55 protein-coding genes (2 of these 55 only partly in view) are annotated in these 57,671 nt (G+C 47.3%); 36 read left to right on the top strand and 19 right to left on the bottom strand.

Going from position 1 to position 57,671, the window contains the following annotated elements:
• The 3 genes from Q337_RS0106910 to Q337_RS0106900 all read right to left on the bottom strand — a co-directional run.
• Window positions 1-266: the 5' portion of an efflux transporter outer membrane subunit gene (locus tag Q337_RS0106910; RefSeq protein ID WP_051526634.1), read on the bottom strand. Its footprint begins 1,174 nt before the window's first position; the window shows 266 of its 1,440 coding nt (coding positions 1-266); it begins with the start codon at window positions 264-266; the stop codon falls past the left edge of the window.
• A 73-nt stretch (window positions 267-339) separates the two neighbouring features.
• Complete coding sequence (locus tag Q337_RS0106905; RefSeq protein WP_051526633.1) at window positions 340-2,370, bottom strand: MacB family efflux pump subunit; 2,031 nt, start codon at window positions 2,368-2,370, stop codon at window positions 340-342.
• A gap of 3 nt (window positions 2,371-2,373) precedes the next feature.
• Window positions 2,374-3,705, bottom strand: coding sequence for a MacA family efflux pump subunit (locus Q337_RS0106900; RefSeq protein ID WP_026470980.1), 1,332 nt, complete (start codon window positions 3,703-3,705; stop codon window positions 2,374-2,376).
• 546 nt (window positions 3,706-4,251) lie between these two features.
• Here Q337_RS0106900 and Q337_RS0106895 point away from each other — a divergent pair.
• From Q337_RS0106895 to Q337_RS0106825, 15 genes are all read left to right on the top strand, one after another.
• On the top strand, window positions 4,252-4,809 hold the full coding sequence (locus tag Q337_RS0106895) for an NADH-quinone oxidoreductase subunit A (protein ID WP_026470979.1): 558 nt from the start codon (window positions 4,252-4,254) through the stop codon (window positions 4,807-4,809).
• A gap of 6 nt (window positions 4,810-4,815) precedes the next feature.
• Window positions 4,816-5,493 (top strand): NADH-quinone oxidoreductase subunit B, encoded by a 678-nt coding sequence (locus Q337_RS0106890; protein WP_026470978.1) that lies wholly within the window; start codon window positions 4,816-4,818, stop codon window positions 5,491-5,493.
• Window positions 5,494-5,598: 105 nt separating this feature from the next.
• Window positions 5,599-7,398, top strand: coding sequence for an NADH-quinone oxidoreductase subunit C/D (gene nuoC, locus Q337_RS0106885; protein ID WP_026470977.1), 1,800 nt, complete (start codon window positions 5,599-5,601; stop codon window positions 7,396-7,398).
• Between the two features lie 15 nt (window positions 7,399-7,413).
• On the top strand, window positions 7,414-7,923 hold the full coding sequence (nuoE, locus tag Q337_RS0106880) for an NADH-quinone oxidoreductase subunit NuoE (RefSeq protein WP_026470976.1): 510 nt from the start codon (window positions 7,414-7,416) through the stop codon (window positions 7,921-7,923).
• Window positions 7,920-9,269 carry an NADH-quinone oxidoreductase subunit NuoF gene (nuoF, locus tag Q337_RS0106875; RefSeq protein ID WP_034279246.1) on the top strand — a complete coding sequence of 450 codons (1,350 nt, stop codon included), beginning with the start codon at window positions 7,920-7,922 and terminating at the stop codon, window positions 9,267-9,269. The genes nuoE and nuoF overlap by 4 nt, the downstream gene beginning before the upstream one ends.
• Before the next feature lie 11 nt (window positions 9,270-9,280).
• Window positions 9,281-11,998 carry an NADH-quinone oxidoreductase subunit NuoG gene (gene nuoG / locus Q337_RS0106870; protein WP_026470974.1) on the top strand — a complete coding sequence of 906 codons (2,718 nt, stop codon included), beginning with the start codon at window positions 9,281-9,283 and terminating at the stop codon, window positions 11,996-11,998.
• A gap of 43 nt (window positions 11,999-12,041) precedes the next feature.
• Window positions 12,042-13,031, top strand: a complete 990-nt coding sequence (gene nuoH, locus Q337_RS0106865) for an NADH-quinone oxidoreductase subunit NuoH (protein ID WP_026470973.1) — start codon at window positions 12,042-12,044, stop codon at window positions 13,029-13,031.
• A gap of 19 nt (window positions 13,032-13,050) precedes the next feature.
• The gene (nuoI, locus tag Q337_RS0106860; protein ID WP_034279245.1) at window positions 13,051-13,614 is read left to right on the top strand and encodes an NADH-quinone oxidoreductase subunit NuoI; all 564 of its coding nucleotides are present in this window, start codon (window positions 13,051-13,053) and stop codon (window positions 13,612-13,614) included.
• A 13-nt stretch (window positions 13,615-13,627) separates the two neighbouring features.
• Window positions 13,628-14,188, top strand: a complete 561-nt coding sequence (gene nuoJ / locus Q337_RS0106855) for an NADH-quinone oxidoreductase subunit J (protein WP_026470971.1) — start codon at window positions 13,628-13,630, stop codon at window positions 14,186-14,188.
• On the top strand, window positions 14,188-14,496 hold the full coding sequence (nuoK, locus tag Q337_RS0106850; RefSeq protein ID WP_026470970.1) for an NADH-quinone oxidoreductase subunit NuoK: 309 nt from the start codon (window positions 14,188-14,190) through the stop codon (window positions 14,494-14,496). The genes nuoJ and nuoK overlap by 1 nt, the downstream gene beginning before the upstream one ends.
• Window positions 14,493-16,370 carry an NADH-quinone oxidoreductase subunit L gene (gene nuoL / locus Q337_RS0106845; RefSeq protein WP_026470969.1) on the top strand — a complete coding sequence of 626 codons (1,878 nt, stop codon included), beginning with the start codon at window positions 14,493-14,495 and terminating at the stop codon, window positions 16,368-16,370. Before nuoK ends, nuoL begins: the two co-directional genes overlap by 4 nt.
• Window position 16,371: 1 nt before the next feature.
• On the top strand, window positions 16,372-17,979 hold the full coding sequence (gene nuoM, locus Q337_RS0106840) for an NADH-quinone oxidoreductase subunit M (protein ID WP_026470968.1): 1,608 nt from the start codon (window positions 16,372-16,374) through the stop codon (window positions 17,977-17,979).
• Window positions 17,980-17,982: 3 nt separating this feature from the next.
• The gene (gene nuoN, locus Q337_RS0106835; RefSeq protein ID WP_026470967.1) at window positions 17,983-19,452 is read left to right on the top strand and encodes an NADH-quinone oxidoreductase subunit NuoN; all 1,470 of its coding nucleotides are present in this window, start codon (window positions 17,983-17,985) and stop codon (window positions 19,450-19,452) included.
• Between the two features lie 158 nt (window positions 19,453-19,610).
• On the top strand, window positions 19,611-20,264 hold the full coding sequence (upp, locus tag Q337_RS0106830) for a uracil phosphoribosyltransferase (protein ID WP_026470966.1): 654 nt from the start codon (window positions 19,611-19,613) through the stop codon (window positions 20,262-20,264).
• Between the two features lie 11 nt (window positions 20,265-20,275).
• Window positions 20,276-20,782 (top strand): GNAT family N-acetyltransferase, encoded by a 507-nt coding sequence (locus Q337_RS0106825; protein WP_084494741.1) that lies wholly within the window; start codon window positions 20,276-20,278, stop codon window positions 20,780-20,782.
• A 25-nt stretch (window positions 20,783-20,807) separates the two neighbouring features.
• Here Q337_RS0106825 and gigC read toward each other — a convergent pair whose 3' ends face one another.
• Window positions 20,808-21,695, bottom strand: coding sequence for a LysR family transcriptional regulator GigC (gene gigC, locus Q337_RS0106820; RefSeq protein ID WP_026470964.1), 888 nt, complete (start codon window positions 21,693-21,695; stop codon window positions 20,808-20,810).
• 97 nt (window positions 21,696-21,792) lie between these two features.
• Here gigC and Q337_RS0106815 point away from each other — a divergent pair, with 97 nt between their 5' ends.
• A complete protein-coding gene (locus Q337_RS0106815; protein WP_026470963.1) occupies window positions 21,793-22,596 on the top strand; it encodes a ferredoxin--NADP reductase in 804 nt (267 codons plus the stop codon).
• 24 nt (window positions 22,597-22,620) lie between these two features.
• Here the strand turns inward: Q337_RS0106815 and Q337_RS0106810 are convergent, their stop codons facing one another.
• Entirely contained in the window at window positions 22,621-23,043 is a 423-nt protein-coding gene (locus Q337_RS0106810) for a hypothetical protein (RefSeq protein WP_026470962.1), read from the bottom strand.
• A gap of 161 nt (window positions 23,044-23,204) precedes the next feature.
• Here Q337_RS0106810 and Q337_RS17025 point away from each other — a divergent pair, with 161 nt between their 5' ends.
• Window positions 23,205-23,753 carry a DUF805 domain-containing protein gene (locus Q337_RS17025; RefSeq protein WP_051526632.1) on the top strand — a complete coding sequence of 183 codons (549 nt, stop codon included), beginning with the start codon at window positions 23,205-23,207 and terminating at the stop codon, window positions 23,751-23,753.
• Between the two features lie 457 nt (window positions 23,754-24,210).
• Window positions 24,211-25,863 carry a mechanosensitive ion channel gene (locus tag Q337_RS17020; protein ID WP_051526631.1) on the top strand — a complete coding sequence of 551 codons (1,653 nt, stop codon included), beginning with the start codon at window positions 24,211-24,213 and terminating at the stop codon, window positions 25,861-25,863.
• A gap of 62 nt (window positions 25,864-25,925) precedes the next feature.
• On the opposite strand, the gene Q337_RS0106795 is transcribed toward Q337_RS17020, so the two are convergent.
• Window positions 25,926-26,549 carry a DUF2306 domain-containing protein gene (locus tag Q337_RS0106795; protein ID WP_407636765.1) on the bottom strand — a complete coding sequence of 208 codons (624 nt, stop codon included), beginning with the start codon at window positions 26,547-26,549 and terminating at the stop codon, window positions 25,926-25,928.
• A gap of 123 nt (window positions 26,550-26,672) precedes the next feature.
• On the opposite strand from Q337_RS0106795, the gene Q337_RS0106790 reads away from it, so the two are divergent.
• Window positions 26,673-27,452: a YARHG domain-containing protein gene (locus Q337_RS0106790; RefSeq protein ID WP_084494740.1), complete on the top strand. Its 780-nt coding sequence runs from the start codon at window positions 26,673-26,675 to the stop codon at window positions 27,450-27,452.
• Between the two features lie 85 nt (window positions 27,453-27,537).
• The gene (locus Q337_RS0106785) at window positions 27,538-27,858 is read left to right on the top strand and encodes a DUF4870 family protein (RefSeq protein ID WP_026470959.1); all 321 of its coding nucleotides are present in this window, start codon (window positions 27,538-27,540) and stop codon (window positions 27,856-27,858) included.
• Between the two features lie 26 nt (window positions 27,859-27,884).
• Here the strand turns inward: Q337_RS0106785 and Q337_RS17015 are convergent, their stop codons facing one another.
• Together Q337_RS17015 and Q337_RS0106775 are read right to left on the bottom strand one after the other, a co-directional pair.
• The gene (locus tag Q337_RS17015) at window positions 27,885-28,406 is read right to left on the bottom strand and encodes a DUF421 domain-containing protein (protein ID WP_034279244.1); all 522 of its coding nucleotides are present in this window, start codon (window positions 28,404-28,406) and stop codon (window positions 27,885-27,887) included.
• 245 nt (window positions 28,407-28,651) lie between these two features.
• On the bottom strand, window positions 28,652-29,839 hold the full coding sequence (locus Q337_RS0106775; RefSeq protein WP_026470958.1) for an ammonium transporter: 1,188 nt from the start codon (window positions 29,837-29,839) through the stop codon (window positions 28,652-28,654).
• A 576-nt stretch (window positions 29,840-30,415) separates the two neighbouring features.
• Here Q337_RS0106775 and Q337_RS17010 point away from each other — a divergent pair.
• Entirely contained in the window at window positions 30,416-30,979 is a 564-nt protein-coding gene (locus tag Q337_RS17010) for a DUF421 domain-containing protein (protein ID WP_211253593.1), read from the top strand.
• Window positions 30,980-31,075: 96 nt separating this feature from the next.
• Here Q337_RS17010 and Q337_RS0106760 read toward each other — a convergent pair whose 3' ends face one another.
• The gene (locus tag Q337_RS0106760; protein WP_051526735.1) at window positions 31,076-32,221 is read right to left on the bottom strand and encodes a BaiN/RdsA family NAD(P)/FAD-dependent oxidoreductase; all 1,146 of its coding nucleotides are present in this window, start codon (window positions 32,219-32,221) and stop codon (window positions 31,076-31,078) included.
• Between the two features lie 154 nt (window positions 32,222-32,375).
• Window positions 32,376-33,269, bottom strand: a complete 894-nt coding sequence (locus Q337_RS0106755) for a 1-aminocyclopropane-1-carboxylate deaminase/D-cysteine desulfhydrase (RefSeq protein WP_026470956.1) — start codon at window positions 33,267-33,269, stop codon at window positions 32,376-32,378.
• Between the two features lie 115 nt (window positions 33,270-33,384).
• Here Q337_RS0106755 and Q337_RS0106750 point away from each other — a divergent pair, with 115 nt between their 5' ends.
• Window positions 33,385-33,882 (top strand): hypothetical protein, encoded by a 498-nt coding sequence (locus tag Q337_RS0106750; RefSeq protein WP_026470955.1) that lies wholly within the window; start codon window positions 33,385-33,387, stop codon window positions 33,880-33,882.
• A 178-nt stretch (window positions 33,883-34,060) separates the two neighbouring features.
• Window positions 34,061-34,774, top strand: a complete 714-nt coding sequence (locus tag Q337_RS0106745; RefSeq protein WP_051526627.1) for a TIGR04219 family outer membrane beta-barrel protein — start codon at window positions 34,061-34,063, stop codon at window positions 34,772-34,774.
• Between the two features lie 61 nt (window positions 34,775-34,835).
• Here Q337_RS0106745 and Q337_RS0106740 read toward each other — a convergent pair whose 3' ends face one another.
• From Q337_RS0106740 to Q337_RS0106730, 3 genes are read right to left on the bottom strand one after another with little or no spacing between them, the layout of a single operon-like run.
• Window positions 34,836-35,258 carry a type II toxin-antitoxin system VapC family toxin gene (locus tag Q337_RS0106740; RefSeq protein ID WP_026470953.1) on the bottom strand — a complete coding sequence of 141 codons (423 nt, stop codon included), beginning with the start codon at window positions 35,256-35,258 and terminating at the stop codon, window positions 34,836-34,838.
• Window positions 35,252-35,524: a type II toxin-antitoxin system Phd/YefM family antitoxin gene (locus Q337_RS0106735; RefSeq protein ID WP_026470952.1), complete on the bottom strand. Its 273-nt coding sequence runs from the start codon at window positions 35,522-35,524 to the stop codon at window positions 35,252-35,254. The genes Q337_RS0106740 and Q337_RS0106735 overlap by 7 nt, the downstream gene beginning before the upstream one ends.
• A gap of 39 nt (window positions 35,525-35,563) precedes the next feature.
• Window positions 35,564-35,803, bottom strand: a complete 240-nt coding sequence (locus Q337_RS0106730) for a helix-turn-helix domain-containing protein (protein WP_026470951.1) — start codon at window positions 35,801-35,803, stop codon at window positions 35,564-35,566.
• A 121-nt stretch (window positions 35,804-35,924) separates the two neighbouring features.
• Here Q337_RS0106730 and Q337_RS18785 point away from each other — a divergent pair, with 121 nt between their 5' ends.
• Both Q337_RS18785 and Q337_RS0106720 read left to right on the top strand, forming a co-directional pair.
• The gene (locus Q337_RS18785; protein ID WP_156935718.1) at window positions 35,925-36,083 is read left to right on the top strand and encodes a hypothetical protein; all 159 of its coding nucleotides are present in this window, start codon (window positions 35,925-35,927) and stop codon (window positions 36,081-36,083) included.
• A gap of 9 nt (window positions 36,084-36,092) precedes the next feature.
• The gene (locus tag Q337_RS0106720) at window positions 36,093-36,605 is read left to right on the top strand and encodes a hypothetical protein (protein WP_026470950.1); all 513 of its coding nucleotides are present in this window, start codon (window positions 36,093-36,095) and stop codon (window positions 36,603-36,605) included.
• A gap of 68 nt (window positions 36,606-36,673) precedes the next feature.
• On the opposite strand, the gene Q337_RS0106715 is transcribed toward Q337_RS0106720, so the two are convergent.
• Entirely contained in the window at window positions 36,674-39,628 is a 2,955-nt protein-coding gene (locus Q337_RS0106715) for a valine--tRNA ligase (protein WP_051526626.1), read from the bottom strand.
• Window positions 39,629-39,792: 164 nt separating this feature from the next.
• Here Q337_RS0106715 and Q337_RS0106710 point away from each other — a divergent pair, with 164 nt between their 5' ends.
• Both Q337_RS0106710 and Q337_RS0106705 read left to right on the top strand, forming a co-directional pair.
• Complete coding sequence (locus Q337_RS0106710) at window positions 39,793-40,596, top strand: SDR family oxidoreductase (protein WP_026470948.1); 804 nt, start codon at window positions 39,793-39,795, stop codon at window positions 40,594-40,596.
• A 69-nt stretch (window positions 40,597-40,665) separates the two neighbouring features.
• Window positions 40,666-41,421, top strand: coding sequence for a hypothetical protein (locus tag Q337_RS0106705; protein WP_026470947.1), 756 nt, complete (start codon window positions 40,666-40,668; stop codon window positions 41,419-41,421).
• Here the strand turns inward: Q337_RS0106705 and Q337_RS0106700 are convergent.
• Window positions 41,366-42,373 (bottom strand): AraC family transcriptional regulator, encoded by a 1,008-nt coding sequence (locus Q337_RS0106700; protein WP_026470946.1) that lies wholly within the window; start codon window positions 42,371-42,373, stop codon window positions 41,366-41,368. The genes Q337_RS0106705 and Q337_RS0106700 overlap by 56 nt on opposite strands.
• Before the next feature lie 288 nt (window positions 42,374-42,661).
• On the opposite strand from Q337_RS0106700, the gene Q337_RS0106695 reads away from it, so the two are divergent.
• The 5 genes from Q337_RS0106695 to Q337_RS0106670 all read left to right on the top strand — a co-directional run bounded on the left by Q337_RS0106695 (window position 42,662) and on the right by Q337_RS0106670 (window position 48,645).
• Window positions 42,662-43,855 carry a CaiB/BaiF CoA transferase family protein gene (locus tag Q337_RS0106695; RefSeq protein WP_084494739.1) on the top strand — a complete coding sequence of 398 codons (1,194 nt, stop codon included), beginning with the start codon at window positions 42,662-42,664 and terminating at the stop codon, window positions 43,853-43,855.
• Between the two features lie 743 nt (window positions 43,856-44,598).
• On the top strand, window positions 44,599-46,242 hold the full coding sequence (locus tag Q337_RS0106685; protein WP_026470944.1) for a nitrite/sulfite reductase: 1,644 nt from the start codon (window positions 44,599-44,601) through the stop codon (window positions 46,240-46,242).
• Window positions 46,235-46,711, top strand: a complete 477-nt coding sequence (locus tag Q337_RS0106680; protein ID WP_026470943.1) for a DUF934 domain-containing protein — start codon at window positions 46,235-46,237, stop codon at window positions 46,709-46,711. The genes Q337_RS0106685 and Q337_RS0106680 overlap by 8 nt, the downstream gene beginning before the upstream one ends.
• 159 nt (window positions 46,712-46,870) lie before the next feature.
• A complete protein-coding gene (yaaA, locus tag Q337_RS0106675) occupies window positions 46,871-47,662 on the top strand; it encodes a peroxide stress protein YaaA (RefSeq protein WP_026470942.1) in 792 nt (263 codons plus the stop codon).
• 266 nt (window positions 47,663-47,928) lie between these two features.
• Entirely contained in the window at window positions 47,929-48,645 is a 717-nt protein-coding gene (locus Q337_RS0106670) for an outer membrane protein OmpK (RefSeq protein ID WP_051526625.1), read from the top strand.
• A gap of 80 nt (window positions 48,646-48,725) precedes the next feature.
• Here Q337_RS0106670 and rsmD read toward each other — a convergent pair whose 3' ends face one another.
• Both rsmD and mrdA read right to left on the bottom strand, forming a co-directional pair.
• Window positions 48,726-49,292 (bottom strand): 16S rRNA (guanine(966)-N(2))-methyltransferase RsmD, encoded by a 567-nt coding sequence (gene rsmD, locus Q337_RS0106665; protein WP_026470940.1) that lies wholly within the window; start codon window positions 49,290-49,292, stop codon window positions 48,726-48,728.
• Between the two features lie 17 nt (window positions 49,293-49,309).
• On the bottom strand, window positions 49,310-51,289 hold the full coding sequence (gene mrdA, locus Q337_RS0106660) for a penicillin-binding protein 2 (RefSeq protein ID WP_026470939.1): 1,980 nt from the start codon (window positions 51,287-51,289) through the stop codon (window positions 49,310-49,312).
• 290 nt (window positions 51,290-51,579) lie between these two features.
• Between mrdA and Q337_RS17005 the strand changes: the two genes are divergently transcribed.
• The 4 genes from Q337_RS17005 (at window position 51,580) to adk (ending at window position 56,101) form a co-directional block, all read left to right on the top strand.
• Window positions 51,580-53,112 (top strand): sodium:solute symporter family protein, encoded by a 1,533-nt coding sequence (locus Q337_RS17005; RefSeq protein WP_228133090.1) that lies wholly within the window; start codon window positions 51,580-51,582, stop codon window positions 53,110-53,112.
• Between the two features lie 125 nt (window positions 53,113-53,237).
• Window positions 53,238-53,765, top strand: coding sequence for a hypothetical protein (locus Q337_RS0106650; RefSeq protein ID WP_026470938.1), 528 nt, complete (start codon window positions 53,238-53,240; stop codon window positions 53,763-53,765).
• Window positions 53,766-53,847: 82 nt separating this feature from the next.
• Window positions 53,848-55,164 (top strand): membrane protein, encoded by a 1,317-nt coding sequence (locus Q337_RS0106645; protein WP_026470937.1) that lies wholly within the window; start codon window positions 53,848-53,850, stop codon window positions 55,162-55,164.
• 286 nt (window positions 55,165-55,450) lie between these two features.
• Window positions 55,451-56,101 carry an adenylate kinase gene (gene adk / locus Q337_RS0106640; protein WP_026470936.1) on the top strand — a complete coding sequence of 217 codons (651 nt, stop codon included), beginning with the start codon at window positions 55,451-55,453 and terminating at the stop codon, window positions 56,099-56,101.
• A 120-nt stretch (window positions 56,102-56,221) separates the two neighbouring features.
• Here adk and nth read toward each other — a convergent pair whose 3' ends face one another.
• Both nth and Q337_RS0106630 read right to left on the bottom strand, forming a co-directional pair.
• Window positions 56,222-56,905, bottom strand: a complete 684-nt coding sequence (gene nth / locus Q337_RS0106635) for an endonuclease III (RefSeq protein WP_026470935.1) — start codon at window positions 56,903-56,905, stop codon at window positions 56,222-56,224.
• A 2-nt stretch (window positions 56,906-56,907) separates the two neighbouring features.
• Window positions 56,908-57,671, bottom strand: the 3' portion of a protein-coding gene (locus Q337_RS0106630) for an RnfABCDGE type electron transport complex subunit B (RefSeq protein WP_026470934.1). The gene runs 28 nt beyond the window's last position; only the last 764 of its 792 coding nucleotides appear in the window; its start codon lies beyond the right edge, outside the window; the stop codon is at window positions 56,908-56,910.

Below are 57,671 nucleotides of genomic sequence, written 5' to 3'. Positions count from 1 at the left end.
TTGGCTGCCAGTGCCCGCTCTACAAGTGTGTTTAGCTCAGCATCATTAAAAACAGTCCACCAGTGATCCTGTAACTGAGCCAGATTCAGGGCATTTGTTGCCTGACTCTGCTGCGAGTACTGAGCTGGAACTTGCATGGCGGGTTGCTGGTATGGCGTGCGTACTACAGCCGAACAGCCACCCAGCACTGAGAGCGCCACAACCGACAGCACAAGATGCTGTGAACTTCTGGCAAATTTTTGGCATAACTTCTGGCTTAATATCATTATTACATTCTCATCATCTTTGCTCTGGCGCTTTAACCTGAAGCTGTTGAATTTACAAGATGCGACAGTCGCATTACTCACGAGCAAGCGCAGCCACCGGATCAAGCTGGGCCGCATTACGCGCAGGTAAAAACCCAAACAGCACGCCAATCAGGGACGAACAGATAAACGCAGCAACCATGGACGTGGTGGAGTAGACCATCTGGAACGTATCACCGGCAAAGTGACTAAAAATCTGGCCAATCCCCAGTGCCAGCAATACACCCAGTACACCGCCCAGGATGCACACCAGTACCGCTTCAATCAGGAACTGCTGCAAAATATCGCTCTGCCGTGCACCAACAGCCATGCGTACCCCAATTTCCTGCGTCCGTTCGGTAACGGATACCAGCATGATGTTCATCACGCCAATGCCGCCTACAATCAGGGAAATCACGGCAATGGCAGAAATCAGCAGGGTCATGGTAGCGGTAGTTTGCTGAATGGTTTCACGGATACTGTCACTATTCTGGGTAAATACATCCTGTGCGCCGTGCCGTTGTTCCAGCAGGCTTAAAATGGCATTTTCAGCAGCGCTGGTTGGCGCATTGTCATTAATACGCACAATGATGCTCCGCAAATTGGGCTGACCCAGAATACGGCTCATGACAGTGGTGTAGGGCATCCACACATTAAGTGAATCGGAATTGCCAAACATACTTTTTTCAGCAGCCGTTACCCCAATAATGCGTGAAGGCACATTGCCCAGCAAAATCACCTGTCCTACCGGATTTTCCCCATTGGGAAACAAGGTGTTTTGAGTGTTGGCATCGATGACAACATCCTGACTCAGTTCCTTGACGTTTTGTCGGTCAAAGCCTTGGCCACTATTAAACGTCATGCCTTTTACATTAAAGAAATCTTCACCCACACCATTAATAGTGGCACTGGCTTCAATATCGCGATAACGAATGGTTTGTGAGCTGTTCACACTAGGGCTGACACTATCGACATAAGGCTGTTCGGCAATGGCATCGGCGTCATCAGGAATCAGGGTTCTGGCCTGACTGGTGCGGGAATTGTCCCCAAAGCCCCGGCCCTGATACACGGTAATGGTATTGGTGCCAAGACTACTAATATTCTGCAAGATTTGCTGCTGTGAACCATTTCCCAGCGCCACCACAGAAACGACTGAGGCAATACCAATAATAATGCCCAGCATGGTGAGGAAAGTTCGCAGGCGATGGGCATTCATTGCCAGCAAAGCCATACGGAAAGCTTCACCGAGCCGATCAAATGACGAGCGCCATGCTGATACGCGTTTGACAGATTTACTGCTTTCAGCCTGTTCTACAATTACTGGCTCAGTTTGAATGTCTTCTGTGGCATGCACCGGAGTATTTTGTCGGTCTGCGATAATTTCGCCATCACTGATTTCAATAATCCGGCTGGCATTTTGTGCAACTTGCGGATCATGTGTGACCAGAATAATGGTGTGGCCCTGCTGGTGCAGTTCACGCAAGATACGCATGACTTCAATGCCGCTATTTTTATCCAGTGCGCCAGTGGGTTCGTCGGCCAGAATCACATCGCCGCCATTGACCAGTGCACGCGCAATACTCACACGCTGCTGCTGGCCGCCAGATAATTGGCTAGGGCGGTGATTCAGGCGTTCGCCCAGACCAAGCTGGGTTAGCAGTTGTGCCGCCCGTTGCTGACGTGCTGATGGCTCAATCCCGGCATAAATGGAAGGCACTTCCACGTTGCCCACAGCAGACAAATCACCCAGCAAGTGATAGCGCTGGAAAATAAAGCCAAAATACTCACGACGCAGGCGAGCCAACTCATCGGGCTGTAACTTGCCAGTTTCCTGCCCATTCACGCGGTAACTGCCACGGGTAGGACGGTCAAGGCAGCCCAGAATGTTCATCAGGGTGGATTTACCAGAACCGGATTGCCCAATAATGGCAACCAGTTCACCAGCATGAATTTGCAGGTTAATATTTTTCAGTACCGCGACCGTGCCTTCACCAGCAGGAAACTCACGGGTGAGATTTTCTACCTCCAGTAAAGGAATGCTGTCTGAATATGAAGCTTGCGCGCTATGGGTTTTTACAGTACTCACTGTTTATAACCTCATCGGGCTACGGTTACTGGAGCGCTTGGCACTATTGTTGGAAGAGTCGCTGCTATCAGCAATCACTACTTCTTCGCCTTCTTTCAAACCTGACTTGATTTCAGCAGTAATCCGGTTGTTCAGACCTACTTGTACCCGGCGAGGTACGGCATTGCCTTCCTGATCAAGCACGCGTACCGTAGCACGGCGGTTGGCAATCTTGCTGCTGGCGCTGGCTTTGCTGCCTGAGGCACTATCAGTATTGGCACCAGCATTATTACTGTCATTGCCGGAGCGGGCACTAACCTGATTGTTACTGGCATCGCCCTGACCTGATTTTTTACCGCGTCCCTGTCCAGTGCTCAGGGCAGCGGCAGGAACAGTGAGCACATTTTTGGCTTCATTGAGCACAATATAGACCTGTGCGGTCATATCAATGCGAAGCTGGCCATCCGGGTTGGGTACATCAAACAAGGCATTGTAATAAACTGCACTGCTGCTGGTGCTACTGCTAGAGCTACTACTGCTTTCGGTGGCAATTGAATCCGGTGCTGGTTCAATCGCGCGCAGGCTGGCATAAATTTTCTTGTCGGGTTCACCCAGCGTGGTGAAATATACTGGCTGGCCCTGATTAATGCGCATCACATCAGCTTCACTGACTTGAGCCTTGATGGTCATGGTTTGCAATTTGGCCAACTTCACAATCGTTGGGGCAGACTGGTTGGCGTTTACGGTCTGGCCTTCTTCCGTGACAATCGCAACCACTGTGCCATCAATTGGTGCGGTAATGCGGGTATAGCCCACGTTTTCACGGGCAGTTGAAATGGTGAGGCGACTTTGTTCAATCTGTGCATCAATGGCTTTAACATTGGCCTGTGCTGTTTCAAAGGTAGCTTGTGCGCTTTCATACTCGGCGCGGGAAGTGGCATCCTGTGCCAGCATCTGCTTTTGGCGATTAAAGGCCAGTTGTGCTTCTTTTAGACTGGCCAGACGGGTCGCCTTTTGTGCCAGCAGGTTATCCAGTGCAGCTTCCTCATTTCGTAAATCATTTTCCTGCCGTACCGAATCAATCTGGGCAATCAGTTGTCCCTGTTTGACCTGATCGCCCAGCTTGACATACATTTTTTTAACCTGGCCTGACACCTGAGCACCCACACTCACCAGTTGCTCGGCCTGTAATGTACCTGTGGCCAGGACTGTTTCTTCAATATCGCCACGGCTGACTTTGGCAGTAATGTATTGCGGCTTTTCTTCTTTGGGTTTAAAGAATTTCCAGGCCAACACGGCCACCAGCGCAGTAATTAAAACAATTACCAAGATTTTCAGGGGTCTGGACTTCGGCAACATAAGATATCAGTTTGATTTTAAATGAAAACGACTATAAAGACTGATTGCATGATTTAGATTGGCTGAATTGTTTTTTTATATATCAAAATGTTAATGAATTGTAATTATATTGAATTCTATTCTGCATTTTTCTTCATGATTTATAAAATGCAGGAGTTTTTTATGAAAGAGCACTTAACTTGCAGGTAGCAATCTTGGTAATTTTTAATCAATAGAGAAATAACGAGATTTTTTCTATTCTTATCTCTAGTCAATAAATAGGAAAAATAAGGGTTATAAAGATTAAATGAAACTTAAGACTAAAGTCTGATTTTTAAAAAATGCACTACGATAATACAAAAAGTAAATGAATTAATGCCTTAATGAATGAATAAAAAATAAACAAATATTATGGTTTTAGCGGAACTCAATGCGGATACATGGCTAGAAACAATTAGGCAAAATCAGGTACAATCCCATGCAATCTTCAAGGATTTGGTTTTTTCCTAACCAAATGTATTTTACCTACCAAAATTATTTTGGCCTGCCAGGAGTTGTCCCCGCATGAGTGCCATTACTCCATATGACTGGGCCGTTGTGGCTTTCGTTATCGGCGTCACATTTTTGTGCGTCTTCATGCTGACCGTTCCCTTGCTGCTGGGTGGCAAAGCATGGGGCCGTGCCAAAAATGAACCCTTTGAATCGGGGGTCGTCGGCGCTGGCGGTGCGCGTCTGCGCCTGTCTGCCAAGTTTTATCTTGTTGCTATCTTTTTCGTGGTGTTCGATCTTGAGGCACTCTACCTATACGCCTGGTCTGTTTCGGTGCGCGAAGTCGGCTGGACGGGTTTCTGGACTGCCGCGATTTTTGTACTGGTATTGCTGATTGGTCTGGTTTATGAACTCAGCACTGGCTCCCTGAACTGGTCTCCAGCCGACCGCCGCAAGCAGGCTGGTATTCAGCCGCATGTTGGCAAGCCGAACATGGATTTATCAGAAATCACCCGTTTCAACAACATTGAAGAGCTGGAAACTGACCCTACCGGAAAAGTCCCAGCGCAGCTATCGGGCAAGATGGCGTCACGTACTGATCGCGTGTCTTCTCCAACTGCTGTTAAGGAGTAATGCGATATGAAATATACCCTGACCCGCGCCAATCCCAATGCAGAGCAATATCCATTGCAGGATCGCAGGGAAGTCAATGATCCGGTTGCTGATGATGTCAACAAGAATGTCTTCATGACCAAGCTTGAAGACTTGTTGCATTCTTCCGTCAATTGGGGACGCAAAAACTCACTGTGGCCTTATAACTTTGGAACGTCCTGCTGTTACGTGGAATATGCCACCACTTTAACAGCCGTTCATGATATGTCGCGCTTCGGTGCCGAGGTTATCCGCGCTTCACCACGTCAGGCCGACCTGATGATCGTTGCCGGTACCGTGTTTATTAAAATGGCGCCAGTAATCCAGCGCCTGTATGAGCAAATGCTGGAACCCAAGTGGGTCATTTCCATGGGGGCCTGTGCCAACTCGGGTGGTATGTACGATATATACTCCGTGGTGCAGGGCGTGGATAAAATCATTCCTGTTGACGTGTACGTACCGGGTTGCCCACCACGTCCTGAAGCACTGATTCAGGGTCTGATGCTATTGCAGGATCAGATTCAAAAAGAACGTCGTCCATTATCAGCGGTAATCGGTGATGACCTGAAACCGGTATATCGTCCAAAAATGCAACCTGAGCGTGACCGCAAAAAAGCGGAACGGATTGCAGTGACGAATTTGCGTTCACCAGACGAAATTCGGTAATTGTTGTACCCCTAACGCTGCCTTTGCAGCGTTTTGCCAGCTTATGCAAGTGATTAATGCTGATCCTTGTGCGCCAGAATTTGTAGTAAATAGGAAGCCTAACCAATGGCTGAAGAATCAATTGTTTTGCCAGATGCTGCATCACAGTCACCTGCGGTTGATAAACGACCTGCCTTTGCTGTTGTAGAAGAGCTACGCGGCAAGTTTGGTGACTCTTTCCGCATACAAACCACGTTTGAAGACTTTCCAACGATCTGGGTTGAGCGTTCGCAGCTTCTGGATGTGCTGATGTTCCTGCGGACTTTACCGCGTCCCTATGTGATGCTGTTCGACCTTTCTGCCATGGATGAGCGTCTACGCAACCATCGTGAAGGGTTGCCGCCATCCGACTTTACCGTGTTTTATCACCTGTTGTCGCTGGAGCGCAACACTGATATTCGCGTTAAGGTGGCGCTGTCGATGAGTGACCTGAATATCCCAACGGCAACGCGAATCTGGCCAAATGCCAACTGGTATGAACGCGAAGTCTATGACATGTTCGGCATCAACTTTAGCGGTCATCCAATGTTGCGCCGCATCTTGCTGCCAACTTACTGGGAAGGCCATCCGCTGCGCAAAGACTATTCTGCGCGTGCCACGGAATACACGCCATATTATCTGGACAAGGCCAAGCAGGACTTTGAACAGGAGCAGCTGCGTTTTGTACCGGAAGACTGGGGCATGAAACGGGGCAACAAGGATGAGGACTTCATGTTCCTGAACCTTGGTCCAAACCATCCCTCTGCGCACGGTGCGTTCCGCGTGGTTCTTCAGCTTGACGGTGAAGAAATTGTCGATAGCGTACCCGATATTGGCTATCACCATCGTGGTGCTGAAAAAATGGGTGAGCGTCAAACCTGGCACTCCTACATTCCCTATACGGATCGCGTGGATTATCTAGGCGGCGTATCACAAAATATGCCTTACCTGATGTCCATTGAGCGTCTGGCAGGTATTACTGTTCCTGACCGCGCGCAAGTGATCCGCGTGATGCTGTCGGAATTTTTCCGCATCAATAACCACTTGCTGTTTATTGGTACTGCCATTCAGGATGCTGGGGGTATGACACCGGTATTCTATATGTTTACCGACCGCCAGAAAATTTATGATGTGATTGAGGCCATTACCGGTTTCCGTATGCATCCGGCATGGTTCCGTATTGGTGGTACAGCGGCAGACTTGCCAAACGGCTGGCAAAAGCTGGTGCGCGAATTCCTTGACTGGATGCCAAGCCGCCTGAAGGAGTACAAAAAGGCTGCGCTGGAAAACAGTGTGATGAAGGGACGTACCCGCAATGTGGCTCAGTATGATGCCAAGCAGGCATTGGCCTGGGGTGTAACTGGTACAGGCTTGCGTGCAACCGGTATTGACTTTGATGTGCGTAAAGCACGTCCATACAGTGGCTACGATAACTTTGATTTTGAAGTACCCGTGTTTTATCACGGTGATGCCTATGACCGCATCCTGGTGCATTACGAAGAAATCTGGCAGTCCATGCGTATTATTGAACAGTGTTTAAATAATATGCCGTCCGGTGCTCATAAAGCTGACCATCCGCTGGCCGTGCCACCACCAAAAGACAAAACCCTGCATGACATTGAAACCCTGATTACGCACTTCCTGAGCGTGTCATGGGGTCCGGTGATGCCAGCAGGCGAGTCCACGGTAATGGCAGAAGCAGTGAAGGGTGCAAGTACCTATTATCTGACGTCCGATAAATCAACCATGAGCTATCGTACCCGGATTCGTACACCGACGTTCCCGCACTTGCAACAAATTCCTTCTGTAATTAATGGCAGTTTGGTGTCCGACTTGATTATTTATCTGGCGACCATCGATATTGTAATGGCCGATGTGGATCGTTAAGGGGATAACGCCATCATGATGATTTTGACTGATAAAAAACCGCGCGTGAATGTTGAAGCCATTTTAAGTGCGCAAGAAATTCACGATATTGAACACCAGATTGCTCATTATCCTGATCCACGTGCGGCCTCTTTAGATGCCCTGAAAATTGTGCAAAAGCGCAATGGCTGGGTGGATGATGCACAGGTAGCTGCCATTGGCCAGATGCTGGGTATTCCAGCAGCTGATGTGGAAGGAGTAGCCACGTTCTATAACCGGATTTACCGTCGTCCGGTAGGCCGTAATGTTATTTTGCTGTGTGATTCCATTGCCTGCTTCTTGATGGGCGCTGAAACACTGGCTGAAGCATTTCAAAAGCACCTTGGAATCCAATACGGCCAAACCACGGCAGATGGCCGTTTTACCTTGTTACCCATTTGCTGTCTGGGCAATTGTGACAAGGGGCCAACCCTGATGATCAATGAAGACACGCATGGTCTGGTAGGTGTCAATGACATCGCTGCGTTACTGGAGCAATATGTATGACAACCCATGTAAATACAGAACCAAGACCCATTCACGGTAACGGTACCGCAGAAACCCACCCGTTGACCTGGCGGTTAAAGCATCATGAATTCTTGCACGATGTAGATACCTACGAGTCACTGGAAGGTTATGCAGGCATGAAAAAAGCCTTAAGCATGACGCCGGCTGAAGTACAGGAAGTGGTAAAGGCCGCAACGGTTAAAGGCCGTGGTGGTGCAGGCTTTCCGGCAGGCATCAAGTGGTCGCTGATGGCGCCCAATGATGGCGGCCCGCGTTACCTGATCTGTAATGCTGATGAAATGGAGCCAGGCACATTTAAAGATCGCCTGCTCATGGAAAAGCTGCCACACCAGCTGATTGAAGGCATGATCATTGCGGGCTATACGCTGGAAGCCACGCAAGGTTATATCTTTATTCGTGGTGAATACATTGAAGCGGCCCGCTATCTGAATGAAGCACTGGAACAGGTGCGTGCCAAGGGTTATCTGGGCAAAAACATTCTGGATACCGGCTGGAACTTTGAAATCCACGTGCATACTGGCGCTGGTCGTTATATTTGTGGTGAAGAAACCGCACTGATTAACTCGCTGGAAGGCCGTCGTGCCAATCCACGTACCAAGCCGCCATTTCCACAGGTGGCTGGTGCATGGGGCCGCCCAACGATTGTGAATAACGTCGAAACCTTTAATAACCTGCCAGCGATCCTGCTGCGTGGCCCAGAGTGGTACATCAATCTGTCTGCCCACAAGAGCAAAGACCCCGGCACCAAGATTTACGGGGTTTCCGGCAAGGTGCGTTTTCCGGGCTTGTGGGAGCTGCCATTTGGTACCACTGCTCGCGAAGTGATTGAAGAATATGCCGGGGGCATGCGTGAAGGCCTAAAACTTAAGGCATGGCTGCCCGGTGGTGCATCTACTGACTTTTTAACCACTGAGCATCTGGATCTGCCGATGGATGCCGACAGCATTATGAAAGCAGGTTCGCGTCTGGGTACTTGCCTGATCATGGTGGTGGATGAGACCCAGTGCATGGTATCACTCACCCGCAATCTGGAAGAATTCTTTGCGCGTGAATCCTGTGGCTGGTGTACGCCATGCCGTGATGGCTTGCCATGGAGTGTAAAAGCACTGTCTGCCATTGAACATGGTCGTGGCAAGATGGAAGACATTACTCATCTGGAACAGCTCACCAAGAATCTGTGGATTGGCAAGACCTTCTGCGCACATGCGCCCGGTGCCATGGAACCATTACAAAGCGCCCTAAAATATTTTCGCAGCGAGTTTGAAGCACTGATTCCCAAAGAAGCGGAATCTGTGGTTCAAATCAGCAACGCTCAGCAAGCTTAAGGAACCAGGCGATGGCTACAATACATGTCGATGGTAAAGATTATGAGGTTGATGGATCAGAAAACCTGTTGCAGGCTTGTCTGTCCCTTGGCCTTGATATTCCCTATTTTTGTTGGCATCCATCACTGGGTTCTGTAGGCTCATGCCGTCAGTGTGCAGTGAAACAATATGCCAATGCGGATGACAAGCGCGGACGTCTGGTGATGTCCTGCATGACACCTGCTGTCAATGATACCTATATTTCCATTGAAGATGATGAAGCACGGGCATTTCGCGAAACTATCGTGGAATATCTGATGACCAACCACCCGCATGACTGTCCGGTGTGTGAAGAAGGTGGGCACTGTCATTTGCAGGATATGACCGTAATGACTGGCCATGACCGCCGTCGTTATCGCTTTACCAAACGCACGCATCAGAATCAGGATCTGGGGCCATTTATTGCCCATGAAATGAACCGCTGTATTGCGTGTTATCGCTGTGTGCGCTATTACAAGGATTATGCAGGCGGTACAGATCTTGGCGTTTATGGCAACGCAGCACGGGTTTATTTTGGCCGTGAAAAAGATGGGGTACTGGAAAGCGAGTTCTCGGGCAATTTGGTAGAAGTTTGTCCAACCGGCGTATTCACCGATAAAACCCATTCTGAGCGTTACAACCGCAAATGGGATATGCAGTATGCACCCAGCATTTGTCAGGGCTGTTCATCAGGTTGCAATATTTCTCCGGGAGAGCGTTATGGCGAACTGCGCCGGATTGAAAACCGCTTTAATGGCTCGGTCAACCAGTATTTCCTGTGTGACAAGGGCCGCTTTGGTGCAGGCTATGTTAACCGCAAGGATCGTCCACGTCAGCCCCAGTTGCACATTGAAAACCGCACCTTAACGGTCAGTGTGGATGAAGCACTGGATCAGGCGATTGCCAGCTTAAAAGGCCAGAACGTGCTGGGTATTGGCTCACCACGTGCTAGTCTGGAAAGCAATTTCGCCTTGCGTGAGCTGGTGGGCAATGACAATTTCTCTACCGGTATGACCCAGCAGGAGCAGCAGCTGGTTGAGCTAGCGGCTAGCCTGATGCAAACCGAAGGGATTTATAATCCGAACCTGCGTGAAGTGGAAGATTACGATGCCGTTCTGATTCTGGGTGAAGACCTGACGCAGACCGCGCCACGCATGGCACTATCAGTACGCCAGTCTGCCAAGAATAAAGGACTGGAAATGGCTGCCGAGCGTAAAACGCAAGGCTGGCTGGCGGAGCCGGTTGCCCGTATTGCACAGGATGCAAAGAGCCCGGTTTATATTTTAACGCCAGTTGCTACCCGCTTAAGCGATATTGCTGAAGGTGAAGTGGTTGCCTCACCAAACGATATTGCCCGCTTGGGTTTTGCCATTGCTGCAGCGATTAAAGCTGAAGCCATGAATGGTGATATTTCCGATGATGCCAAGGTATTTGCACTGGAAGTAGCACGTCAGCTCAAGCATGCTAAAAAACCATTGATCATTTCCGGCACCAGTTTGCTGGAACCTGCATTGATGGAAGCCGCTGCACAAATTGCCCTGAATCTGGGCAGTGTCGATGGAAAAAGCAAAGCAGGGTTAAGTCTGGTTGTTCCGGAAGTAAATTCCATGGGGCTGGCGCTGATGGGCGGTATGCCATTAGAAAAGGCTTTTGCGCAGAGCTATGATGCTGTGGTTGTGGTTGAAAATGATCTGTATCGTCGCCTGCCAGCGCAACAGATCAAGACTGCACTGGCAAAAACCCAGCAGATTATTGTGCTGGATCATCAGGAAACGCCAACCGTTAAGAAAGCCTCAATTGTATTGTCTGCCGCAAGCTTTGCTGAAGGTGATGGCACAGTGGTGAGTCAGGAAGGCCGTGCGCAACGTTACTTCCAGGTGTTTGATCCAGCTTATTACAACCCGGAAATCAGCATCAAGGAAAGCTGGCGCTGGCTACATGCTATCCATACAGGCATTCAGGGTAAACCTGTAAACTGGACAGTGCTGGATGATGTGATTGAAGCCGTTGCCAGTAAAGTGCCAGCACTTGAGGGCATTCTGGATGTTGCGCCAGATGCAGGCTATCGTGTGCATGGCTTAAAAATTGCCCGTGAACCACGCCGCTATTCTGGACGGACTGCCATGCGTGCGCCAATTTCTGTGCATGAGCCCAAGCAGCCAGTCGATGTGGATTCTGCACTGGCTTTCTCCATGGAAGGTTATGTTGGCCCGCAGGAATCATCTTCGCTGATTCCATTTGCCTGGGCGCCGGGCTGGAACTCACCTCAATCGTGGAACAAGTTTCAGGATGAAGTCGGTGGGCATCTAAAAGCCGGTGATCCGGGCGTGCGCCTGTTTGACCGTCTGCCAAAACGTCCGGCACGCAGTTTTGTGGCTCCAGCACCTTTACTGGACAATGACAGCACCTACCGTCTGGTTCCGGTTCATCATATTTTTGCCAGTGGCGAAATGACAGTGCGTACCCCGGTTATGCAGTCACGCATTCCAGAAGCCGCATTTAGTGTTAGCCGTGACGATGCTGCCCGCCTGAATGTTCAGCAGGGCCAGCGTGTTACTGTAAAAGCAGGTGACACCAGCATTAACCTGCCAGTCAACGTGGTGGACTATTTGCCATACGGCTATGTAGGTTATCCGGTTGGACTTGCGCCAGTAGTCAGCTTGACCGATTCAATAGCCATCAGCGTTGATGCTGCTGCGGTAGGAGTCTAACATGCGGATTGATCCTTCAATTCCATCATTTTTAAATGATTATATGACCACCAGTCAGTGGCAAACGACCTTTATGGTGGTGCAGGCCATTGTAATTTTACTGGTAGTCGTACTGTTTGCAGCGCTCATGAGTTTTATTGAGCGCCGTTTGCTGGCCTTATGGCAGGATCGTTATGGCCCTAACCGGGTTGGCCCCGGCGGGATATTCCAGATCGTTGCTGACATGCTGAAAATCATGTTCAAGGAAGACTGGACGCCCAAGTTTGCCGACAAGCTGACTTTCCGTCTGGCACCTGCAGTGGCAATGGGTACTGCCGTCCTGTCCTTTATGGTGATTCCAGTTAGCCCAACCCTAGGGGTGGCTGATCTGGACATTGGTCTACTGTTCTTCATGGCCATGGCTGGTATCGCGGTATATGCCGTTCTATTTGGCGGCTGGTCTTCCAACAACAAATACTCCTTGCTGGGTGGTCTGCGCTCCGCAGCCCAGACCATTTCGTATGAAGTGTTTTTGGGATTGTCGCTGATGGGTGTGGTGGCCATTGCTGGTTCATTCAACCTGCGTGACATCGTGGAATCGCAGCGTGATCTGTGGAACATTGTGCCGCAGTTTCTAGGGTTTTGTATTTTTGCGATTGCCGGTGTTGCGGTGACTCACCGTCATCCATTTGACCAGCCGGAAGCCGAGCAGGAACTGGCCGAGGGTTACCATATTGAATATGGTGGCATGAAGTGGGGCATGTTCTTCGTTGCCGAGTATGTCAACGTGGTGGTGATTTCCTCATTGATTGTTGTGCTGTTTTTTGGCGGCTGGCTGGCGCCTTTCAATATTGAAATTCCATTTGTTCCGCCGGTTTTCTGGTTTATTGTGAAAACCCTGTTCTTTGTCATGATGTTTGTATTGGCTCGTGGTTCCTTAATGCGTCCACGTTATGATCAGGTCATGAATTTTGGCTGGAAAGTTTGTCTGCCATTAACCCTGATTAATCTTTTGGTTACTGCTGCAGTCATTCTGCACAATTATTCCGCCTAAGGGAGCAAGGAGAGCAGTTATGACAAGTATTCTGGCTTCCTTTGGGAAGGTTGTTATTGGGGCAGGGACGATTGTCCGTAGCCTGTTTATGGTATTTACTCATGCTTTTCGCAAGCGTGATACCATTTTGTATCCGGAAGTACCGGCAGAACAGATCGTACCACCGCGTTACCGTGGCCGGATTATTCTGACCCGTGACCCGGATGGGGAAGAGCGCTGCGTGGCCTGTAACCTGTGTGCTGTTGCGTGTCCGGTAGGCTGTATTTCGCTGCAAAAAGCAGAAAAAGAAGATGGGCGCTGGTATCCTGAGTTTTTCCGCATTAATTTTTCACGCTGCATTTTTTGTGGTATGTGTGAAGAAGCTTGTCCGACCACAGCGATTCAGTTAACGCCGGATTTTGAAATGGGCGAATATGTGCGTCAGGATCTGGTGTATGAAAAAGAGCATTTGCTGATTTCAGGCCCTGGCAAATATCCTGATTATAACTTTTACCGGGTTGCCGGTATGGCAATTGACGGCAAACCCAAAGGGGCAGCAGAGCGCGAATCTGCACCTGTTGATACTCGGAGCCTACTGCCATGATGGAGTATTTAGCATGATCTGGCCATTTTACCTTATGGCCATTGTGGCCCTGTTGTCTACGATCCGGGTGGTAACCAATACCAATCCGGTTCATGCCTTGCTCAACCTGATTGTGTCATTGCTGGCAGTGGCGGGCATTTTCTTTATCGTGGGTGCGCCATTTGCAGGTGCGCTGGAAGTAATCGTGTATGCCGGCGCCATTATGGTGCTGTTCGTATTCGTGGTGATGATGCTTAATTTGGGCGCACAAACTACCCAGCAGGAAAAACTGTGGCTGAACTCATCGGCCTGGACTGTACCGGCCTTGCTGAGCTTTTTGCTGGGTCTGGCACTGGTATGGATGCTGTCTTCTGGCAATACTGCTGCGCACCCGGCAATTGGCACACATGGCGTTGGTCCAAAGCAGGTGGGTATTGCCCTGTTTGGCCCTTATCTGTTGTTGGTTGAAATTGCAGCCATGTTGCTTTTAGGGGCTTTAGTCGCCGCATTCCATTTGGGTAAGCGTGAACCTATAGTTGCAGAAGAAGATTCGATTAAAGAAGATTTCGTAAGAGATAGTGAGGTGCAACCATGATGGGAGCAATTCCACTGGAACATGGCCTGATTCTGGCAACACTGCTATTTGCGCTGGGATTATATGGCGTTATGGTGCGCCGTAACCTGATGTTTATGCTCATGAGTCTTGAAATCATGATGAATGCTGCGGCACTGGCTTTTGTGCTGGCAGGCAGTGTTTGGGGTCAGCCGGATGGGCAGGTGATGTTTATCCTGATCCTGACGTTGGCTGCAGCCGAGGCCTGTATTGGTCTGGCAATCGTGCTTCAATTTTATCATCGCTTCCAGCATCTGGATGTTGATGCAGCTAGTGAGATGCGCGGATGAACCTACTGTTTTTAACTTTCGTTTTTCCGCTACTGGGCTTTATTTTACTGGCCGGTCTGCGTGACCAGATTTCTGAAAAACTGGCAGCAATCATTGGTGTTGGTTCAATGGCGCTGTCTGCGCTAACTGCATTGTATGTGGCAGCCGATTACTTAGGCCAGGACACACAGGGTGCCTATTATCACCAGATTCTCTGGACATGGATGCACATTGGGAACTTTGCGCCCAGCTTTGGTTTGCAACTTGATGGCCTATCGCTGGTAATGCTAGGCATGATCACAGGCGTTGGTTTTTTCATCCACCTGTTTGCCTCATGGTACATGCGTGGGGAAGAAGGCTTTGCCCGCTTTTTCTCGTATTTCAACCTGTTTGTGGCCAGCATGCTGCTTCTGGTACTGGGTGATAACCTGCTGGTGATGTTCCTGGGCTGGGAAGGCGTGGGCTTGTGTTCCTATCTGTTGATTGGCTTTTACTTTAAAAATCCGGACAACGGCTTTGCAGCTATTAAGGCATTTACCGTAACCCGCGTGGGTGATGTTCTGCTGCTCATTGGCTTATTTATCCTATTTCAGCAATTTGGCACTTTAGACATTTATGAAATTGTTGTTCGTGCACCAGAAGTGCTGACCAGCGGTAGCCCAGCAGTGACTTGGGCTGCCCTGATGCTACTGGGTGGTGCCGTGGGTAAATCCGCACAGTTGCCACTACAAACCTGGCTGGCCGATGCAATGGCAGGTCCAACACCAGTATCTGCACTGATTCACGCGGCAACCATGGTTACCGCAGGTGTTTACCTGATTGCCCGGATGCATCCGGTATTCCAGCTTGCGCCAGATGTGCTGTATTTTGTTGGTGTCATTGGTGCTATTACCTTGCTGATGGCTGGTTTTGCAGCACTGGTACAAACAGACATTAAACGTGTTCTGGCATATTCAACCATGAGTCAGCTGGGCTATATGTTTTTGGCACTAGGGGCCGAAGCCTATCAGGCTGCTGTTTTCCATATGCTAACTCATGCGTTTTTCAAGGCTTTGCTGTTCCTGTCTTCAGGTGCGGTGATTATTGCCTGTCACCATGAACAAAATATTTTCAAAATGGGTGGCTTACGTAAAACTATTCCATTCGTGTATGTCTGCTTTCTGGTGGGTGGTGGTGCACTAGCGGCTTTACCATTTATCACTGTGGGCTTTTATTCCAAAGATGAAATCCTGTGGCAAGCCTGGGCAGCTGGTCATCCAGAATTATTCTGGGCTGGCGTTGTGGGTGCATTCCTGACGTCAATCTATACTTTCCGCCTGATCTGGCTGGTATTTCATGGTGAAGAAAAAACCCATGCGCACAAAATTGAAGGGGTTACCTACTGGTTACCACTGGGTGTGCTACTAGTATTGTCGACCTGCATTGGCGCACTACTACAGCATCCGGTAGGTCATGTACTCAATAATGTATTGCCAGAATTTGTGGTGAATGCAGCGGTGGCTCACGATAAGCATTTTGTTGAATATACCGCCATTGGGGTAGCTTTGCTGGGTCTGATCGTGGGTGCTGTGCTGTTTGCCTTTAACTATGCTTCGGTACAAAAAATGGCCAACACATCAGTGGGTGCCGGTATTGCGCATATCTGGCGTAATGCATGGGGCTTTGATGCGCTTTATCATTTAATATTTGTTAAACCGTACCTGATGATTGCGCGTTTGCTGGGGCGTGATCCAGTAGACCGCATTTGGGGCGTATTTCCAGTACTGGTGAGGGCAGGTAACAGTGTTACTACCAATCGCCAAACAGGATCATTGCGTGGTTATGCAGCAGCTATTGTGATCGGCGCGGTGATATTACTCATGATACTTATTGTGATTCAGGTACTGGGGAAATAAGATGCAGGAACTTTCAACTCCAAATAACTGGGTTCTCCCTGCACTAATCCTGATTCCCTTTATTGCAGGTTTTTTATGCTGGGTGTTTGAAAAGGTTAGTATTCGGGCACCACGCTGGATTGCCCTGATTGGCATGCTGGTAACACTGGGTCTGGCCATTCAATTATGGATGGCAGGGCATTATGCTGAAACCACTTCCATTGTAGTACAACCGGGCATTGCGCCCGTATGGCAGGCAGAATTTAACTTGGCATGGATTCCCATGCTGGGCATTAGCTTCCATCTGGCACTGGATGGGTTGTCACTGATGATGGTGGCCTTGACTGCCTTGCTGGGTGTTCTGGCTGTAGGCTGTTCTTGGGATGAAATTCAGAAAAATGTGGGCTTCTTCCATTTGAATCTGTTATGGAGTCTTGGCGGCGTTATTGGTGTGTTTCTGGCAATTGATATGTTCCTGTTCTTCTTCTTCTGGGAGATGATGCTGGTGCCGATCTATTTCCTGATTGCACTATGGGGACATTCTGGTTCAACTGGCCGTTCACGTGTTTATGCTGCAACCAAGTTCTTTATTTACACGCAAGCCTCTGGTCTGATCATGCTGGTGGGTATTTTAACTCTGGTGCTGATCCGCTTTACCCAGACCAATACCTTGTCATTTGACTATATGCACCTGCTAGGTACAACACTGCCGTATGGCTTTGAATTTGGCCTGATGTTGTGCTTCTTTATTGCGTTTGCAGTCAAGCTGCCAGTAGTGCCATTCCATGGCTGGTTACCGGATGCCCACGCTCAGGCACCCACGGCTGGTTCGGTAGACCTTGCTGGTATCCTGATTAAAACAGCAGCTTATGGCTTGCTGCGTTTTGTGCTACCCCTGTTTCCGCATGCGTCGGCTGATTTCGCCAACGTTGCGATTATTCTGGGTCTGATTGGCGTGTTCTATGGCGCATGGCTGGCCTTCCAGCAAACAGACATGAAACGTCTGCTGGCTTATACCAGCGTGTCGCACATGGGTTTTATACTGCTTGCCATTTATGCAGGCAACCTGATGACCCTGCAAGGTGTCATGATCATGATGCTGGCACACGGCCTGTCTTCTGCTGCGCTGTTTATTATGGCGGGTCAGATTTACGAGCGTCTGCATACCCGTGACTTGCGCCTGATGGGTGGCATGTGGGGACAGTTCCGTTACTTGCCATTTTTCCTGATGTTCTTTAGTGCTGCATTGATGGGCATTCCGGGTACAGGTAATTTTGTTGCAGAGTTCCTGATTCTGCTGGGTTCTTATGCGCGTTATCCAGCATTTACCATTCTGGCCACAGTGAGTCTGGTTTTTGCAGGACTGTATACCCTGATCATGATTCACAAAGCCATGTTTGGTCAGCCGCATGAGTCGCAGCAAAAACTGGCTCAACCATTTAAAGACTTGAATGCGCGTGAAATGACCATGCTACTGGTGATGGGCGTTGGCCTGTTATGGCTGGGGCTATTCCCGCAGGATGTACTCAATACGTCTCATTTAAGCATGCAATGGTTAAGTAACTCATATCATTACCCATTGTTTAATACGCCAAACATTAGTCCAATGAATAGCGTGGAGATGCAATAAGCCATGGATATGATTTCTACGCTAAAACCGCTGGCGCCACTTGCACCGGTTATTATTGTCAGCCTAACAGCCGTTTTGGTGATGCTACTGGTTGCCATCAAGCGCCAGCATGACCTTATTGCAACGGCAACCGTGATTGGCCTTAATGCGGCAGTAGCCTGTATTGTCTGGCAGGTATTTTTCCAGAATTCTGGCCCGCAAGCTGTAATGGGTTTATTCGTGGTTGATGGTTTTGCGCTATTTAATATGGCGCTAATCCTGATTGCTTCACTGGCGTGCTGTACGCTGGCGCATGCCTACATTGACAGCTATCAGCATAACCGTGAAGAGCTGTACCTGTTGCTGCTGATTGCTGTAGCAGGCGGCATGTTGATGACAGCCAGCAGCCACATGACCTCATTTTTTATGAGTCTTGAGCTACTGTCTATTCCAACTTATGGCTTATTGGCTTATACCCATGAACGCAGCAAGTCACTGGAATCCGGGATCAAGTATCTAGTGCTGTCAGCAACCGCTTCTGCGGCGTTACTAATGGGTATGGCTTTCCTGTATAGCTATACCGGCACCATGGATTTCCGTAATCTGGGTCAGATTCTGGGACAGGTGCTACATGAGCCAATCGTGGTGATGGGCTTTGGCCTGATCGTGATTGCCATTGCATTCAAGTTATCACTGGCACCATTTCATGGCTGGACACCTGATGTGTATCAGGGTGCGCCTGCACCAGCAGCAACTTTTCTGGCAACAGTCAGCAAAGTTGCCATGTTGGCCGTTGCAGTTCGCTTCTTACTGGTATCCAGTTCATTGGCAATGGAAGGGCTGCACACTGTTCTGGCTACAATTGCGGTGTTGTCGATTCTGGTGGGCAACCTGCTGGCAGTACGTCAGGTTAACTTAAAACGCCTGCTGGGTTATTCATCCATCGCGCATTTTGGCTATGTGCTGATTGCCATTATCTGTCTGGGTGTGTCATCCATTGCAACGGTCAGCATTTATCTGGTGACCTACGTACTTACCACCATTGGTGCGTTTGGTGCAGTTGCACTGATGTCCAGCCCTTATAGTGCAACTGAAGCAGAATCCATTGCTGATTATCGCGGCCTGTTCTGGCGTCGTCCGGTGCTCACGGCAGTGCTGACTGTCATGATGCTGTCATTGGCGGGTATTCCACTCACCGCAGGCTTTATTGGCAAGTTCTTTGTGGTAATGGCTGCGGTACAGAACATGAGCTGGTTCCTGGCTGCCATGATTATTCTGGGTAGTGCGATTGGTTTGTATTATTACCTGCGTGTGATGGTAGTGCTTTACATGACCCCACCAGATACACCACGCATTGATGCCCAGACCAATTGGGGTGTGAAAGCAGGCGGTATTATGGTACTGCTGACTTCACTGCTGGTGCTGGTGCTGGGTGTTTATCCGCAGCCACTGATCAAACTGGCGGCACTGGCTCAAATCGTGGTGATGCGCTAAGGCCAGCTGATTTACTGTCGGTTGATTTGTTGCCTAAAAATGCCTCAACGCTGTTGGGGCATTTTTCTTTTCGATGCTGGTTTTTTAATGCTGCTTTTTTATATTAAATCGCTTTTTGTATTATCATGCTGTTGTTTACCGCAGCCGTTCAGATTGATATGCCTATCCTAGAAATCCGTCATCCCCTGATTCGCCATAAAATTGGTTTAATGCGCCGTGCCGATATTAGCACCAAGAATTTCAGGGAGCTATCACAGGAAATAGCCTCTTTATTGACTTATGAAGCCACCAAAGACCTGATTCTGGAAAATGAGGTGATTGAAGGATGGGCAGGGCCAGTGAGCGTGGAACGTATTGCTGGCAAAAAAATTACTATTGTGCCGATTTTGCGGGCGGGTATTGGCATGCTGGAAGGCGTACTTAACCTGATTCCCAGTGCGAAGGTGAGCGTGCTTGGCCTTGAGCGTAATGAAGAAACACTGGAAGCCCGTAGCTATCTGGAAAAACTGGCGCCGGACATTCATGCACGTTTGGCGTTAATTATTGATCCCATGCTGGCTACTGGAAATTCACTGGTGGCAGCCATAGATTTATTGAAGCAGGCAGGGTGCAAAGAAATTCGCGTGATGGTTTTGGTTGCTGCACCAGAAGGAATTGCTAACCTGCAAGCGCATCATCCTGATGTGATGATTTATACGGCTTCTATTGATGAGTGTCTCAATGAAAAAGGCTATATCATTCCAGGTTTGGGTGATGCTGGCGACAAGATTTTTGGCACCATTCAAAAGAAAATTATTTTCAATAAACCTTAGCAATTCATTCTATGGCAAATTCATTCAACATGACTGACATTAGCATCATTAGGGCTGATTACAGCAACCCGACCCATGCCAGAGACTTGGTGCTATTAATGAATGAATATGCGCAAGACCCCATGGGTGGCAGTGAAGCGTTAAGTGAATTTTGCCAAGATAATCTGGTAGAAAAGCTGCAAAATTTTCCAACTGCTTATTCATGGCTAGCCTATTATCAGCATAAACCCGTTGGTCTGCTAAATGCATTTCTAGGTTTTTCTACCTTTAAATGCCAGCCCTTAATGAATATCCATGATGTGATTGTGCAACAACAGGCGCGCGGTTTGGGTATTTCGCGCCAGTTGTTTGAGGCAGCCGAAGCCCATGCTAGAACTTTGGATTGTTGCAAGATGACACTGGAAGTACTGAGCGGTAATGAACCCGCCAAGCAGGCTTACCGTGCATTTGGCTATAACAATTATCAATTGGATGAAAACACGGGTATTGCCGAGTTCTGGCAAAAATATCTGGACTGATTGCCCGATAATATTGAGTAATCAACTATTGGTTGTTTGCCCGGCAAAACTCCATAAATGCTTTTAGGCCGGGGCCTTTATATTTCTGGCGATGTACCAGCATAAATAACGGGCGTTTAAGTGTCCAGAATGGCGTATGTAGAATGACCAGTTGGCCTTCATTGGCTAAGGGTTCAATAGCCAGCCGTGACACACAAGCCACCCCAAGTCCGCCCGCCACTACTTTTAAAATGGCTTCATTATGACCGAGCGTCAGTCGCAGCTTGGCATTGGGCAGGTCTTTGAGCATCACATTGTCAAAAACTTCACGCGTGCCTGAGCCTTCTTCACGCAAAATCCAGTCAATTTGCTGAAAGTCGCTGAGATCCAGTGGCCGGTTGAGTTGAGCCAGCGGATGTTGCGGTGCACAGCATACTGCCAGTTCATCATCCCGCCATGGAAAAGCCTGCAATTGCGGTAAATGGCAGGAACCTTCAATCAGACCCAGATCAAGCTGGAACTGGCTCACTGCTTCGATAATCTGGCGTGTATTGCCAACCTGTAATTGAAGCTGCGCCTGCGGCTGAAACTTTAAAAAGTCTGCCATCAGGTCTGGCATCAGATAATCACTAATAGTTAAGGTGGCGCCAAGACGTAAATCAATGGTTTGCAGTTCACCTTGCGCAGCCTGCTCAAATGCTTCGCAACGGCCCAGAATTTCCAGCGCCTGCGGCAGCAAAAAACGGCCAAGGTCATTGAGCTGCAAGCGCTTGCCCAGTCGGTCAAACAGGGGAGCACCCAGCGCATCTTCAAGGTCAGCCAGTGCCATACTGGCCGCACTCTGGGTCAGACGTACTGCATCACTGGCACGGGTAACAGTGCCTTCCTGGGCAACGGCAACAAAGACAGCCAGTTGTCTTAACGTCATGCGCATCAAGTGTACCTTTTGTGACTTTTTTGGTTTGAAAATTAGGAACAGTATGAATACATGCTACCATTGCCGGGCAGTGTAGAGATATAAGTATGTACCGATGAATGAAGAAAAATTTACCCGCGAAACCGTCCTGAGTGTGCGGCGCTGGAGTGAGAATCTATTTAGCTTTACCCTGACCCGGCCTGCACATTTCCGCTTTAGCGCAGGACAGTTTGCCCGTATTGGTATTGAGATCAAGGGTGAAGACGTTGAGGATGAAAAAGTTTTTCGCGCCTATTCGGTGGTGTCCTCGCCGTTTGCCGAGCATCTGGAGTTTTTTTCTATTGTCGTGCCAGATGGTGCATTTACCTCACGCTTGCAGCATTTAAAAGCAGGGGACTCATTATTGCTGGAAAAAATTCCCTATGGATTTTTGACACTGGCACGTTACCAAAAACCTCTACCGCATGACTTGTGGTTGCTGGCTACCGGAACCGGACTGGCACCATTTTTATCCATGTTGCAGGACTTTGCCCCGTGGCAGCAATATCAGCACATTATCCTGGCCTATAGTGTGCGTACCCGTGATGAACTTGCCTATGTCGAAGACATTGAAAATATTGCCCAAAGTTTTGGTGAGGGTGGAGCACGTTTTAAATTTCTGCCGATTATCACGCGAGCAGATAATTCGGCAAGTGATCATGTTTTAGATCAATATATTTTACATCAACGCCTGCCGATACTGATTGAAAACGGCTTACTGGAACAGCAGGCAGGCTTGGCATTAAATCCTGCAACCAGTCATGTCATGCTGTGTGGAAACCCGCAAATGGTGGACGACACGCGTAATGCACTTAAAGCACGCGGCCTCAGCATGAACCGGCGTGGTGAGGGGAATATTGCGGTAGAAAATTACTGGTAAATTAAAATAATCGCGACAATTAAATTAATGATAGTGCATATCAAAAAAGTCGCGCATATCCTTGATAGTGGCCTGTAAATCCCAGGCCAGCCAAGCCGGTTCAAACACGGAAGAATAATAGGCGCGCTGTTCCTCACTCACCAGCACCCGGATCGGGCAATCCTCTTCGGTCAGGCGCCATGGAAAAATAGGCGCATCAGCTTCCAGCCGCGCTTCAAGATTACGCAGGTCAATAATCAGGGCGGAAATATATTCAGGAAAGGCCATTACTGAAAATTCGTCACTACGCCGCCTTAGGTATTCGAGGTCATACCAGTTTAATTGTGGTGCATCGCCTTCAAAGGCAATAATGCCAATTAAGTGACCATCTCTTGAGGTGTGCAGCCAGCATTGGTGCTTGAGCGAGGTAGGCAGGTCAAGCTGAACGGGTGTAACGGAGTAGGGCATCACAGCACTTAAACTGCTAAAAGAACGCGCAATTTTAAGTAAGTTTTGTTGACAAAGCAAAAAATAATACGCTATCTATACTGTCGACGGTTAAATGATCTAACCTGTAAAAGAATCCAGTAATAATTTTTAATGATAATTAGGGTATACGAGGTAATTCTATGACAACTTACGACGCTTCACAGCCGCCTTCCATAACACCAGTGGCTGACCATCCGCTTTCGCCACGCGGTCGTTTTGCCCGGCTGGCCTATCTGGCCTGGTATCTGGTGATTTCTTTGATCATTGGTGTTGTTGCAGTGCTGGGTATTGCCATTTTTGGTAATTCTGCCAGCTCTACTGATCCTTATGCAGGGATTGGAACAGCCAGTATTCTGGTTATGGCTGTAGCTTACATCATATTTTTTTACTACGCCTTTGTGCTCACTATTCGACGCCTGCATGATCTAAACCAGAGTGGCTGGCTGTCATTACTGATGCTGGTGCCACTGGTAAATGTGATTTTTATGCTGTATGTGACTTTTGCACCGGGTACACGTGGCAGTAATAATTTTGGCCCGCCACGTCCCAATAAAGGCTGGGAAGGTGTACTGGGCGTGATTTACATTATTCTGGCCGTACTGGGAATTGTTGGTTTGATTGTGATGATGACTATGCTGGGCGGCATGTCCGGTGATATGTCAAATCTGGCGAACATGGCAAAATATTAAAACCTTATCCTAAATTTTCAGCTTATTCAAAAAGCCAAAGCATTGTTTTGGCTTTTTTGTTTTAACCCAATGATGATGGCTAAATACAGTAATTGTGAAGATGAGAGCAATGGTAAAAAGCTTTAAATAATAGATGCAAGGCAATAAATGTTTAAAAAATAAAACTTAAATTTTAGATAGTAATAAAAACCCTACTTAGCTTGACAAAAACAGTATGAACGAAACAAAAGCGTTGTTTTTATATTTTGACGCTTTGCTAAGGTTATTTAGGGTCATCACTAAGTTGATTTCACAGCAAAAAACTTAAGTCATGACCTCGAAGATAAAGGGTATTGATGAGTAGCTCCCAATTGCACGCCAACCGCTGAAAACAAAATGCTGAATAATTCATTCGGACGTGCAGATGCAAGCTGCTGATTAATAAAAATGAATGACCGATATGATCAAGGGGTTAGTTATGGATAATTTCCAGAACTTCCAGCATACATATGGTGTTCAGCTAGAACCTATTCTCGGTGCCATCGCCTTGCTGCTTGTCGGCTGGGTTATTGCACTGCTAGCTGGCGCAGGTGTACGTAAGTTACTTTCAAAACTCAATGTCAATCGACATGTCAACAGCTCTACAGGGCACCATACCGATATTGAACATATTGCCGGGCGCGTGGTGTTCTGGTTCATCTTAATTATTGCGGTAATTGCCAGTTTTAACCTGTTGAACCTGCATGCCGTATCAGCGCCATTTTCCAATATGGTGAATGAAGTACTGCTATTTGTTCCACGTGTACTGTCTGCACTGGTTCTGGCTATACTGGGCTGGGTGCTGGCAACGCTGGCACGTGCCGGAATTACCCGGTTACTGGCACGCACTACACTGGATGAGCGCTTGAGTGCAGATGTGGGCGTACAACCCTTAAGCAATAACATTGGCCAGATTATTTACTGGTTAATCCTGCTGCTGTTTGTTCCAATGGTGCTGTCTGCACTGGGCTTAAATGGCCTGTTGCTGCCGGTACAGAACATGGTGAATGATTTGCTGTTGTTCCTGCCGAACCTGTTTGCCGCACTGGTGATTGGTTTTGTGGGTTACTTTGTGGCAAAAATTGTGCGCAACATTGTGGTAGGTCTGGTTTCTAGCCTGAATCTGCAATCTGCTGCTTCGCATGTTGGGGTTAAAAATACCACCAGCATTCCCAATATTGCCGGTTCGATTGTATTTGTCCTGATCCTGATTCCAACCCTGATTGCTGCCCTGGATGCCTTACAGATTGAGGCAATTTCCCAGCCTGCAATTCGTATGCTGGATCAGATCATGTATGCCATTCCCAATATTATTGCGGCGGCATTGATCCTGATTATCACGTATGCGGTCGCCAAGTTTGTGGCTGGTATTCTGGTTAACCTGATGGCAGGAACCGAACTGGATCGCCTGCCTGCCAAGCTGGACATGCAACGCTTTTTGGGTAGCACCAACCTGTCAGCCATCATTGGCAAGCTGCTGGTGTTTTTTGCCATGCTGTTTGCAGTGGCTGAAGCGGCGAACCGTCTGGGCTTTGATCAGGTCAGCAACCTGATTACAATCTTCATTGCCTTTGGTGCCAACATTCTGCTGGGCGTTGCCATTTTCATCATTGGTTTCTGGCTGGCCAACCTGATTGGCGATATTGTACAGCGTGGCCGTTACAACTATTCATTGTGGCTGGCCAACGTGGTACGTGTGCTGATTATTGGTCTGGTGCTGGCGATGGGCCTGCGTGCAATGGGCATTGCTGATTCGATTGTTAATCTGGCCTTTGGTCTGACGCTGGGTGCTGTTGCAGTTGCCTTTGCACTGGCCTTTGGTCTGGGCGGTCGCGAACCTGCGCAACGCCTGCTGGATGACATGCTGAACAAGGCAAAAGAAGAAGCCAAAAAGCCTTCACCACCAACTGCATCAGGCATGAGTAATGCAGATATGGAGGTGCCTTTGGCTACTGGTCTGGGTTCGCCTGTTGGTTCTTCTACAGCGTCTCCAATCATTAGTCCTTCGGAAACGACACCACCAGCAACCAGTACGGATAATGAGCTGATTCTACCGGATGACCCGGATGCTCCCATCAATCCACTGCGTTAAACCTGAGTACTAACTCACAAAAAAACCGCTGATTTCTCAGCGGTTTTTTAATGCAGGACAGATTATTTTTTACGGCTAATCCAGTAAATGATGATTTCGGCAATCAGTAAGTTAATTACCCAGCCCAGCCAGGCTTCCAGTTGATAAATCAGCTTTGGGCTTAGGCCATCAATATAGGGCGTTAGTTGATACAGTAGTAATTTCCACGAACGCAAGCTCAAGGCAGATATGGATAGTGCAAAGCTGCGGATCATCCAGTTACGGTGCTTGTACCAGCGCTTCTGGATGGCATATTTTAAAGCCAGAATCGTAGTGCCAATCCATAATATCCCTAAAATAACAAAGCATATCTGTGTTGCTAATCCGCCAGCCGCGTAAATAGCCATGACCAGACCACTGGGTGCTGCAAAGCCAAGTACTGCAATAATATATAACCAGCCCAACCGTCGGTGCCACAATGAAAAACGTTGCCTAAAAGCAGGCCAGAACTGGGTAAAACCAGCCAGTAAAATTAAACTGCTACAGGCGACATGAATTTTGAATGCCCATTGCCACGGTAGAAAATGCACCACATCCTGTTTTAGCGCCAAAAAACCTTGTGTATCCGACCAGGGAAAATAGCTGAGGCAAATTTTAACCATCAGCATGCAAAGCCAGATAAAAATGCCCAACAGAACAAAAATCATGATGTTGTAATATGTTTTAAGGTGGGCCATTTAAAAACTGAACAAGAATGAAAGTTTTTTATTTTGAACAAGCCTACTATTTTGTAAAGCGTTAAAGCAGAAAATTAATATGAGAATTGAAGTATGAAAAACCATAACAAGGCTAATCACAATCGCCATAACAATAGAGTTTATAGCCTTAGCCTGATGATACTTAGCCTGTTTGCCAGTTCACTTTATGCAGCAAGCACGACAAGTTTGAACCAGACCACATTAAATCAGCCCGCTTTAAATCAACCTGGTTTAAATCAATTTATTACCAGCTGGTCGGGTAGTTTTGATGCACGTCGTATTGGATTTTTTATTGAAAGTATCCAGCAGGGGCAGGTGAAGGGTTACAGTATTGTTGGCGCTAATAAGCAGGGTTTTGTAGGGACAATACAACCTGAAGGCTACAATAAACAGAACAACAAATACAAGATTATTGCGCGCGAAACCGGCAAGCCACAAAGCGCTGGTGTGTTTGAGTTGCATCTGGATTTGAGCAAGCCTAAGTCCATTGAAGGGTCATGGCAAGCCAACAAGGCAGGCATTAAACCCAAATTTTTTGAACTGGCGCCGCAGCAGTGTCGTTATCAAATCAATGCAGGTGAATTTCCAGAAGCCTCCAAGCGCCTACTCAAAGACAACGATTTGCAGATTAGCAAACAGGAACTGCAATACATGCGTAATGAAATTTATGCGCGCCACAATTACTCGTTTAGCAATAAAGTCATTGCCAGCCTGTTTAGTGATAAAGACTGGTATATCCCATGCAGTTTGAATGTTGAGCAGCAACTCAGCAACATTGAGCGTGAAAATATTAAGCGTATCAAGCTAATGGAGCCCTACGCTGAGAACGTGGAACTTGACTGGGGACGCTAATCTTTTAATTGTCCATCAGCGATTTAAAAAAGGAAAATTGATCATGAATAATTATGACCCATCGAACACGCAGTATTCTCACAACCTGCAAAACCTTGAGAGTAACCGCCAGCTTACCCTGATTATTTATATTCTGTATGCGCTAGGCCTGTTTTCAGGGATTACAGCCATTATTGCGATTGTCATGAATTATGTAAAGCGGGATGACGTGCGTGGCACCTGGCTGCAAAGTCATTTTGACTGGCAAATCAAAACCTTCTGGTGCGTGTTGGTTATTGGCCTGATTGGCACCATTACCCGTTTTATCCTGATTGGCTATGTCATTTTGTTTGCATTAACCCTGTGGTACATCTACCGCATGGTCAAAGGCGTTTTGGCATTTAATGAACGACATAGCATTGAGTAAAAATTCAATTTAACGTAGGCCAATCCCTAGGTTTGTTTTTCCCGGGGCTTGGTCTGCTGTTTATTGCGTTGTTCATACTCAATTACACTAAGCTTGCCATCACTTTCCATACAGGCCTTTTTGACCTGTTCAATATGTTCAATGCCCTGTTCACGCAACTGGCTAAGTAGTTCTGCCCGTGTTACAAATTCCTTGCGCATGTTGCGGTGAAGCATTTTGCCATTTCTAACCAGCGGCAAGGGCGGCGCATCCATCAGGCGCTCAAACCAGCGAAAATGATAACTCAGCCAGTCCAGAAAAAAGTTCCAGAACATTAGGGTAGCCACCAGAATCAGGCCATCCGGCACAGTTTTATAATCACCAGCCATACCATTTTGAGACGCATCGGCCAGCAAAATCACCAGCAGCAAATCGCCAGTTTCCATACCGCCAGCCTGTCGCTTTAAAATTACCCGCATTAGGATAATTAGCGCCAGGTACATGACTGTACCGCGCACAAATATTTCCAGCACGGGTATATCAAATGAAAAAACGCTATTCCAGTCCATGATTATTACGCGGGTTATTGTGATGGCATTAATTATGGCTGAAGCATTATTCAGGGAATGGAGTGAATTGGTTGGCATCACGTAACAGTTTGATCAATAATAAGTTGATCTCAAAATTCTTTAAGCCAATTATTTAAAGTAAGATATTTAGCCTAAGAGTAGGCATAAAAAAGCCATGCGGTCATGATTCAAAACATGACCTGACATGGCTTTGGTTCATACGTGACTTAAGACTGCTTAACACCTTAAAACAGGTTTTGGTCGTAGGTGGAGGATACCCGGTGAATACTTAAATCAGCACCGTTATATTCTTCTTCCGGGGTCAGGCGAATACCAATGGTGGCTTTTAAAATACCATACACCACAAAGCCGCCAGCCAGCGCAATGCTGATGCCCAAACTAGTGCCAATCAGTTGTGACATAAAGGAAACACCGCCCAGACCGCCCAGCGCCTGCAAGCCAAAAATGCCTGCGGCAAGACCCCCAAACGCACCACATACGCCATGGAGCGGCCAGACTCCCAGCACATCATCAACACGCAGGCGATTTTGGGTAAAGGTAAATAGCCAGACAAACAGGCCACCAGCCACACCGCCAATAAACAGTGCTCCCAGTGGGTGTACTACATCAGAACCGGCACAAATGGCGACTAACCCTGCCAATGGCCCGTTGTGCAAGAAACCGGGGTCGTTTTTGCCTAGTGTATTGGCCATTAGTGTGCCACCGACCATGGCCATCAGGGAATTTACTGCCACCAGCCCGGAAATGCCTTCGATTTTCTGGGCACTCATTACGTTAAAGCCAAACCAGCCTACAATTAAAATCCATGCGCCTAGTGCCAGAAAAGGAATGGAAGAGGGGGGATGCGCCGAGATTTTACCACCCTTGCCGTAACGACCCTGACGCGCTCCCAGCAGAATGATTGCAGGCAGGGCAATCCAGCCTCCCATGGCATGCACCACCACCGAACCGGCAAAGTCGTGGAAATTGGCGCCAAAGGTATGCAGCAGCCAATCCTGAATACCAAAATGATTGTTCCAGGCAATTCCTTCAAAGAAGGGGTAAACCAGCGCAACCAGTGTAAAGGTGGCAATGGTTTGTGGGCGGAACTTGGCCCGCTCGGCAATCCCCCCGGAAATAATGGCAGGTATGGCGGCAGCAAAGGTTAATAGGAAGAAAAACCTGATCAGGTTATAGCCGTGCTCGGTAGTAATGGCAGTATCGGCATGCATAAAATGCGTACCATAGGCCACATAATAGCCAATAAAGAAATAGGCAATGGTTGAAACGGCAAAGTCAGTCAGGATTTTACTTAAGGCATTCACCTGATTTTTTGTCCTGACTGTACCGACCTCTAAAAATGCGAACCCGGCATGCATGGCCAGCACCAAAATGGCGCCCAGAAGAAGAAATAAAACGTCATTGCTGGTCATAAATGAACCTGTTCCAAAACGGTTTTGAAAGGAGCTACTTACTTAATACTGGGTAATGTATATCAATTGTAATGCCAAGAATTAATTTAATTTATAATAAAATGATATTTAAAGAATAAATTTTAAAAATTGAAAAATTTTATAGCTATGAAAATTTGAGCCATTCTGGTGCCAGTCTTTTTTTGGTGCATAAAATGGCTGGTTTAGTGCAAAAAACTACCAAAGTGGTGCAGCATTGAATGAGCTATAATGGGTCGTATTTGCTTCATTTTTGACCAGTAAAAATCTAAAACTGAATAATGAAAATAAACTGATTACAGGGTATTTATTATGCAGGACACTTTTTGAAATGCAAATAACAACAATAAGGCAAAAGGTGAGGCCATGTACAGGACACGGAAGTATTAATTAATCATAGTATTTTTTTACTAAAAATCGTGCTCAATGGCTTTAAGGTTTATAGATGAGGTTTTTAACCAGATGGATGCAGTGTACTCATGAAGTAACTTTAAATTGCTGAAACTCTAAATTTATTAAGCCACTTGGTACAGCCATGTCAAAGGAGGATATTTAACAATGTCTATGAGTTCGTGGTTTTTTCAGTCTTGGCAGGATTTGGGCCGGGTTGTTGTGGTTGGCATACTGGCTTATATTGCGCTGATTTTTCTGTTACGGGTGTCGGGCAAACGCACCTTAACCAAGATGAATGCCTTTGATCTGGTCATCACTTTTGCGCTTGGCTCAACACTAGCGACAATATTATTATCCAAGGATGTCACGCTGGTTGAGGGAATAGTAGCTTTTATTGTGCTAATTTCCCTGCAATACATTCTTTCCTTTTGTTCGATACGCTCGCAAAAATTCAGGTCTGTTATTAAAAGCCGTCCGACTTTATTGTTTTATCACGGACAAGCCATTGAGCTGGCGATGAAGGAACAGCGTATTTCACCTGATGAAATTAGTGCAGCAGTACGGGCGCAAGGCATTGCCCATCTGCAGGAGGTTGAGGCAGTAATACTGGAAACTGATGGCAGCTTTAGCGTTATTTCAAAAACCGGAAAACTGGCCGATAGCATTAACCCAAATGTGCCCAACTATCCACCGAAGCAGATGTTTCCCCTGAGTGAATATATCTTTTAAGGTAAAAATAAAATCATTTAATGGGCCACTGCACTGGGCCACAGTTAAGCAGATCAATTTGATTTGTAATTGGGTTGGTAAAACTATAGCTCTGCTTTATACCACCTGGCCGGCAGCTACCCCCGATGCCCATGCCCACTGGAAATTAAAGCCGCCCAGATGACCTGTTACATCCATCACTTCACCAATAAAATACAGGCCTTTTTGCTTTTTGCTTTCCATGGTTTTGGAAGACAACTCGGTGGTATCCACACCGCCCAGTGTGACTTCTGCGGTGCGATAGCCTTCAGTGCCTGACGGTTTCTGCTCAAACTGTTGTAGTTGTCCGGCAATTTGTTGCAACACGGCATCCGGTAATTGCCCCAGCGCCATATCGCTATGCTGCGGCCAGACCAGTTGCTGGAGTTCGAGCACAATACTTTTGGCCATTAGCTCGCTGAGTACCGTGCGCAACAGTGATTTGGGCTGCGCCTGTTTTTTGTCAATCAGCCACTGGCCAAGATTCAACGCTGGAAAAAAATTGATAGAAATAGGCGAGCCAACCTGCCAGTAATTGGACAGTTGCAAACTGCTAGGGCCACTTAACCCCCGATGGGTAAACAGCAAGGCTTCGGTGAATTCAGCGTCTTGATTGCTTAAGGTCACATCCAGTGCATTGCCGGATAGGCGCTCAGTCACGGCCTTAAACTGGTTAGAAAAAGTAAAGGGTACTAGTCCAGCGCGGGTAGGATACACATGATGACCAAACTGTTTGGCTAACTCATAGCCAAACCCTGAACCGCCCAGTGTGGGAATGGACAAACCGCCACTGGCCACCACCAGCGATTCACACTGATAGCTGCCCAGATTAGTACTGAGGATAAACTGGCCATGATTACTGGTTTGTACATTGTCAATTTCAGTGCTGGTTTGAATGGTGACCTTGCCGGTTTTCTCGCATTCGGCCAGCAGCATGTTTAAAATATCCTTGGCGCTGTTCAGGCAAAACAACTGGCCGTGCTTGCGTTCTTCATAGGGAATTTTATAGTCACCAACCAGCCCCAGAAAATCCCACTGGGTATAGCGACTTAAGGCAGAAATCACAAAATGCGGATTGTGCGAAAGATAGTTTTCCGGCTCAACATACAGGTTAGTAAAATTACAGCGACCCCCGCCAGACATCAGGATTTTTTTGCCGACCTTATTGGCACGTTCCAGTACCAGCACGCGGCGGCCACGTTTGGCAGCAATCGCAGCACACATCAAGCCTGATGCACCAGCACCAATTATAATGACATCAGTTTGTAGCACGGAAATTTTCACAGCAATCTAAAAACCTAATTATAAGCGAGAAGCAGTCATTTAAGCCGTAAAAGTTTAAACCGCAAAAATTTATTCAATACCCAGATTTCGATGCTTAGATAACGCTGTTAAATCGACTGCTTAAGTTGCCTTGCAGGCCACCGGTATGAATTACCAGAATCTGGCTGTTTGCTGGAAAATAATGTTTATGAATTAAATCAAATAAACCAAACAGCATTTTGCCGGTATAAATCGGTTCAATTTCAATCCCGGTCTGGGCTTTAAAATCTTGCACAAACTGCAAAAGCGCAGGCGTGGTTCTGGCATAACCACCACCGTGATAATCGGGTATAAGCTGCCAGTTGGTTTTATTCGTCCATTGCTGGATTTGTGCTTGCAAGAAATCACCTTTGAGAGCGGGAAAGCCCAAAATGGTTTGCTGATCAGTACTGGATTCAATAATGCCTGCAATAGTGCCGCCTGTGCCTACCGCGCAGCAGACATAATCAAATTGTTGCTTGTCCTGTGCTGTCAATATTTCCCTGCAACCTTCTACAGCCAGTGCATTGGTTCCACCTTCCGGAATTAAATAAAATTCACCAAACTGGTTATTAAGCTTCTGGATAAAATCAGCCTGGCTTTTACTGCGATAATCCGCACGGCTGATAAACACAAGCTGCATGCCTTGTTGCTGGGCGAGCTTAAGCGTTGGATTGTCATTAATTTTATCAACCAGTTCTTCACCGCGAATAATACCAATGGTGTTAAAGCCAAATTCATCACCTGCCGCTGCCACCGCTGCAATATGGTTGGAATAGGCACCGCCAAACGTCAGCAAGGTGTTGTAGTCCATCTGCCGTGCTGCATGCAGATTGTATTTAAGCTTGCGGAATTTATTGCCGGAAATCTGCGGGTGTAGCAAATCTTCACGCTTGATAAAAACGCTAATATTGTTGGGAAATTCAAGCATCAGTCGCTGGTTAGGACTATTAGCCGCATCAATCAGCATCAGTAATCAACATATTAAAGTAACAGGCAAACGTGAATATATTGGCGGAAGTTTAAAATCTATTGGCAATGTTCGCTACAATAGACGCTGTTTTTATCATAAAAGATGGCCTGTCATGCTTAACGTCTATTTAACCGACCTGCAAAAAACTGCCACGCTGGATCTGGGGCAGGGTGCCAAGGATATTGCACAGGTGATGGCCCTCAAAAAGATTTTTTTAAGTACGGCTGACTTGCTGGAACCCGTATTGCCGGAAAACGTTAGCGGTAAAATCAATATTGCACAAATTGGCTGGCGCTCGACCCAAAGCGAGCTGGCTACCTTTAAGCAATTGGCAGATGACTGGCAAAAACTGGAATTGCGGCTGCGGGCCTATGCCGTATTTGCAGGCCGGGAAGCAATGGATATTATTGTGCAGGTGGCACAGCAACAGCGTCAGGCTCGCCTGAATGAAGCCGGTACATTCGATGCCAACCTGCTGGAAATGGATGTATTTATGCTTTACACCGTGCATCGGCAGCTGGATCAACTGCTGGCCAAAGACAAGCCTTATGCCACCAGCTTTTTGCAGGAATGGCCACAGTTTAAAGACACATTTACGTTGGTTAAGTAAGAATCTAAAAATTTTTATCTTTAAGCAGATGTATCCATCACTATTGCACAACAATAAAGCGTGTCCATTAAATTTCAAAACTGATTTACAATGGCGCGCTTTTTATGACAGCGCTATCAAATGAATCAACTGAGCGCTTTATTAGATGTAAAAGCTTTATCAAACAACAGGAACGAAAATGCCAAAGCAGTTTTTAAATTATGGGTTTGGAATAGTAGCAGCACTGGCTGGCCTGCTGAGTACCACCGCGCACGCTGATTTTATTGGCTTATATGTCGGTGTGGATGGCATGTATACCAAGGCAGAAGATAGCGCGGGGCAGTCGGATGACAAGTTTAATGCCGTGTACAATCTGGCCTTTGAGCATCCGATTCCATTTGTGCCTAACATCAAGCTGCGCTACAGCGATTTTAGCAATACTGAAAGCTCTGGCAATGCCCTGTATAACGTTGATCAGACCGTCGGTGTGCAAACGCTGGATGCGCTGGGCTATTACGAAATTCTGGACAATATCGTCAGTGTTGATGCCGGGCTTGGGGTAAAGCGGGTGAACACCAAGGATGCGGTGCGTTTAACCGTCGGTAATGCCGGCGCTATAGTTAAAAATAACTATGATGAAACCGTACCAGCCTTATATGTTGCTGCGGGCGGCAAGCTGCCATTTACCGGTTTTAGCGCCAAAGCGGAAGTAATGGCAGGCCAGAATAGCGATGCGGATTTTAGTGATATCAATGCTGAAGTGAAATACAACTTTATTCAGAATATTGCGCTGGATCTGGGTGTAAAGTTTGGCTACCGCGCCATGACCATCAATTTTGATGATGATTCAAACAGTAGCTTTGACAAGATTGAAGCAAAAGGGCCTTATTTAGGGTTGGAAGCGCATTTTTAATCTGTTGATTGCTTTATCTATTAAGCCGGTTGCTTTATAAAGTAATCGGCTTTTTTATAGCTTATTCAAACCAGTTAATTAGCCGAAGTCCACAAATTGTTTCAAAATCCTTGGTATTACGAGTAACCAGACTTAAACCCTGTGACATTGCAATTGCTGCAATCTGGCCATCTGCAAAAGGCAGGGTTTGGCCAATTCTCTGTGCTTCTACTCTAATTTCTGCATGAATTTTTGCTGCTGCCGTGTCATACGGCAATATCGGAACTAGGCTCACTACATCGTGAAGAAAGAGGCCAATGGACTGCTTACGTTTGCTGTTAGGCATCCTTAACCAGCCGAAGCGCAGTTCGTGCCAGACCAGACTTGGAATCGCAATTTCCTGTTTATAACCTTGAAACTGCTGTAGAACATGAGGATGAGGTTCAGCTTTGACCAATTCTGAAATAATATTTGTGTCTAATAAAAGGCTAACCTGACTTACCAAGAGAAATCCCGTCCTTCAGATTGGTCGCGTTCAACTATAAAGTCTTCGTCAGAATCGTTTAACTCATCTTTAAATCTTTCTCGCCAAGCGTTAAGGCTCTCCGCAATATCTGAGGGCTGACCTGTTAGTTTTTGATATTCTGGAACAGACATCAAAACAGCGGTAGTCTGGCCGCGTTGGGAAATAAAGACTTTTTCACCTTGCTTGCTCTGGTCGATAAGATCGGCAAGGTGAGCACGTGCTTGCGTAAAAGGAATGGAGGTCATGGGTAGTTCCTTTTTTAGATGTACATTTAGATTGTACATTTAGTGGTAAATTTTCTCAAGTTTTTTAATAAGTACTGATGCTTCGATCTGCAACACTTCACATAGTTCAATAAACTCTAGGACATCCAGCTTTCTATCTTTTCCCTCAATTTTTGCAATATAAGACTGTGGCTTGCCTAATCTTTGGGCAATTTCGGATTGGGTTAAATTAGCCTGTTTCCGGGCTGTTATTAAATTATCTATAAGCTTTTGATAGCGTTGTTGATAGATGGTCTTCAAGATTTTTTGCCAAGCCTTACATTTGGCTTGACAGTTTTATCCTGTTTTAGAATAATCCCATTTTAGGATATTTATTTGGGTTTTATAAGACTATGACGAGTAAATGCATCGGGTGCAAAATATGTTCCCAATCAATAGCAAGCAGTATTACAAGATTTTTCTGGCTATTATTTGTCTATCTACCATTTCTAAGCTGGAACTATGGATTATTCAAAAGAAGATGTCCGCGTTGTGGGCACTGGAAAACGCATCATTAATTCGTCATATCAACTATGAATAGGGAAGAAATATGATAAGTTTTAAAAAGAGTCACTTTTACTTGATAACTATGTTTTTGTGTTTGTCTGGACAGGTAAGTGCTAATCCAAAGTACAGAGATTATCCAGTGACTGAATATTATAAAGGTTCTGCTGCAAAGTTGGTTTTAAATAATGAGATAGCCAAAAGTTTTCCTACTCGTTTAAATGAAGCACTGAAAAGTAAACCTGTATTAGCAGGTGAATATGTCATCGCAGGATGGGGATGTGGCAGTAGTGGCTGTTATGATACTGTTATTGTTAATAAACGAACTGGGCAGGTCGTGCCAAAAATATTTGAGGCCTATAGCGCATTTGATTATGATAAGGGTGAAGATGGGCCAAGGGTTGGTGAAGAAATAGAGTCACCACGTTTGGATAGTCGTCTGTTAGTGACAGAGGAAGTGGTTGAAGGGAAGGACGGAAAATACTTATATTTTGCAAATTATTATCTTTTAGATAACAGCCAGTTAAAACGTATTAAGCGGGTTACCCTAAAGAAATAATTTAAATTGATGATACATTGAGCCAAAGCATAGTCTGGCTCAATGAGTAGCAGTGTAATGGTTCTAACCTATAAGGCCTCTAACTGCGCTTTCTGACTATTCAGCTTCTGCAATTGCTCACCCAAATCCGCCAGCACTGCTTTCTCAGCTTCCACCACATTGGCAGGCGCTTTGGACAGAAAGCCCTGATTAGACAGTTTGCCATTGAGTACATCAAACTGCTTTTGCAGCTTCTCAATTTTCTTGGTCAAGCGGCCAATTTCAGCTTGCGGATCAATCAGGCCTTTCATGGGTACAAAAATGGAAACCTGACCAACCACACTACTGGACGACAGCGGTGGTTCCTGATCATTGGACAGGAATTCAATTGTTTCCACTTTGGATAATGCCTTAAACAATGGTTCAATGCGGCTTAGTTGCTCACGTTCCTTGTTACTCACATTTTTCAGCAACACGGGCAGCGAGCGGGCGTTACCCAAGCCCATTTCACCACGAATATTACGCACCGCACCAATCAGGCCTTGTAACCACAGCATGTCGGCTTCGGCCTGTTCATTGATTTTGGCATCTTCCGGCTGCGGGAAAGGTGCCAGCATAATGGTAGCGTCATCGCGACCAACAGCTTTTTTACCAATCATGGGCGCAACGGTTTGCCAGATTTCTTCAGTCAAGAATGGCATCAGTGGATGCAGCAAACGCAAGCTGCTTTCCAGCGTAGCAAGCAGCACACGACGCACTTCGGCCTTGCGTTCTTCACTCACCTCGTCACTGTTCAATACTGGCTTGGTTAGTTCTACATACCAGTCGCAATATTCATTCCAGATAAAGTCGTACATGGTTTGTGCCACCATATCCAGACGATAATCTGCAAAGGCTTTATGCACGGCAGCTTCAGCCTTTTGCAGGCGGCTGACAATCCACTGTTCCGGCAGTTCCCACAGGTCAGTGCGTGGTGCTTGACCAACAGTTTTACCTTCCACATTCATCAATACAAAACGGGTAGCATTCCAGATCTTGTTGCAGAAGTTACGGTAGCCTTCGACACGTTTTAAGTCAAACTTGATGTCACGTCCGGTATTAGCCAGCGCACAGAAAGTAAAACGTAGCGCATCGGTGCCATAAGCATTAATGCCATCCGGGAATTCCTTGCGGGTGGCTTTCTCAATCTTGGCGGCATCCTTGGGATTCATCAGGCCGGTGGTACGCTTGGCAATCAGGGTTTCCAGATCAATACCGTCAACCAGGTCTAATGGATCAAGCACGTTGCCCTTGGATTTGGACATTTTCTGGCCTTCGCCATCACGCACCAGCCCATGCACATATACTGTTTTAAACGGCACTTGTGGTTTACCGTTTTCATCTTTGACAAAATGCAGTGTCATCATAATCATCCGGGCAACCCAGAAGAAAATAATGTCAAAGCCAGTCACCAGCACATCGGTAGAATGGAACGTTTTTAAGAAATAATTTTCCGCATCCTTGGCGGCATCGCCGGTCCAGTCCAGCGTTGAGAACGTCCACAGGGCAGAGGAGAACCATGTATCTAATACATCTTCATCCTGATTCAGGCTGATATCGCTACCCAGATTATATTTCTGGCGCACTTCATCTTCACTGCGACCCACATAAACCGAACCATCCTGCGCGTACCATGCGGGAATCCGATGTCCCCACCACAACTGGCGGCTAATACACCAGTCCTGAATGTTGTTCATCCAGGCCATATACATGTTGCTGTATTGCTCAGGCACAAACTTGATGTCGCCATTTTTAACGGCTTCAATGGCAGGCTCGGCCAGCGGGGCAATTTTCACGTACCACTGGTCGGTTAGCAGCGGTTCAACAATCACACCGGAACGGTCACCGCGCGGTGCTTTGAGGGTGTACGGCTCAATTTTTTCCAGCCAGCCCTCACTTTCGGCCTGTGCTACCAGTTTTTTGCGTGCTGCAAAGCGTTCCACACCGGCATAGTCGCTTGGTGCTGCAAGAGTTTGGGTGATTGGCTGGCCCGCTTTTTCAATCCAGTCAAACTCAGCCTGAATTTCTGCATTTTTATTAAAGATATTAATTAACGGCAGGTTATGGCGCTTGCCCAGTTCATAGTCATTAAAGTCATGCGCCGGGGTAATTTTTACGCAACCGGTGCCAAAATCTTTTTCAACATAGTCATCGCCTACGATCGGCACTAAACGGCCAGTAATCGGCAGGCGAATGTTTTGTCCAATCAGGTGCTTGTAGCGTTCATCGTCTGGATGCACAGCAACGGCAGTATCGCCCAGCAAAGTTTCAGGACGCGTGGTGGCTACTACCAGATAATTATCACCATTACTGGCTGTGGTGCTGTTATTTTCAAAGAAATACTTAAAGTGCCACAGTGAACCCTGTTCTTCGTTATTTTCAACTTCAAGGTCAGACAAGGCAGTGTGCAGTTTTGGATCCCAGTTCACCAGACGCTTGCCGCGATAAATCAGGCCTTCTTCGTGCAGGCGTACAAATACTTCTTTTACCGCATTGGACAGGCCTTCATCCATGGTAAAGCGTTCGCGTGACCAGTCGACCGAAGAACCCAGACGGCGAATTTGCTGGGTAATGGTGCCACCGGATTTTTCCTTCCATTCCCAGACTTGTCTAATGAAGTCTTCACGGCCAAGATCATGGCGGCTAATGTTTTGCGCGGCCAGTTGGCGTTCTACCACCATTTGCGTAGCAATACCGGCATGGTCGGTGCCCGGTTGCCATAAAGTGTTGTCGCCCAGCATCCGGTGATAGCGAATCATGGCGTCCATAATCGCATTGTTAAAGCCATGACCCATGTGCAGGCTACCGGTCACATTGGGCGGTGGAATCATGATGGTAAACGGTTTGGCCCCACCTTGCGGCTTAAAATAGCCCTGTTTTTCCCACACGTTATACCAGTGTGCTTCAATGGCAGCTGGGTCATAAGTGGTGGAAATATTTTGCTGGCTGGCTGGGTTTTGGTCAGCGGTATTGTCTGCTGCGCTGTTGTCAACTGTATTGGTCATCGACAAAAATCCGAAAATCGTTTGAAAAAAATTGCAACTATTGTAGCGGATTTTGTGCGCTTTTTGCGATTAAACGTAGTGCAAGCTGTGTAGTCATCGTCTTGATCTTTACAAGGTATTGATCTTTTGTCATAACCTTAGCCAACGGATTGGGAAATCTAGCAATGCCTAAAGAAAATTTTAATGGTCAGGTGATTTGGATTACTGGTGCATCCAGTGGCATTGGCGAAGCGCTGGCCAAGCAGTTTGCCAAACTGGGCGCGCAGGTGGTATTGAGCGCGCGGCGGGAAGAAGAGCTCAAGCGGGTAGCACGCCAACTCGAAAATTCCGAACAGCACATGATTTTGCCACTGGATGTGACGGATTATGCATCGCTGGCTACAGCGTATGGCGAAGTAATCCAGAAAAAAGGCCGACTGGATTGCCTAATTAACAATGCAGGCGTTAGCCAGCGGGCACTGATTTGTGACACGCTGGATCATACCGATCGCCAGATTATGGAAATTGATTATTTCGCGCCAGTTGCTTTAACCCGCGTGGTGCTGCCGAGCATGCTCAAGCAGGGTTCAGGGCATGTGGTATTTATTTCCAGTGTGGCCGGTTTGCTGGGAACCCAGTATCGGGCCAGTTATGCAGCAGCAAAAGGTGCCATTCATTTGTGGGCCAATAGTTTGCGTGCCGAGCTGGCCGATCAGGGCTTGCAGGTGTCGGTGATTTTTCCTGGTTTTGTTAAAACCAATGTATCCGTGGCAGCTTTAAAAGGCAATGGTGATCAGCTGGGAACCATGGATGACGCGCAGGCCAATGCCATGAGTAGTAATGAATTTGCCGAGCAGGCAGTACAGGCACTTCTGGCTGGACGTGAATATATCGTGATTGGTGGGTTAAAGGAAAAGGTCGGCGTATGGCTGTCACGGCTATATCCGCCATTAATGTACAGGATGATCCGTAAAAGCAAGGTGCGTTAAATTAACGCTAAGCCAGTAACATTCAACTGGGCAGAAAGTACAACATTTAAAAAACAGGATGCACTATATATGGAAACCCAGTACGCCGTTGCTTTACCGCTCAATGATTTAATCCGGCAGGAGCTGGAACAGTTGCATACCTCATCGGTGGCCCACGACAGCTCAATTGCTGAAAAAGCAGGGCGCTTAATGAGTGAAGCCACTTGTCATATTATTGATTATATCTTTACTGACATGGTGCAGCAATTTGCTAGTGTCAAGGAAATGGCTGAAGAAAAAATTGCCAGCTTCAAGGAGTCCCTAAGCCATATTGAAGAAATCAAGGGCATTATTCGCAAGTATTTTGGCTGGGCTGTCAGTTGGTTTGATGCCAAACGCCTAAAGCCGGTGATTGCGCATTATCACCAACTGATTAATGAGTGCTCCATTAATAGTGCTGCCATTCCATGCCTGATTTATGCCATACCTGACAAGCTGGCGCAAAAAGCCCTTAATGCTCTGGCTGATTTAAAAGATCTGAAAGCGGACAATGCACTACATGCTATCGAATGCCTGATTGAAATTATTGATGTGGGCGTGACCAAGCTGTTAAAAGAGCCTAAGGAATTGCTGAAGTTTAACTTTATTGCCAATAAAACTCTGGACGGGGTCATGAACATGACCACGGCTTTATCCTATAAAAGCTTGCGCAAGCTAGGCAATGCAATGGATCCGGCATTATTTCAAACAGCCTCAGGCCACTTGCAACAGTTTATTATTCCGCATCCGCTTAGCTGGCATGAAGCTGTCGATACAGGCCCGGCGTTACACCCGTCCATTTCTTGAAGGCACGGTGAAAAGTACTGGTTTCGCTAAAACCCACCTGTTGTGCCACGTCCTCTAAAGATAGTTCTGGCTTGAGCAGCAGGTGAATGGCAGTGTCACGGCGCAGGTTGTCTTTTACACCCTGATAGCTTTTACCTTCGGCAGCAAGACGACGGCGCAGGGTTTGCGGGGACAGGTACAGCATGGAAGCCACTTCATTCAGGGTTGGCATTTCTTCGCCAATATGACTTTTCAGCACTTCACGAATACGCGAGGTGAGTGAGCTGGCATTCTTGAATTTGACCAATAACTGCGCAGGCGCACTCTTTAAGAATTCCTGCAGGCTGGCTTCGGTTTGGCGAATCGGCAAATCCAGATAATCCGCTGCAAAGGTCACTTCGGTGCGCTGTGCATCAAACTTGATGACCGGTGAGAAAAATAGTGCATCGTATTCATCAACATGATTGGGCTGCGGATAGGCAAACTGCACGCGTTCCAGTGGAATACGCCGTTCAATCAGCCACGAGGCTAAACCATGCCAGATCATCAGCATGCTTTCGGTAATAAAATGATCCGGGTCATGTTCAGGGGGAATCTGAGTTACCATGCGGGCTTCATGGGTGTCGCGTTCAATGCTCACGGCCCAGTCATCACCAAACAGGCGGTAAAATTGCGCGCTTAAATCCAGTGCTTTACCCAGTGTTCCGGCATGAATAATCAGCTGGCACATGATAGAAAACGTGCCCAATCTACGTGGCTGGGCATCAAACCCCAGGTGTTCATCCTGCGTCACCAGCCACAGGGTTTGCGCCAGACGGGTGTACTGGTCTGGCGAAACACGGGCCTTTGGCTGGCTGAGCAATTCTGGCTCAATTCCCACACGGGACAATAAAGCATTGACATCAAGACCCATCCGGCGAACGCCTGTCAGGGCTGCGTTGACAAAGTGAATGCTAATGGTGTCACGGTTCATCATCGACCTCGGGAACTATAAAACGCCTAAATGTGATATCAATCAATGTCATTTGGGCTAAAACCAGAATGCAAAAATCCAGATATAACGAACTGATATCACTACTTTACCATAGCATATCTGGCTGATTAATTTGAGTTCATTTCAGGACAAAATACGAACTGACAAGTTTGCTCAGCCAAACTGGCAACTATCGTCATTGCTCACAGGCCTTGGCACATTCTAGGCTCGCTGATGATTTAAACCGACTTTGGCCATTATTGTATTGGCCGTTTAACTGGAAATTCCATGACACAAAATACGACTCAATCCAATGCGCCATCTGCTTCATCAGCACCTTCACCATCAACTGGTTCAAGCACACCGCTGGCTGGTTTGAAAGTACTGGATTTTTCAACCTTGCTGCCGGGGCCATTTGCAACCTTGATGCTGGCTGATCTGGGCGCTGAAGTGATTCATGTAGAATCACCCACACGGGTTGATCTGGTGCGTGTGATGCCACCGTATGCGGATGGCCAGGCCACAGCGCATGCCTATTTAAACCGTAATAAAAAATCACTGGCAGTTGACCTTAAAAACCCCGAAAACATTGAAAAAATAAAAGGCCTGCTGGCCGAGTTTGATATTGTGGTTGAGCAGTTTCGTCCTGGCGTCATGCAACGGTTGGGACTGGGTTATGATGATTTAAAAGCCATTAACCCACGCCTGATTTATTGCTCCATTACCGGTTATGGCCAAACCGGTTCCTATAAGGATCGTGCAGGTCATGACATTAACTATATGTCGCTGGCTGGCGTTTCCGGTCATAGCGGGCGGCAGGACAGTGGCCCACCAGCGCTGGGCATTCAGGTTGCTGATGTGGCAGGTGGTTCATTGCATGCAGTAATTGGTGTATTGGCAGCCGTGATTGAGCGTAACCAGAGCGGGCAGGGCCAGCATATTGATATCTCGATGACCGACTGCGTATTTACCTTAAACAACATGGCAGCTTCAGCGCAGATTGCAGGTGGGGAAGATCAGGCACCGGAAGCAGCAACCTTAAATGGCGGCAGTTATTACGATTATTTTAAAACCTCGGATGGCCGTTATATTTCTGTGGGTAGCCTGGAGCCACAATTCATGATGGGCTTAAGTGCTGCCTTAAACCTGCCTGTTCTAGCGCAAAAAGGCGCATCCATGTTTAATGAGGATCGTCAGGCGGTTAAGCAGGCAGTCAGTGAGGCGATTGCAGCACAGCCATTTAGCCACTGGCAGCAGGTGTTTGCAGCACTGGATGTGTGTGTTGAACCTGTTTTAACCCTCAAAGAAGCAGCAGATTCACCACTGGCGCAGGAACGCGGCTGGGTGGTTGATGTACCCTTGACCGCTGAACAGGCAGCTAGTCAAAAACAACTGGCTTGCCCAATCAAGTTTTCTAGAAGCCAGGCGCGCTATGACTATGCAGGCCAGCAACTAGGTGAAACTGGCTGGGAAGATTTATAAGCAGTGCCAAATATGACTGGTTTATGATGTTTTGCTAAATTCCCCTTCTTGCGCTGTAAAATGCTTTAGCCGTATTTTTTGCTCAAGTGAGCGAAGCACAAGAGAGGGTTATGAAAAAAGTCTAATAGAACTTTCTTTTATGTAAGCCTATTCATCGACCAGTTAAATCTTTGCAGTTAGCGTTAATGCATAAATGTAGGCCTAATACTTTATTATTTTAATGTTTAAAACCAAAGGCTTAATTTTGATTCCTAAACTATGGTCAAATCATTGTAGAGCGATTAGCGAACACTTGGTTAACAATTGTTAACTTTTGTAAGCCATGGCGTACAGAGATTGGGGTTGTGGCGACTGTTTTGGAAAGGCCAGATGCGAGATGATGTGTTTAGCGAATCAAGGATGACATGGCACGGATTAGCCATAAGGATAGCGCTAACTGAGAGGTTGGCAACAATCGCAAGGCTCGATGGGATATATCGAGAACAGGATGTACAGCAGGATGCTAAAGAAATGCCCGGCCATTCAGGATGAATATTGTCGGGCTTTTTTATATCTCAATGTTTACACCCTAGGGATTTTAAATTAACAGGCATTTTAAATCGCAGGTCATTTAAAACAATAAGGCCGGGTTAAGGGTTTATCAATAAAACCGTTATGAATTATGCAAAAAAAACGTTTTATTGATGAAGCAAACCTAGGTATGCTTTGCACCTAAACTTATACAATGAATCTAGCCATACGCCATGTATTTATACACCGATCTTGACCAGCAACTGGTTAACGAGCGCGTTGCTCAATTCCGCGATCAAACCCAGCGTTACCTCGCAGGAACCCTGTCTGAAGACGAATATCGTCCCTTACGCCTGCAAAACGGCCTGTATGTGCAGCGCTATGCGCCCATGCTGCGGATTGCTGTGCCTTATGGCCTGTTAAATAGCAAACAGTTACGCAAGATTGCGGACATTACCCGTCAGTATGACCGTGGCTACGCGCATATTTCCACCCGCCAGAACATTCAGCTGAACTGGCCTGCACTGGAAAATGTACCGGATATTCTGGCTGAACTGGCCACGGTGCAAATGCATGCCATTCAAACCAGCGGTAACTGTATCCGTAACACTACCACCGACCAGTTTGCTGGCGTGGTGGCCGGTGAAATTGAAGACCCGCGTCCTACCTGTGAGCTGATCCGCCAGTGGAGCACATTCCATCCGGAGTTTGCCTTCCTGCCACGCAAGTTCAAGATTGCCGTGTCCGCGCTGGAAGAAACCGATCGTGCAGCAACTGCCTTGCATGATATTGGCGTGTATCTGGTAAAAAATGCTGCCGGTGAACTGGGCTATAAAATTCTGGTGGGCGGCGGTCTGGGTCGTACCCCGATTATTGGTAGCGTAATTCGTGATTACCTGCCGCGTGAAGACCTGATTGCCTATCTGGAAGCTGTACTGCGGGTGTATAACCTGCATGGCCGTCGTGATAACAAGTACAAGGCACGTATCAAGATTCTGGTTAAAGCTTTAACTCCGCCAGTATTTGCCCAAAAGGTAGAAGCCGAGTTTGCGCAAATTCGTGAACAACGCAAGGTTGATGCTGAGCTAATGGCCAGAATGGATGCTGTGTTTGCGCCACCAGCCTATGAAAACCTGCAGGATATCGACTGGACGGCACAGTTTCAGGCTGAACCCGCATTTGCCAACTGGTATCGCCATAACACCCATGCGCATAAAGTGCCGGGTTATCGCATTGTGACCATTTCACTCAAGCGTGTAGGGGTTGCACCGGGTGACCTGACCGATGATGAGCTGGACATGGTGGCTGATCTGGCGGATCGCTATAGCTTTGGTGAAATCCGTAATACCCATGAGCAAAACATGGTGCTGGCGGATGTGCCACAAAAAGACCTGTACGACCTGTATCAGATCTTAAACCAGCACAACATGGCGCGTGCGCATATTGGTTTTGTGACTGATATCGTGTGCTGTCCCGGCGGTGATTACTGCTCACTGGCCAATGCCAAATCTATTCCGATTGCCGAAGCTATTAGCCGCCGCTTTGATGATCTGGACAGTGTGTATGAATTGGGCAAGATTGACCTGAATATTTCCGGTTGTATGAATGCCTGTGGTCATCACCATGTGGGACACATTGGGATTCTGGGCGTGGACAAAAAGGGTGCCGAGTTTTATCAGGTGACTCTGGGTGGTAATAGCGACCATGATGCCAGCATTGGCGATATTCTGGGGCCATCCTTTGCCGCAGAAGACATGGCCGATATCGTGGAAGAAGTCCTTAACACCTATCTGGATTTGCGCGTAGAGAATGAGCGTTTCCTTGATACCTATCGCCGCGTTGGCATCACCCCATTCAAGGAGCGCGTTTATGCCTAATACTGTGTTGTTTAAAGATGGCAGCATCTGCGAAGATGAATACCAGATGATTGGTGAAGACGGTGTAATGCCAACTGGCAATGTATTGTTGCGTGCCACTGAGCTGGATCGTCTGGCTGAAGTGCAGGGCAAAAAAGGCCTGCTGATTACTGTTGCCAATTCACCGGAAGATTATTCATTCCCGGTTAACCAGCTAGACCTGATTGCCATTGAGTTTGCCGGTTTCAATGATGGCCGTGGGTATTCGTTTGCGGCATTGCTGCGTCGCCAGGGCTTTGTGGGTGAGCTACGCGCGTTAGGCGATGTGTTTAAAGACACTTTAAACTACATGAAGCGTGTGAGCTTTGACTCCTTTATTTTAAAGGAAGGTAAGGACGTTAACGAAGCTGCTGCGGGCCTGAATGACTTCACAGTGCCTTATCAGGCTTCCGTTGCGGTACAAAAAGCCAGCTACCAGACTGGCCAGTAAATTCGCCAGAACCGTTTGGCCATTTCTGGCTATTGCTGGTACTCGCTTAAAAACCCTTGCCTTAAAACTGTGCAAGGGTTTTTTTATACACACTTTTTTAAGGTAAACATAGTATATTCAGCCTGTTGATTATCGGTTTAAGGGAGGAAAGGATTCACAATGCTAATACTGATCTCACCAGCCAAGACACTGGATTATGAAAGTCCGCTGGCAACGACGGAGCATACCCAGCCGCAACTTTTGGATAAAAGTCAGGAACTGGTAGATGTTTGCCGGGAGCTTACCACGCAGGATTTGTCTGACCTTATGGACATTAGTCCCAAGCTTGCCGAACTCAACAAACAGCGTTTTTGCAACTGGGAACCCATTTTTAATCTGGAAAATGCGCGGCAGGCGATTTTGGCTTTTAAAGGTGATGTGTACGCAGGCTTGCAGGCACAGGATTTTACCAAAAAGGATTTTGAGTTTGCCCAGAAACATTTGCGCATGTTGTCGGGTTTATATGGTCTGTTGCGTCCGCTGGATTTAATGCAGCCCTACCGGCTGGAAATGGGCACCCGGCTGAATAATCCGGCAGGCAAGGATTTGTACGGCTTCTGGGGCGAAACCATTACTGACCATGTCAATCAGGCTTTGCAGGCGCAAGGTGATGCTGTAGTGGTTAATCTAGCATCCGATGAATACTTTAAGGCGATTAAGGTGAATCAGTTGCAGGGCAGACTGATCAAGCCCGTATTTCTGGATGAGAAAAATGGTCAGTTTAAGGTAATCAGTTTTTATGCCAAAAAGGCCCGCGGCTTGATGAGCCGTTTTATCATTAAAAACCAGTTAACGCAGGCCGAACAGCTTAAGGACTTTAATCTTGAAGGCTATATTTATTCTGCCGAGCATTCCAGTGAAGATGAACTGGTATTTATGCGTGCCCAGCAGGATGCCATCCCGGTTGATTGAAACTGGCTTTGACTGAATAGTCATGGTTGGAAAAAATGGTTTAAGAAAAAGGCAGCCTGTGTGCTGTCTTTTTTATTGGTCAAAACTTAAAAAACGATAAAAATATTAAAACCTCTACTATTAACAATTTATAAACTTATATTACATTCCTGTAACATTCTATATTAAAATTCGGTTTTTGAATATTTCTGCCAGTGCAGGAGTATTTGCCAGTTTACTGTAGCAAGCAGTTTAGTTTGTTTATCTGACTAAACAGTAGAGGTCATATGAAATTTCAAACCATTATGGTTGCGGCAATGTGTAGTGTCGCAATGTCTGCCGCCTGTGCTCAACCCTTATGGCAGGACTTTAGCATTACTGGCCTTCACGGCGATGACTATAAAGTTGGCCCTGAAAAGCGCGATGTCGTGACACTGGAATATGCAGCTGGCCTAACCTGGGGCGATGCTTTCTTTTTTATTGACCATAGTCGCTATAGCCAGACTGATGAAAAAGATAATTACTTTGAGCTTGCACCTCGCCTGAGCCTGTCGTATTTGACTGGCCAGAAACTGTCTTATGGGCCAATCAAGGATGTTTATCTGGCGTCCACCTGGGAATCCGGCAGTGATTTTGATAACTATGTTTATGGAATTGGTTTTGGCCTGAATATTCCGTATTTTAAATATGCGGATATTAACCTGTATCGTGCTAACAATGAAACCACCAAGGACGACTGGATGACCACCGTCACTTATGGTGTGCCATTGACTATAGCCGGGCAGGACTTTTTATTTGATGGGTTTGCCGACTGGTCCAGCAAAGAATCTGACCATGATGCTGAACTAAACTGGACATCACAGTGGAAATGGAATGCTGGCAAGCTGATTAGCCCAAATACGCGCCTGTATCTGGGGATTGAATATTCTTACTGGATCAATAAGTTTGGCATCAAGAATGTTGATGAAAAGAATGTGAGTGCGCTGGTGAAATACCATTTTTAACGCATTCACTATACTGGGTACATCAATTAGAAAGCAGCTTAATAGCTGCTTTTTAATTTTTATAAATTTATGGTGGGATTTCAGTTTAGCTTCTGATTTTCATAAAGCCCGGCATGCACTTGGCCAGCACGGGTTTCCTTGAGTAAGTGCCAATGGGTTGGTAAGGCGAGTTGCTGCAAAGGACGGTCAGCTTCAATATAGATTTTGGCAGCTGGATTGAGCAATGGGTCAATCAGGCTTGCCAGGGAAGTCCATAAATTCAGGCTATAAGGTGGATCAAGAAAGACCAGATCAAAACCTACTGAACGCACTGATTCCGGTAATTGCGTTAATGCTTGCTCCGCCTTGGCATAAATAACCTGACCCGTGGTGCAGTGTAATTGCAAAAGGTTGGCTTTGATTTGTTCAGCTTGCTTGCGGTCTGCTTCAATAAATACACAATGACGCGCACCGCGGGATAGGGCTTCAATCCCCAAAGCGCCTGAACCCGCACAAGTATCCAGCACACGTGACCCTGCAACATCCCACATGAGCCAGTTAAACAGGGTTTCGCGTACCCGGTCTGGCGTAGGACGCAAGCCATTGACCGCTTCAAAACGGATTAGCCGACGCTTCCATTCACCGCCAATAATGCGAACCTGATTCATGCTGTAGTCCTCATTGCTTACTCTTCGCCACTTGCTAGTGAAGGCGTTGGGCTTGCCGCTGGGCGATTGATCTGGCTAGCTTGTTCGGAAATTTCCTGCGGCTTCATGCCAGCGGTCATCAGGCCGCCGGTAATGCTGCTTTGTGCTGGTTTAATTGGGTTTTTTTCCATCTGGTGCACCACATAATCAAACATGGGGCGGGCCAGGGCAGCAGCCGCAGCACCATGTTTACCATTTTCCAGAATCACTGCCACGGCAATTTTTGGACTATCGGCTGGGGCAAATCCTACAAAAAGGCCGTGGTCGTAATGACGTTCATCTAGCGCCGCTTCGTTATAACGCTTGCCCTGTGCAATACTCTTAACCTGCGCTGTTCCGGTTTTACCGGCAATTTCATAACCTTTTAGGCCAATTTTCAGGCGGCCGCCTGTACCGGAGCGAATTACATTCACCATGGCATCACGCATGTTATTCCAGTCCTGTTCAGTGCCATTAAACTGAACCTTGCCGTCTGGTGCGTTTAATACATGGTAGGGCTTGGGGCCTTTGCTTTCACGCAGCACATGCGGCGTTACATGATGCCCGTGGTTAGCCGTGATGGCGGTTGCCATTGCCAACTGAATGGGTGTGGCAGTAAAGGCACCCTGACCAATACTGACTGAAATGGTTTCACCGGGTAGCCATTTGCTTTTACGCTTTTGCATTTTCCATTTGGGTGAGGGATATAGGCCTGAACTTTCATTGGGCAGGTCAATGCCAGTTTTTGCACCAAAGCCAAACTGGGTCATCCAGTCATGCATATTGTCGATGCCCATGCGATAAGCCAGCACATAAAAAAACGTATCGCATGACCAGGTAATAGCTTTGTTCAGGTCAACCGTACCGTGGCCGGATTTTTTCCAGTCACGGAAACGATGCGCATCGCCCGGCAGGTGAAAATAACCCGGATCGTAAATCTGTGTGCCCCAGTTGACCAGATTGTAATGAATACCGCCCAGTCCTTCCATGGGCTTGATGGTCGAGCCAGGAGGATAAGCCCCTTGCAGTGCGCGGTTATAGAGCGGCTGATCCGGATTATCCCGCAAATTATTATAATCAGTATGACCGATCCCGGTAACAAACAGGTTCGGGTTAAAACTGGGGTTACTCACAAATGCTAGGATCTCACCTGTGTGCGGATTCATGGCCACGATGGCACCACGTCGCCCAGACAACTGGGCATTGGCAATACTTTGCAGGCCGTAATCCAGTGACAGGTACAGGTCATTGCCCCGGATTGCAGGCGTCTGTCCCAAATGACGCAAGACTTGTCCATGCGCATCGGCTTCAACATACTGATAGCCGGGCTTGCCATGCAACAGGTCTTCATAGAATTTTTCAACACCAATCTTGCCAATCAGGTCGGTGCCGGCATAGGCATTCTTGTCGAGTTCGCCCAGTTCTTTTTCATTGATACGCCCCACATAGCCAATCACATGCGCAAATAGCTCGGCATGCGGATAAAACCGGGTCATCTTGGTTTCAATATTTACCCCGGGAAAAGTGTATTTCAGCTCACTAAACCGGGCAATTTGCTGCTCATTCAAGTTGAGTTTAATGGCCAGCGGTTCGGTTTTGCGCGTAGACTTGGCCCGATGCCTGAATTTGTTCAGGTCATCCAGCGTCAGGTCCAGCACTGGCACCAGCCGTTTCAGGGTATCTTCGAGATTTTCAATGTCTGCCCGGTTAATGACGGCGGTAAATACCGGATAGTTGTCGGCCAGCAAGACCCCATTGCGGTCATAAATATAGCCGCGTGCTGGGGGAATAGCCTGTAGGCGGATACGGTTCTTGTCAGCTGCGCTATTGTACTGTCCGTACTGAAAAATCTGCAGATAGGTATAGCGAGCCAGCAAACATAGAAAGCAAAAGACTACAAAAGCCACGGCAAACCAGACGCGATGACGAAAGATTTGCTGGTCCTGATGGGGGTTTTTAAGGGGAAGCGGGCTCTTCATACAGGCAGCAGCAATAAGATTGGCACAATTTTAGCTATATTTGCCGATGGATGCCAATCTTCTGCCACATTGAGATGTAAAAGATGGCAGGAGAGCGGATTTCTGGTTTTTACCATTGGAATTTTAGCATTTAGGTTTTCTTGTCGGTTTCGTTAAAAAAAACGCGACAGATGTTCTACTTTTGTCTAAACTTTCGCGCCGTCTACCCAGAACTTGGGGACGTACAGTTGGCACCGCCAGCACCAGTGCTGCGGAATAAAGTTTAACCCTAAACATAAGAAGGGTGAGCTGTGGCAAATCAATATTTGTTGGCAATTGCATTGGTGGCTTATTTAGCCCTTAACATTGGTGTGGGCTTGTATGCTGCGCGCCGGGTCAAGAACAGTTCTGATTATCTGGTGGCCGGTCACCGTCTGCCATTATTTATGGTGGTTACCACAACATTTGCCACATGGTTTGGCTCAGAAACCATTCTAGGGACGTCATCGACATTTATTCAGGAAGGACTGGGCGGTATTGTTGCTGACCCGTTTGGCGCTGCCTTGTGCCTGATTCTGGTCGGTTTGTTTTTTGCCGTGCCCTTATACCGCCTCAAACTGCTGACCATTGGGGATTTTTACCGCAAGCGCTATGGCCGTGATATTGAAGTCATTACTTCAGTGGTTATTGCCCTATCGTATCTGGGCTGGGTTGCTGCACAGCTGTCAGCAATGGGGCTGGTGTTCAATATCATTACGCATGACCTGATCAGTGTGACGGGCGGGGTGCTTATTGGCGTTACCATCGTGGTTACCTATACTATTTTGGGTGGCATGTGGTCGGTGGCCTTAACCGACTTTATTCATAATATTTTGCTGGTTGCTGGTCTGGCATACATCACCTGGTTGATCACCGGGATGGTAGATGGCGGTGCAAGCACAGTAATCAGCCACGCGCGTGAAGCAGGTAAGCTGAATATGCTCCCTGAACATAATCTGGCCGGTTGGCTGGGCTTTTTTGGCGCACTGATTACTCTGGGTTTTGGTTCAATTCCACAACAGGATATTTACCAGCGCGTACTGGCGGCCAATACGGCCAACAACGCCCGTAATGGTGCAGTCATTGGCGGAATCTGCTATTTCCTGTTTGCCATGATGCCCATTTATCTGGCCTATACTGCATTTATTGTTAGTCCGGATATGGTGAATGCCGCATTGGGTGAAGGTGGCGATTCACAAATGGTGCTACCCAACCTGATTATGCAAAACACACCGGTTTTTGTGCAGGTTATTTTCTTTGGCGCGCTGTTATCAGCCATTATGAGTACGGCATCTGCAACATTGCTGGCACCATCAGGGGTCATCAGTGAAAACCTGCTATCAAAAGTTTATTACCGTCTGGATAGCCGCCAGCGCGTCTGGTTTATTCGTGCCACCGTACTGGTATTTGCGATTTGTGTGACCACCTATGCACTGGCAACCGATAAATCCATTTTTGAAATGGTAGAAAATGCCTATAAAGTGGTGCTGGTTGGCGCTTTTGCCCCGCTGGCTTTTGGGTTGTACTGGAAGCGGGCCAGTCAGAATGGTGCCCGGGTGTCCATTGCGTTTGGTGTGGGGGTCTGGCTTATATTTGAAGCACTGGATTATAGCTGGAGTAATGGTACTGGCTGGTCGATGATTGGCTTGCAACATTTGGCAGCTGTATGTCCACCGCAACTGGCTGGCTTTATTGCTTCAGTCATTGGCATGCTGCTGGGCAGCCTGATCTGGCCCAATCGCAAGGGCATGCCACAGCCTGATGATGAAAAAATCGCAGATGAAACCATGCTTAATGCACAATAAAAACTTGTGTTTAATGGCGAATAATAGTGGTCAGGCAGATTTTTTCTGATAAAGTCTGCCTTGGCTTAACCAAACGACGCCATAGAGGGTGTTGTAGACCAAAAAACCAGCAGGAGTGGTTAGTAATGAATAAACAGTGGATTACAGCGCTGTTGACAGTGGGGTTAATGACAAGTGTGTCGGCACAGGCAGCAGTCAAGGACTGGTTTCCAAAGCCTGCAACAGACACCACAGGGCTAAAAAAAGTATACGCGGGTGTGGGGATTACCAATGAGCTGTATCACCTGAATGCCGAAATGCCAACAGGCTATGGCAATATTTATGTCAAGGCGGGCGGTTTTATTGATGGCCCGAATGAACCTGCCGGTCAGATTGGCTTTCGCTATCCGTATTTCCTGACAGGAACCGATAAAAACGGTTATTACTTTGGTGGCTTTGTGGGCCACATTGAAACCAAAACTCAGGATAGCAAAAAGTACAATCGCCTCGGTGCTGGTGGCGAGCTGTCCTATGTCTGGATGAACAGATCACGTGTTAGTGCGGCCAGTATCGGAATTGGCGTGGGTGAGCGCAAGAAAGGACGTGATGGCAGCAAGGAAGATGCTACCCCGATGATTATGTTTGGCTATAGTTTTAGTTTTGGCATTTATTGATAGGTTGCTAAACCATCAACATTAAAAGTAGATAGGGTATTTATCCAATTTACAGTGTTTAGGCGTCATTTGAGAGTGTTGCATGCTGGAGTTTATTAGTCATTATTGGCAGGTCTTTGCAAATCGCCCCGATTTTTGGGCAATTTTAAGTATTGTGCCAGTAACGGCCTTTGTGACTTGGGCGCACGTCTGGATGGCGCTAAAAATGGTATTTTACCCCATTAATTTCTGGGGCTTTCATATTGGTTCGTTGCCTGTGGGCTGGCAGGGAATCGTACCGCGCAAGGCAGGCCGTATTTCTGGCATTATTACCGACAACACTCTGTCCAAGCTGGGGTCACTGCAGGAGTTTCTTCAGGCCATGGAGCCTGACGAAATGGCCAAGATCATTGGTGATCAGGTCGGCTATGACCTTGAGCACCTGATTGATGAGGTGATGCTGGAGCGTAACCCGGTATTGTGGGAAAACCTGCCTTTTTCCATCAAGCGTCGTATCTACAGCCAGGCGCAAAAACAGATTCCTACTGTGCTACGTGATCTGGTTAATGAATTGACCTTCAATGTGGAAAATCTGGTCGACATGCGCGAAATGGTGGTGCGCCAGATGGAAGGTGATCGCCGTTTAATGGTACGCATGTTCCTTAAAGTCGGTCAGAAGGAAATTAATTTTATCTGGCATATCAGTGCGCTGATTGGTATGTTCTTTGGCTTTTTCCAGATGCTGGTCTGGTTTTTTGTGCCGTGGCACTGGACAGTGCCATTCTGGGCCGCAGTCTGGGGCTTTTTGACCAACTGGATTGCAATCTGGATGGTGTTCAATCCGGTGGAGCCACATCCGTTTCGCTATCTCAAGTTATTTAGACGTACCAACACCAGAATTCCATTTATTACGCCGGTGTTGCCGCATATCGCCACCTATAACTGGCAAGGTGCTTTTATGAAGCGCCAGCATGAAGTGTCCGATGTGTTTGCCTCAGTGGTAACAGAAGAGCTAATTACTCTCAAAAGTATCATGACTGAAATGATGTATGGCTCACGCAAGGAAAAAACCCGACGCATTCTTAAACGGCATATCAATAAAATCATGGAAACGCCAGTTGTACGCACCAGCTTGCAGGTCAGTATTGGCATGAAAGAATATGCACGATTAAAAACTGACCTGATTGATCGCTCAATCCAGATTACGATGGTGCCTATTTCTGATCCTGTGTTGAACCAGAGCCGTGCGCAAAAGATCTACCATATGTTCCGTGAGCGCATTCTTGCTTTGTCACCCAAAGAATTCCAGAACCTGCTGCGGCCTGCCTTTCAGGAAGATGAGTGGATTTTGATTGTGCTGGGTGGTGTAACCGGATTTATTGCTGGGACCATCCATTTATTTGTGGCCTTTATCCGTTAATAGCCCAGTTTTGCAAGAAGGCTGCCTTAACCCAAATGTGGTGAGGGCAGTTACCACTTAGGTCTTATGGTATTTGGCGGCCCAGTTGGGAATGATAGGGATAGTTCAGTAGGAAGTAATCGATCAATGCAGGCTATATTGCTGCCAGCGCTGATAGAAATGCTTACTGAAAGTAACCGGATAACGTTGAAAAAAACTTGAGTCCAGCCAGCTGTGAATGTATTGTTACGCCAATCTTTTAAGTTTTAATTTGTAATTTTTTTATTGTTATTGAGGAAGATGTTTTATGCGCATTATTTTGCTAGGGCCACCAGGAGCAGGAAAAGGAACACAGGCTCAGTTAATCTGCCAGCGCTATAACATTCCACAAATTTCTACGGGCGACATGCTACGTGCTGCAATCCGTGAAGGAACAGAACTTGGTCAAAAGGCCAAAAGCGTGATGGATGCAGGTGGTCTGGTATCAGACGACCTGATTATTGGTTTGGTGAAAGATCGTTTAAACCAACCAGATGCAGTCAATGGCTGTATTTTTGATGGCTTTCCACGCACCATTCCACAGGCTGAAGCGCTGGAAGCAGCCGGTGTGGCAATTGATCATGTGATTGAAATTGATGTACCGGATGAAGAAATTGTGACCCGCCTGTCTGGCCGTCGCCAGCATCCGGCGTCTGGCCGCGTGTATCATCTGGTTTATAATCCGCCAAAAGCTGAAGGCGTGGATGATGTCACTGGCGAACCACTGGTTCAGCGTCCTGATGATCAGGAAGAAACCATTCGCAAGCGTCTGGCGGCCTATCATAGTGAAACTGAACAACTGGTTGGTTTTTATCAGTCGCGCGCGCAGGCTGGTGAAAATGCCCCAACTTATAACAAGCTCAATGGCCTAGATACCATTGACAGCGTTAAGGAAAAACTGTTTACCATTTTAGGTTAACAGGGCTTCAATTAAAAAACGGGGCAAAGACCCCGTTTTTTTATGGCTTTTCAAATCGCGTTTAGCGTTTAGATTGAGCAGGCTTTTTATTGCCAGATTTATGCGCCCAGGTTTTTAAAGCTAGGTTTTTAAATTTAGGCTTTTTAGATGCGCAATACCTTCAGCAGCACCGAACTCATATTTGTCCGGCCATTGGCATAAATCCGCCACAATACATTGTGCGCACAGCGGAACCCGTGCCTTACAGGTATAACGGCCATGCAATAATATCCAGTGATGGGCGTTAGTCAGGTACGGTTCAGGCACTACTTCAAGTAACCTTTTTTCGACCCCTTCCACGGTTTTGGCTGGGGCTAGGCCGGTGCGATTGCTCACCCGGAAGATATGAGTATCCACTGCCATGGTGGGATGGCCGAATGCCGTATTTAATACCACATTGGCTGTTTTGCGCCCGACACCGGCTAGTGCTTCCAGCGCTTTACGGTCATCTGGCACCTGACTACCGTGCAGGTCAATCAGCATCTGGCAGGTCCTAATAATATTGTTGGCTTTGGCCGTATAAAAATTAACGTTGCTGATGTATTCCTTAAGCCCTTCTACCCCCAGCGCCAGAATACTTTCAGGCGTGTTAGCCACTGCAAACAGTTTGGCTGTGGCTTTATTGACGCCCACATCAGTCATTTGTGCCGACAAAATTACTGCAATGAGTAACTCAAACGGTGAGTGATAGACCAGTTCGGTGGTGGGATTGGGCCGTTGGGCTTGCAAGCGTTTGAAAAATTCTTCGACGTGTTCTGGCTTCATGGCTAATCCATGCTGCGTTGCAGCGCTGTTTTTAATAATTCTAACTGTTGCTGCTTGGCCAGATCATCAGGTTTAACGTTAAGCTGGCGTTCCAGTTTTTTAATCTGGCTACGTAATGATGCCAGTTTGATGGTTTGCGCCGCCGAAACAGCCGCCGCAGGTTTGGCATCTACCACTGGAGCCACGAGCTGATGCAAGTCTACACCAGTAATGGCTGCTGCCTGCTCAGTGCTGATTGCTGCTGAAACCACGGGCTTTCGGGCTTTTCTAGTGAGTATCCGTTGCTGTTCACGCAGTACATGCGCCTGATAGCGCTGGCGCAGGTCATCTTGTTCAGCAACTCGTTCCATATCACTCGGTGGCGGGGCCGGGTCTGCAACCAGATCAATGCAATCGACTGGACAAGGCGGAATACATAATTCACAGCCAGTACACAGGTCAGTCAGAATACTGTGCATGAGCTTGCCACTGCCCATAATGGCATCGACAGGGCAGGCACTAATGCACTTGGTGCAGCCAATGCATTCATCCTCACGAATGACTGCTTTGATGCGCTGCGGACGGCCGTCTGCCACGATGGGCCACTGGCTGGGTTTGGCAGGCAATGGTGCTCGTCCCAGGATCTCTGCCAATCGGTTTGCAACAGGCTGGCCACCGGGCACACAGCCATCTGCACTGGCACCTTCAGCCATGGCAGTGGCATACGGCAGGCAGCCTGCGGGATGTCCGCAAAGACCGCACTGGGTTTGCGGCAGGGTCGCGTCAA

Source organism: Alkanindiges illinoisensis DSM 15370, assembly GCF_000619845.1.
Lineage (GTDB): Bacteria > Pseudomonadota > Gammaproteobacteria > Pseudomonadales > Moraxellaceae > Alkanindiges > Alkanindiges illinoisensis.
Note: the sequence above shows the minus strand (reverse complement) of the source record. Positions and strands in the feature narration are given on the sequence as shown.

Excerpts from the sequence above, each read along its gene's own strand:
- Q337_RS0106895 (WP_026470979.1), top strand. The coding sequence starts at position 4,252 with ATGAGTGCCATTACTCCATATGACTGGGCCGTTGTGGCTTTCGTTATC.
- Q337_RS0106890 (WP_026470978.1), top strand. The coding sequence starts at position 4,816 with ATGAAATATACCCTGACCCGCGCCAATCCCAATGCAGAGCAATATCCA.
- nuoC (WP_026470977.1), top strand. The coding sequence starts at position 5,599 with ATGGCTGAAGAATCAATTGTTTTGCCAGATGCTGCATCACAGTCACCT.
- nuoE (WP_026470976.1), top strand. The coding sequence starts at position 7,414 with ATGATGATTTTGACTGATAAAAAACCGCGCGTGAATGTTGAAGCCATT.
- nuoF (WP_034279246.1), top strand. The coding sequence starts at position 7,920 with ATGACAACCCATGTAAATACAGAACCAAGACCCATTCACGGTAACGGT.
- nuoG (WP_026470974.1), top strand. The coding sequence starts at position 9,281 with ATGGCTACAATACATGTCGATGGTAAAGATTATGAGGTTGATGGATCA.
- nuoH (WP_026470973.1), top strand. The coding sequence starts at position 12,042 with ATGACCACCAGTCAGTGGCAAACGACCTTTATGGTGGTGCAGGCCATT.
- nuoI (WP_034279245.1), top strand. The coding sequence starts at position 13,051 with ATGACAAGTATTCTGGCTTCCTTTGGGAAGGTTGTTATTGGGGCAGGG.
- nuoJ (WP_026470971.1), top strand. The coding sequence starts at position 13,628 with ATGATCTGGCCATTTTACCTTATGGCCATTGTGGCCCTGTTGTCTACG.
- nuoK (WP_026470970.1), top strand. The coding sequence starts at position 14,188 with ATGGGAGCAATTCCACTGGAACATGGCCTGATTCTGGCAACACTGCTA.
- nuoL (WP_026470969.1), top strand. The coding sequence starts at position 14,493 with ATGAACCTACTGTTTTTAACTTTCGTTTTTCCGCTACTGGGCTTTATT.
- nuoM (WP_026470968.1), top strand. The coding sequence starts at position 16,372 with ATGCAGGAACTTTCAACTCCAAATAACTGGGTTCTCCCTGCACTAATC.
- nuoN (WP_026470967.1), top strand. The coding sequence starts at position 17,983 with ATGGATATGATTTCTACGCTAAAACCGCTGGCGCCACTTGCACCGGTT.
- upp (WP_026470966.1), top strand. The coding sequence starts at position 19,611 with ATGCCTATCCTAGAAATCCGTCATCCCCTGATTCGCCATAAAATTGGT.
- Q337_RS0106825 (WP_084494741.1), top strand. The coding sequence starts at position 20,276 with ATGGCAAATTCATTCAACATGACTGACATTAGCATCATTAGGGCTGAT.
- gigC (WP_026470964.1), bottom strand. The coding sequence starts at position 21,695 with ATGCGCATGACGTTAAGACAACTGGCTGTCTTTGTTGCCGTTGCCCAG.
- Q337_RS0106815 (WP_026470963.1), top strand. The coding sequence starts at position 21,793 with ATGAATGAAGAAAAATTTACCCGCGAAACCGTCCTGAGTGTGCGGCGC.
- Q337_RS0106810 (WP_026470962.1), bottom strand. The coding sequence starts at position 23,043 with ATGCCCTACTCCGTTACACCCGTTCAGCTTGACCTGCCTACCTCGCTC.
- Q337_RS17025 (WP_051526632.1), top strand. The coding sequence starts at position 23,205 with ATGACAACTTACGACGCTTCACAGCCGCCTTCCATAACACCAGTGGCT.
- Q337_RS17020 (WP_051526631.1), top strand. The coding sequence starts at position 24,211 with ATGGATAATTTCCAGAACTTCCAGCATACATATGGTGTTCAGCTAGAA.
- Q337_RS0106795 (WP_407636765.1), bottom strand. The coding sequence starts at position 26,549 with ATGATTTTTGTTCTGTTGGGCATTTTTATCTGGCTTTGCATGCTGATG.
- Q337_RS0106790 (WP_084494740.1), top strand. The coding sequence starts at position 26,673 with ATGAAAAACCATAACAAGGCTAATCACAATCGCCATAACAATAGAGTT.
- Q337_RS17015 (WP_034279244.1), bottom strand. The coding sequence starts at position 28,406 with ATGGACTGGAATAGCGTTTTTTCATTTGATATACCCGTGCTGGAAATA.
- Q337_RS0106775 (WP_026470958.1), bottom strand. The coding sequence starts at position 29,839 with ATGACCAGCAATGACGTTTTATTTCTTCTTCTGGGCGCCATTTTGGTG.
- Q337_RS17010 (WP_211253593.1), top strand. The coding sequence starts at position 30,416 with ATGTCTATGAGTTCGTGGTTTTTTCAGTCTTGGCAGGATTTGGGCCGG.
- Q337_RS0106760 (WP_051526735.1), bottom strand. The coding sequence starts at position 32,221 with ATGTGTGCTGCGATTGCTGCCAAACGTGGCCGCCGCGTGCTGGTACTG.
- Q337_RS0106755 (WP_026470956.1), bottom strand. The coding sequence starts at position 33,269 with ATGCTGATTGATGCGGCTAATAGTCCTAACCAGCGACTGATGCTTGAA.
- Q337_RS0106750 (WP_026470955.1), top strand. The coding sequence starts at position 33,385 with ATGCTTAACGTCTATTTAACCGACCTGCAAAAAACTGCCACGCTGGAT.
- Q337_RS0106745 (WP_051526627.1), top strand. The coding sequence starts at position 34,061 with ATGCCAAAGCAGTTTTTAAATTATGGGTTTGGAATAGTAGCAGCACTG.
- Q337_RS0106735 (WP_026470952.1), bottom strand. The coding sequence starts at position 35,524 with ATGACCTCCATTCCTTTTACGCAAGCACGTGCTCACCTTGCCGATCTT.
- Q337_RS18785 (WP_156935718.1), top strand. The coding sequence starts at position 35,925 with ATGTTCCCAATCAATAGCAAGCAGTATTACAAGATTTTTCTGGCTATT.
- Q337_RS0106720 (WP_026470950.1), top strand. The coding sequence starts at position 36,093 with ATGATAAGTTTTAAAAAGAGTCACTTTTACTTGATAACTATGTTTTTG.
- Q337_RS0106715 (WP_051526626.1), bottom strand. The coding sequence starts at position 39,628 with ATGACCAATACAGTTGACAACAGCGCAGCAGACAATACCGCTGACCAA.
- Q337_RS0106710 (WP_026470948.1), top strand. The coding sequence starts at position 39,793 with ATGCCTAAAGAAAATTTTAATGGTCAGGTGATTTGGATTACTGGTGCA.
- Q337_RS0106705 (WP_026470947.1), top strand. The coding sequence starts at position 40,666 with ATGGAAACCCAGTACGCCGTTGCTTTACCGCTCAATGATTTAATCCGG.
- Q337_RS0106700 (WP_026470946.1), bottom strand. The coding sequence starts at position 42,373 with ATGAACCGTGACACCATTAGCATTCACTTTGTCAACGCAGCCCTGACA.
- Q337_RS0106695 (WP_084494739.1), top strand. The coding sequence starts at position 42,662 with ATGACACAAAATACGACTCAATCCAATGCGCCATCTGCTTCATCAGCA.
- Q337_RS0106685 (WP_026470944.1), top strand. The coding sequence starts at position 44,599 with ATGTATTTATACACCGATCTTGACCAGCAACTGGTTAACGAGCGCGTT.
- Q337_RS0106680 (WP_026470943.1), top strand. The coding sequence starts at position 46,235 with ATGCCTAATACTGTGTTGTTTAAAGATGGCAGCATCTGCGAAGATGAA.
- yaaA (WP_026470942.1), top strand. The coding sequence starts at position 46,871 with ATGCTAATACTGATCTCACCAGCCAAGACACTGGATTATGAAAGTCCG.
- Q337_RS0106670 (WP_051526625.1), top strand. The coding sequence starts at position 47,929 with ATGAAATTTCAAACCATTATGGTTGCGGCAATGTGTAGTGTCGCAATG.
- rsmD (WP_026470940.1), bottom strand. The coding sequence starts at position 49,292 with ATGAATCAGGTTCGCATTATTGGCGGTGAATGGAAGCGTCGGCTAATC.
- mrdA (WP_026470939.1), bottom strand. The coding sequence starts at position 51,289 with ATGAAGAGCCCGCTTCCCCTTAAAAACCCCCATCAGGACCAGCAAATC.
- Q337_RS0106650 (WP_026470938.1), top strand. The coding sequence starts at position 53,238 with ATGAATAAACAGTGGATTACAGCGCTGTTGACAGTGGGGTTAATGACA.
- Q337_RS0106645 (WP_026470937.1), top strand. The coding sequence starts at position 53,848 with ATGCTGGAGTTTATTAGTCATTATTGGCAGGTCTTTGCAAATCGCCCC.
- adk (WP_026470936.1), top strand. The coding sequence starts at position 55,451 with ATGCGCATTATTTTGCTAGGGCCACCAGGAGCAGGAAAAGGAACACAG.
- nth (WP_026470935.1), bottom strand. The coding sequence starts at position 56,905 with ATGAAGCCAGAACACGTCGAAGAATTTTTCAAACGCTTGCAAGCCCAA.